The sequence below is a fragment of the Candidatus Nomurabacteria bacterium genome (genome assembly GCA_016699365.1).
Taxonomy (GTDB): Bacteria; Patescibacteriota; Minisyncoccia; order Phycocordibacterales; family UBA9973; genus CAZLWF01.
In genome coordinates, this window is the sequence record CP064973.1 from 624,422 (window position 1) to 680,030 (window position 55,609).

The 55,609-nt window shown below is 37.0% G+C and carries 71 protein-coding genes, 1 tRNA gene and 1 pseudogene (2 of these 73 cut by a window edge); 18 read left to right on the forward strand and 55 right to left on the reverse strand.

The features are described from left to right. From IPJ63_03610 to aspS, 3 genes are all read left to right on the forward strand, one after another. On the forward strand, positions 1–165 hold the end of the coding sequence (locus IPJ63_03610) for a hypothetical protein (GenBank protein QQR76556.1). It extends 333 nt beyond the left edge of the window; only the last 165 of its 498 coding nucleotides appear in the window; the start codon falls outside the window, past its left edge; its stop codon occupies positions 163–165. Between the two features lie 238 nt (positions 166–403). After that, positions 404–778 (forward strand): hypothetical protein, encoded by a 375-nt coding sequence (locus tag IPJ63_03615; protein QQR76557.1) that lies wholly within the window; start codon positions 404–406, stop codon positions 776–778. Next, complete coding sequence (gene aspS / locus IPJ63_03620; protein ID QQR77025.1) at positions 775–1,698, forward strand: aspartate--tRNA(Asn) ligase; 924 nt, start codon at positions 775–777, stop codon at positions 1,696–1,698. Before IPJ63_03615 ends, aspS begins: the two co-directional genes overlap by 4 nt. A gap of 34 nt (positions 1,699–1,732) precedes the next feature. Here aspS and IPJ63_03625 read toward each other — a convergent pair whose 3' ends face one another. Further along, entirely contained in the window at positions 1,733–2,383 is a 651-nt protein-coding gene (locus tag IPJ63_03625) for a hypothetical protein (protein ID QQR76558.1), read from the reverse strand. A 91-nt stretch (positions 2,384–2,474) separates the two neighbouring features. On the opposite strand from IPJ63_03625, the gene IPJ63_03630 reads away from it, so the two are divergent. From IPJ63_03630 to IPJ63_03665, 8 genes are all read left to right on the forward strand, one after another. Next, on the forward strand, positions 2,475–3,218 hold the full coding sequence (locus IPJ63_03630) for a segregation/condensation protein A (GenBank protein ID QQR76559.1): 744 nt from the start codon (positions 2,475–2,477) through the stop codon (positions 3,216–3,218). Then, positions 3,215–3,769, forward strand: a complete 555-nt coding sequence (locus IPJ63_03635) for an SMC-Scp complex subunit ScpB (protein ID QQR76560.1) — start codon at positions 3,215–3,217, stop codon at positions 3,767–3,769. Before IPJ63_03630 ends, IPJ63_03635 begins: the two co-directional genes overlap by 4 nt. Positions 3,770–3,830: 61 nt before the next feature. Continuing rightward, positions 3,831–4,715 (forward strand): D-alanyl-D-alanine carboxypeptidase, encoded by an 885-nt coding sequence (locus IPJ63_03640; protein ID QQR76561.1) that lies wholly within the window; start codon positions 3,831–3,833, stop codon positions 4,713–4,715. Positions 4,716–4,748: 33 nt separating this feature from the next. Then, the gene (locus IPJ63_03645; GenBank protein QQR76562.1) at positions 4,749–5,807 is read left to right on the forward strand and encodes a hypothetical protein; all 1,059 of its coding nucleotides are present in this window, start codon (positions 4,749–4,751) and stop codon (positions 5,805–5,807) included. Positions 5,808–5,809: 2 nt separating this feature from the next. Next, positions 5,810–6,922, forward strand: coding sequence for a putative lipid II flippase FtsW (gene ftsW, locus IPJ63_03650; protein QQR76563.1), 1,113 nt, complete (start codon positions 5,810–5,812; stop codon positions 6,920–6,922). A gap of 2 nt (positions 6,923–6,924) precedes the next feature. After that, positions 6,925–8,052, forward strand: coding sequence for a UDP-N-acetylglucosamine--N-acetylmuramyl-(pentapeptide) pyrophosphoryl-undecaprenol N-acetylglucosamine transferase (locus tag IPJ63_03655; protein QQR76564.1), 1,128 nt, complete (start codon positions 6,925–6,927; stop codon positions 8,050–8,052). A gap of 203 nt (positions 8,053–8,255) precedes the next feature. Then, positions 8,256–9,707, forward strand: coding sequence for a glutamate--tRNA ligase (locus IPJ63_03660; GenBank protein QQR76565.1), 1,452 nt, complete (start codon positions 8,256–8,258; stop codon positions 9,705–9,707). A gap of 11 nt (positions 9,708–9,718) precedes the next feature. After that, positions 9,719–11,032 (forward strand): peptidoglycan DD-metalloendopeptidase family protein, encoded by a 1,314-nt coding sequence (locus IPJ63_03665; GenBank protein ID QQR76566.1) that lies wholly within the window; start codon positions 9,719–9,721, stop codon positions 11,030–11,032. 299 nt (positions 11,033–11,331) lie between these two features. Here IPJ63_03665 and IPJ63_03670 read toward each other — a convergent pair whose 3' ends face one another. Genes IPJ63_03670 through IPJ63_03680 form a run of 3 tightly spaced genes read right to left on the reverse strand, consistent with a single transcriptional unit; the run spans position 11,332 to position 14,540 of the window. After that, complete coding sequence (locus tag IPJ63_03670) at positions 11,332–12,240, reverse strand: hypothetical protein (GenBank protein ID QQR76567.1); 909 nt, start codon at positions 12,238–12,240, stop codon at positions 11,332–11,334. 2 nt (positions 12,241–12,242) lie between these two features. Beyond that, complete coding sequence (gene glmS, locus IPJ63_03675) at positions 12,243–14,129, reverse strand: glutamine--fructose-6-phosphate transaminase (isomerizing) (GenBank protein ID QQR76568.1); 1,887 nt, start codon at positions 14,127–14,129, stop codon at positions 12,243–12,245. Between the two features lie 15 nt (positions 14,130–14,144). Next, positions 14,145–14,540 (reverse strand): hypothetical protein, encoded by a 396-nt coding sequence (locus IPJ63_03680; protein QQR76569.1) that lies wholly within the window; start codon positions 14,538–14,540, stop codon positions 14,145–14,147. Positions 14,541–14,581: 41 nt separating this feature from the next. On the opposite strand from IPJ63_03680, the gene rpmA reads away from it, so the two are divergent. Then, positions 14,582–14,854 carry a 50S ribosomal protein L27 gene (rpmA, locus tag IPJ63_03685; protein QQR76570.1) on the forward strand — a complete coding sequence of 91 codons (273 nt, stop codon included), beginning with the start codon at positions 14,582–14,584 and terminating at the stop codon, positions 14,852–14,854. Positions 14,855–14,872: 18 nt separating this feature from the next. On the opposite strand, the gene rplI is transcribed toward rpmA, so the two are convergent. The 9 genes and pseudogenes from rplI to IPJ63_03730 all read right to left on the reverse strand — a co-directional run bounded on the left by rplI (position 14,873) and on the right by IPJ63_03730 (position 22,288). Further along, complete coding sequence (rplI, locus tag IPJ63_03690) at positions 14,873–15,322, reverse strand: 50S ribosomal protein L9 (protein QQR76571.1); 450 nt, start codon at positions 15,320–15,322, stop codon at positions 14,873–14,875. Positions 15,323–15,325: 3 nt separating this feature from the next. Further along, positions 15,326–16,540 (reverse strand): S41 family peptidase, encoded by a 1,215-nt coding sequence (locus IPJ63_03695; protein QQR76572.1) that lies wholly within the window; start codon positions 16,538–16,540, stop codon positions 15,326–15,328. Positions 16,541–16,547: 7 nt separating this feature from the next. Next, on the reverse strand, positions 16,548–17,720 hold the full coding sequence (locus tag IPJ63_03700; GenBank protein QQR76573.1) for a sugar fermentation stimulation protein: 1,173 nt from the start codon (positions 17,718–17,720) through the stop codon (positions 16,548–16,550). Continuing rightward, a complete protein-coding gene (locus tag IPJ63_03705) occupies positions 17,717–17,926 on the reverse strand; it encodes a hypothetical protein (protein ID QQR76574.1) in 210 nt (69 codons plus the stop codon). Before IPJ63_03705 ends, IPJ63_03700 begins: the two co-directional genes overlap by 4 nt. Positions 17,927–17,970: 44 nt before the next feature. Then, positions 17,971–18,654 (reverse strand): 16S rRNA (cytidine(1402)-2'-O)-methyltransferase, encoded by a 684-nt coding sequence (gene rsmI, locus IPJ63_03710; protein QQR76575.1) that lies wholly within the window; start codon positions 18,652–18,654, stop codon positions 17,971–17,973. Continuing rightward, the gene (locus tag IPJ63_03715) at positions 18,654–19,064 is read right to left on the reverse strand and encodes a DUF2177 family protein (GenBank protein QQR76576.1); all 411 of its coding nucleotides are present in this window, start codon (positions 19,062–19,064) and stop codon (positions 18,654–18,656) included. The genes rsmI and IPJ63_03715 overlap by 1 nt, the downstream gene beginning before the upstream one ends. A gap of 371 nt (positions 19,065–19,435) precedes the next feature. Next, positions 19,436–20,329 (reverse strand): rhodanese-related sulfurtransferase, encoded by an 894-nt coding sequence (locus IPJ63_03720; GenBank protein QQR76577.1) that lies wholly within the window; start codon positions 20,327–20,329, stop codon positions 19,436–19,438. A 62-nt stretch (positions 20,330–20,391) separates the two neighbouring features. Further along, positions 20,392–21,375, reverse strand: a complete 984-nt coding sequence (locus IPJ63_03725) for a ribose-phosphate pyrophosphokinase (GenBank protein ID QQR76578.1) — start codon at positions 21,373–21,375, stop codon at positions 20,392–20,394. A gap of 102 nt (positions 21,376–21,477) precedes the next feature. After that, a pseudogene (locus IPJ63_03730) lies at positions 21,478–22,288 on the reverse strand (DUF1295 domain-containing protein). A gap of 168 nt (positions 22,289–22,456) precedes the next feature. Here IPJ63_03730 and IPJ63_03735 point away from each other — a divergent pair. Further along, positions 22,457–23,038: a hypothetical protein gene (locus IPJ63_03735; GenBank protein ID QQR76579.1), complete on the forward strand. Its 582-nt coding sequence runs from the start codon at positions 22,457–22,459 to the stop codon at positions 23,036–23,038. A gap of 46 nt (positions 23,039–23,084) precedes the next feature. Here IPJ63_03735 and atpC read toward each other — a convergent pair whose 3' ends face one another. The 22 genes from atpC to IPJ63_03845 all read right to left on the reverse strand — a co-directional run bounded on the left by atpC (position 23,085) and on the right by IPJ63_03845 (position 38,856). Further along, a complete protein-coding gene (atpC, locus tag IPJ63_03740; GenBank protein QQR76580.1) occupies positions 23,085–23,519 on the reverse strand; it encodes an ATP synthase F1 subunit epsilon in 435 nt (144 codons plus the stop codon). A gap of 5 nt (positions 23,520–23,524) precedes the next feature. Beyond that, positions 23,525–24,877, reverse strand: a complete 1,353-nt coding sequence (atpD, locus tag IPJ63_03745) for a F0F1 ATP synthase subunit beta (GenBank protein QQR76581.1) — start codon at positions 24,875–24,877, stop codon at positions 23,525–23,527. Positions 24,878–24,912: 35 nt separating this feature from the next. Continuing rightward, positions 24,913–25,467, reverse strand: coding sequence for a hypothetical protein (locus IPJ63_03750; protein ID QQR76582.1), 555 nt, complete (start codon positions 25,465–25,467; stop codon positions 24,913–24,915). A 7-nt stretch (positions 25,468–25,474) separates the two neighbouring features. Beyond that, positions 25,475–26,380: an ATP synthase F1 subunit gamma gene (atpG, locus tag IPJ63_03755; GenBank protein ID QQR76583.1), complete on the reverse strand. Its 906-nt coding sequence runs from the start codon at positions 26,378–26,380 to the stop codon at positions 25,475–25,477. A 4-nt stretch (positions 26,381–26,384) separates the two neighbouring features. Then, complete coding sequence (locus tag IPJ63_03760) at positions 26,385–26,702, reverse strand: hypothetical protein (protein ID QQR76584.1); 318 nt, start codon at positions 26,700–26,702, stop codon at positions 26,385–26,387. 24 nt (positions 26,703–26,726) lie between these two features. Further along, on the reverse strand, positions 26,727–26,945 hold the full coding sequence (locus tag IPJ63_03765; protein ID QQR76585.1) for a hypothetical protein: 219 nt from the start codon (positions 26,943–26,945) through the stop codon (positions 26,727–26,729). Positions 26,946–26,953: 8 nt separating this feature from the next. After that, positions 26,954–28,456 carry a F0F1 ATP synthase subunit alpha gene (locus IPJ63_03770; GenBank protein ID QQR76586.1) on the reverse strand — a complete coding sequence of 501 codons (1,503 nt, stop codon included), beginning with the start codon at positions 28,454–28,456 and terminating at the stop codon, positions 26,954–26,956. 4 nt (positions 28,457–28,460) lie between these two features. Further along, positions 28,461–28,865 (reverse strand): F0F1 ATP synthase subunit delta, encoded by a 405-nt coding sequence (locus tag IPJ63_03775; GenBank protein QQR76587.1) that lies wholly within the window; start codon positions 28,863–28,865, stop codon positions 28,461–28,463. 2 nt (positions 28,866–28,867) lie between these two features. Next, complete coding sequence (atpF, locus tag IPJ63_03780) at positions 28,868–29,365, reverse strand: F0F1 ATP synthase subunit B (GenBank protein QQR76588.1); 498 nt, start codon at positions 29,363–29,365, stop codon at positions 28,868–28,870. A gap of 16 nt (positions 29,366–29,381) precedes the next feature. After that, positions 29,382–29,684: a hypothetical protein gene (locus tag IPJ63_03785; protein ID QQR76589.1), complete on the reverse strand. Its 303-nt coding sequence runs from the start codon at positions 29,682–29,684 to the stop codon at positions 29,382–29,384. A 79-nt stretch (positions 29,685–29,763) separates the two neighbouring features. Further along, on the reverse strand, positions 29,764–29,976 hold the full coding sequence (gene atpE, locus IPJ63_03790) for an ATP synthase F0 subunit C (protein QQR76590.1): 213 nt from the start codon (positions 29,974–29,976) through the stop codon (positions 29,764–29,766). Between the two features lie 84 nt (positions 29,977–30,060). Further along, complete coding sequence (locus IPJ63_03795; protein QQR76591.1) at positions 30,061–30,984, reverse strand: F0F1 ATP synthase subunit A; 924 nt, start codon at positions 30,982–30,984, stop codon at positions 30,061–30,063. A gap of 1 nt (position 30,985) precedes the next feature. Beyond that, entirely contained in the window at positions 30,986–31,273 is a 288-nt protein-coding gene (locus IPJ63_03800; protein QQR76592.1) for an AtpZ/AtpI family protein, read from the reverse strand. Positions 31,274–31,419: 146 nt separating this feature from the next. Beyond that, positions 31,420–31,491, reverse strand: a tRNA-Ile gene (locus IPJ63_03805). Positions 31,492–31,607: 116 nt separating this feature from the next. Next, the gene (locus IPJ63_03810; protein ID QQR76593.1) at positions 31,608–31,916 is read right to left on the reverse strand and encodes an RNA-binding protein; all 309 of its coding nucleotides are present in this window, start codon (positions 31,914–31,916) and stop codon (positions 31,608–31,610) included. Between the two features lie 182 nt (positions 31,917–32,098). Next, positions 32,099–33,070, reverse strand: coding sequence for a PCRF domain-containing protein (locus IPJ63_03815; protein QQR76594.1), 972 nt, complete (start codon positions 33,068–33,070; stop codon positions 32,099–32,101). A gap of 71 nt (positions 33,071–33,141) precedes the next feature. Next, positions 33,142–33,357 carry a 50S ribosomal protein L31 gene (gene rpmE, locus IPJ63_03820; protein ID QQR76595.1) on the reverse strand — a complete coding sequence of 72 codons (216 nt, stop codon included), beginning with the start codon at positions 33,355–33,357 and terminating at the stop codon, positions 33,142–33,144. Between the two features lie 22 nt (positions 33,358–33,379). Beyond that, positions 33,380–34,762, reverse strand: a complete 1,383-nt coding sequence (locus IPJ63_03825) for a lytic murein transglycosylase (GenBank protein ID QQR76596.1) — start codon at positions 34,760–34,762, stop codon at positions 33,380–33,382. A gap of 73 nt (positions 34,763–34,835) precedes the next feature. Then, positions 34,836–35,351, reverse strand: coding sequence for a 50S ribosomal protein L25 (locus tag IPJ63_03830; protein QQR76597.1), 516 nt, complete (start codon positions 35,349–35,351; stop codon positions 34,836–34,838). Positions 35,352–35,516: 165 nt separating this feature from the next. Continuing rightward, on the reverse strand, positions 35,517–37,253 hold the full coding sequence (locus IPJ63_03835) for an FAD-binding oxidoreductase (protein ID QQR76598.1): 1,737 nt from the start codon (positions 37,251–37,253) through the stop codon (positions 35,517–35,519). Continuing rightward, positions 37,250–37,987 carry a hypothetical protein gene (locus tag IPJ63_03840; protein QQR76599.1) on the reverse strand — a complete coding sequence of 246 codons (738 nt, stop codon included), beginning with the start codon at positions 37,985–37,987 and terminating at the stop codon, positions 37,250–37,252. The genes IPJ63_03835 and IPJ63_03840 overlap by 4 nt, the downstream gene beginning before the upstream one ends. A 2-nt stretch (positions 37,988–37,989) precedes the next feature. After that, positions 37,990–38,856 (reverse strand): class II fructose-bisphosphate aldolase family protein, encoded by an 867-nt coding sequence (locus IPJ63_03845; GenBank protein ID QQR76600.1) that lies wholly within the window; start codon positions 38,854–38,856, stop codon positions 37,990–37,992. Between the two features lie 53 nt (positions 38,857–38,909). On the opposite strand from IPJ63_03845, the gene IPJ63_03850 reads away from it, so the two are divergent. Continuing rightward, on the forward strand, positions 38,910–39,917 hold the full coding sequence (locus IPJ63_03850; GenBank protein QQR76601.1) for a carbohydrate kinase family protein: 1,008 nt from the start codon (positions 38,910–38,912) through the stop codon (positions 39,915–39,917). 47 nt (positions 39,918–39,964) lie between these two features. After that, positions 39,965–40,471, forward strand: a complete 507-nt coding sequence (locus IPJ63_03855) for a hypothetical protein (protein ID QQR76602.1) — start codon at positions 39,965–39,967, stop codon at positions 40,469–40,471. Positions 40,472–40,499: 28 nt separating this feature from the next. Here the strand turns inward: IPJ63_03855 and IPJ63_03860 are convergent, their stop codons facing one another. The 13 genes from IPJ63_03860 to gatB form a co-directional block, all read right to left on the reverse strand. Continuing rightward, positions 40,500–41,489: a transketolase family protein gene (locus IPJ63_03860; protein QQR76603.1), complete on the reverse strand. Its 990-nt coding sequence runs from the start codon at positions 41,487–41,489 to the stop codon at positions 40,500–40,502. A gap of 2 nt (positions 41,490–41,491) precedes the next feature. Further along, a complete protein-coding gene (locus IPJ63_03865; GenBank protein ID QQR76604.1) occupies positions 41,492–41,725 on the reverse strand; it encodes a DUF1653 domain-containing protein in 234 nt (77 codons plus the stop codon). A gap of 1 nt (position 41,726) precedes the next feature. Next, positions 41,727–42,590 (reverse strand): transketolase, encoded by an 864-nt coding sequence (locus IPJ63_03870; protein QQR76605.1) that lies wholly within the window; start codon positions 42,588–42,590, stop codon positions 41,727–41,729. 19 nt (positions 42,591–42,609) lie between these two features. Next, positions 42,610–43,308 carry a hypothetical protein gene (locus IPJ63_03875; protein QQR76606.1) on the reverse strand — a complete coding sequence of 233 codons (699 nt, stop codon included), beginning with the start codon at positions 43,306–43,308 and terminating at the stop codon, positions 42,610–42,612. A 1-nt stretch (position 43,309) separates the two neighbouring features. Continuing rightward, positions 43,310–43,756 (reverse strand): RpiB/LacA/LacB family sugar-phosphate isomerase, encoded by a 447-nt coding sequence (locus IPJ63_03880; protein ID QQR76607.1) that lies wholly within the window; start codon positions 43,754–43,756, stop codon positions 43,310–43,312. A gap of 6 nt (positions 43,757–43,762) precedes the next feature. Then, positions 43,763–44,086 (reverse strand): hypothetical protein, encoded by a 324-nt coding sequence (locus tag IPJ63_03885; GenBank protein ID QQR76608.1) that lies wholly within the window; start codon positions 44,084–44,086, stop codon positions 43,763–43,765. 5 nt (positions 44,087–44,091) lie between these two features. Beyond that, the gene (locus IPJ63_03890; GenBank protein ID QQR77026.1) at positions 44,092–44,409 is read right to left on the reverse strand and encodes a nucleoside triphosphate pyrophosphohydrolase; all 318 of its coding nucleotides are present in this window, start codon (positions 44,407–44,409) and stop codon (positions 44,092–44,094) included. 317 nt (positions 44,410–44,726) lie between these two features. Beyond that, entirely contained in the window at positions 44,727–44,900 is a 174-nt protein-coding gene (locus IPJ63_03895) for a hypothetical protein (protein ID QQR76609.1), read from the reverse strand. Positions 44,901–44,922: 22 nt separating this feature from the next. Then, a complete protein-coding gene (gene gap / locus IPJ63_03900; protein ID QQR76610.1) occupies positions 44,923–45,948 on the reverse strand; it encodes a type I glyceraldehyde-3-phosphate dehydrogenase in 1,026 nt (341 codons plus the stop codon). 87 nt (positions 45,949–46,035) lie between these two features. Then, positions 46,036–46,539 (reverse strand): DUF1003 domain-containing protein, encoded by a 504-nt coding sequence (locus tag IPJ63_03905; protein QQR76611.1) that lies wholly within the window; start codon positions 46,537–46,539, stop codon positions 46,036–46,038. A gap of 2 nt (positions 46,540–46,541) precedes the next feature. Further along, on the reverse strand, positions 46,542–47,027 hold the full coding sequence (locus tag IPJ63_03910; GenBank protein QQR76612.1) for a hypothetical protein: 486 nt from the start codon (positions 47,025–47,027) through the stop codon (positions 46,542–46,544). 2 nt (positions 47,028–47,029) lie between these two features. Next, positions 47,030–47,644: a hypothetical protein gene (locus IPJ63_03915; protein ID QQR76613.1), complete on the reverse strand. Its 615-nt coding sequence runs from the start codon at positions 47,642–47,644 to the stop codon at positions 47,030–47,032. Positions 47,645–47,649: 5 nt separating this feature from the next. Then, complete coding sequence (gene gatB / locus IPJ63_03920) at positions 47,650–49,080, reverse strand: Asp-tRNA(Asn)/Glu-tRNA(Gln) amidotransferase subunit GatB (protein QQR76614.1); 1,431 nt, start codon at positions 49,078–49,080, stop codon at positions 47,650–47,652. A gap of 83 nt (positions 49,081–49,163) precedes the next feature. On the opposite strand from gatB, the gene IPJ63_03925 reads away from it, so the two are divergent. After that, on the forward strand, positions 49,164–50,108 hold the full coding sequence (locus IPJ63_03925) for an ADP-ribosylglycohydrolase family protein (GenBank protein QQR76615.1): 945 nt from the start codon (positions 49,164–49,166) through the stop codon (positions 50,106–50,108). 24 nt (positions 50,109–50,132) lie between these two features. Here IPJ63_03925 and obgE read toward each other — a convergent pair whose 3' ends face one another. Genes obgE through IPJ63_03950 form a run of 5 tightly spaced genes read right to left on the reverse strand, consistent with a single transcriptional unit; the run spans position 50,133 to position 53,177 of the window. Then, the gene (obgE, locus tag IPJ63_03930; GenBank protein QQR76616.1) at positions 50,133–51,104 is read right to left on the reverse strand and encodes a GTPase ObgE; all 972 of its coding nucleotides are present in this window, start codon (positions 51,102–51,104) and stop codon (positions 50,133–50,135) included. Positions 51,105–51,113: 9 nt separating this feature from the next. Further along, positions 51,114–51,461: a hypothetical protein gene (locus IPJ63_03935; GenBank protein ID QQR76617.1), complete on the reverse strand. Its 348-nt coding sequence runs from the start codon at positions 51,459–51,461 to the stop codon at positions 51,114–51,116. 7 nt (positions 51,462–51,468) lie between these two features. After that, entirely contained in the window at positions 51,469–52,359 is an 891-nt protein-coding gene (locus IPJ63_03940; protein QQR76618.1) for an MYG1 family protein, read from the reverse strand. 1 nt (position 52,360) lies between these two features. After that, complete coding sequence (locus IPJ63_03945; GenBank protein ID QQR76619.1) at positions 52,361–52,705, reverse strand: phage holin family protein; 345 nt, start codon at positions 52,703–52,705, stop codon at positions 52,361–52,363. Between the two features lie 13 nt (positions 52,706–52,718). Beyond that, on the reverse strand, positions 52,719–53,177 hold the full coding sequence (locus tag IPJ63_03950; protein QQR76620.1) for a GatB/YqeY domain-containing protein: 459 nt from the start codon (positions 53,175–53,177) through the stop codon (positions 52,719–52,721). A 36-nt stretch (positions 53,178–53,213) separates the two neighbouring features. Between IPJ63_03950 and IPJ63_03955 the strand changes: the two genes are divergently transcribed. Further along, positions 53,214–53,936, forward strand: a complete 723-nt coding sequence (locus IPJ63_03955) for a 3'-5' exonuclease (protein QQR76621.1) — start codon at positions 53,214–53,216, stop codon at positions 53,934–53,936. Between the two features lie 34 nt (positions 53,937–53,970). On the opposite strand, the gene IPJ63_03960 is transcribed toward IPJ63_03955, so the two are convergent. Beyond that, on the reverse strand, positions 53,971–54,279 hold the full coding sequence (locus IPJ63_03960) for a hypothetical protein (GenBank protein QQR76622.1): 309 nt from the start codon (positions 54,277–54,279) through the stop codon (positions 53,971–53,973). 83 nt (positions 54,280–54,362) lie between these two features. Then, the gene (locus IPJ63_03965; GenBank protein ID QQR76623.1) at positions 54,363–54,668 is read right to left on the reverse strand and encodes a hypothetical protein; all 306 of its coding nucleotides are present in this window, start codon (positions 54,666–54,668) and stop codon (positions 54,363–54,365) included. Between the two features lie 85 nt (positions 54,669–54,753). Here IPJ63_03965 and IPJ63_03970 point away from each other — a divergent pair, with 85 nt between their 5' ends. After that, on the forward strand, positions 54,754–55,609 hold the 5' portion of the coding sequence (locus IPJ63_03970) for a DNA recombination protein RmuC (GenBank protein ID QQR76624.1). The gene runs 197 nt beyond the window's last position; 856 of the gene's 1,053 nt are visible here — the first part of the coding sequence; it begins with the start codon at positions 54,754–54,756; its stop codon lies beyond the right edge, outside the window.

A 55,609-nucleotide genomic window follows, 5' to 3' on the forward strand; every position in this document is an offset into this window, starting at 1 on the left:
CTTGAGGATTCGTTTACAGCAACCAAAAAACTGTGGGTTAGCGAGTTTGGATATGAAGTGGACAATCCATTCATTAAAGTAAGCATCTATACTCACAAGAAGGTTACTAACGCGAATAGTTGTAGAAATTGCGTTAGTACATGTGCCGGCTCATGCACACGATAAATGAATTATATTTTTTAAAATACCCGCTTGCGGGTATTTATTTTTGGTAGTAGTATAAAGATATCCACTGATCCGCTGACAACGGGGAGGAAAACCAAGATTACAAGGTCATCTCGCTCGAAACGAGACTGACGAAGTAGGGTGGCACCGCGTTTCAAACATGAATCGCCCCTGCGAATTTACAAACTAATGTAAGTTCGAAGAGGCGATTTTTGTTTCCTCTAGAGCTCAAAAACATATGGTAAAAGCTATACATGTTTCTGAATTGAAAAATCATAGTGGTGAAGACGCAACCGTACAAGGTTTCGTTCATACACTTCGCGTGCAAAGTAAGATTATTTTCTTGATACTTCGTGATGTAACTGGAATCGCACAAACAGTTGTAGAGATCAAAGATCCTGAAGTATTTGAAATTGCAAAAAATCTCTCTCATGAATCTGTTGTTAGAATATCCGGCTTAGTAAAAGACGTACCTCAGGCTCCAGGTGGATTTGAAATTGGAGTCTCATCTATCGAAGTACTCTCAGTTGCAAACCCTGAACTACCGATTCCAATTATTGAAAGGGAAATGAGGAAACAGAAGCTCCAACACGTTTTGACTATCGATGGATAGACCTACGTAAGCCAGAAAAAACAAAAATATTTAAAGTTTGGACTGAGCTCGAAAAAGGTTTCAGAAAATATTGGGATGAAAATGGGTATACCCAGCTCTACTCACCATCTTTTATGTCTACACCGTCTGAAACTGGAGCAGAAGTTTTCGAGGTAAATTATTTTGACCGCAAGGCATACCTCGCACAATCTCCACAATTCTACAAACAAATGGGAATTGCATCTGGTTTTGAGCGCGTATTTATCGCAGGTCCAGTATTTAGAGCAGAAGAATCTTTCACAACTCGTCATATGACAGAGTTCACTGGCTGGGACTTCGAGATTGGTTTTATAGATTCACACCATGATGTTATGGACCAAGAAGAAGGAATGATTGTTTCTGGATTTGAAAATCTAAAAGCTAAATTCCCAGAGCTTGATATTACTGTTCCGAGTATACCTTTTCCAAGAATAAAAATGACTGAAGCAAAAGAAATCCTTTCCAAAGAAGGAATTGCAAGTTCTGAAGACCATGACCTATCACCAGAAGAAGAACGCGCAATATGTGAATATGTAAAAAAAGAACACAATCACGAATTCGTTTTCATAACTGATTACCACAAATCAAAATCTGCTTTCTACCACATGAGATTGGAAGAGGGATCTGACAGATCTCGTCGCGCAGACTTACTTTTCCGAGGTATCGAAATAACGACACTTGCACAACGTGAGCATCGTATAGACATACTTGAAGCTCAGGCAAAGGAGAAGGGAATGTCACTTGAAGCACTGTCTGACTATCTAAATTTCTTCCGCTACGGCTGTCCTCCACATGGAGGTGCTGGAATTGGCCCAGGACGTCTTATAATGAAGATCTTAGACCTTCCAAACGTCCGTGAGGCGACATATCTACCGAGAGACGTGAAGAGACTTAATCCGTAAAAGATAAAAGCACCCATTGCGGGTGCTTTTTTATTTAATTACCATTTATTGATAAATCATACTGATTTAGTATTAGTTCGCGCATATCATGACAGACACGATTAATACTTCCACTTGGGATTTTTCCAAGTATACAACAAGGATGCATTTCCAAGGTATCTAAAACTGATTCGTACCAGAAATTCTTCATTCGATCATCTCCAAACTGGTGATTGTCTGCAATAAGTCCTACAGGTATAGAATGCATGATTGCCCATGCAACTATCCCTAATCCTTGCGGGAAATTATCTGGATATCTAGGATCAAAATAATCGTATCGTCGTACATATAGATCTGTAATAATTCCATCAATATCCTCAAGTGGTTTTGTTTCAGGCTCTTCTACTACAGAATCCACGAGCTTGGTTTTTATCGCAAGTGCGCTTGAGCTTTCATCTTGAGTATACAATTCATTTATTTCAAGTCTTTTTACTATTTTTTCTTCAGGAATTAGTCTATTGCGAAATGAAAGATGATTTAGATTTGCGCCCACCATTTTTTCAAATTCTTCAATCGATTTTGCAATCAAATTACCCTCATCAAGAAGAAAGAATTTTCGCATGTATATATCATCTTCACTTAATTTCAAAGAAGAACTTAAACGAATTATTTTGAAGTTCGTACTTGTATTTGCTGACACTTTCATAGAATATTTTTTAAAACAATAACAAACAATCTTACTAATGTCAAATATAAAAAGCTTTTAATATCCATTTTTTTAGCTTACAATAGTTTTTATGGAAGAAATTACTAAAGCTGGATACACTATAAAAACCGAAGCTTTTTCAGGTCCATTTGATCTACTTCTAGAACTAATAGAGAACAAAAAACTCTTTGTAAATGAAATCTCGCTTGCTGAAATAACAGCTGATTATATTGAGCATGTGCGCAAAATGGAGTCTTTAGATCTAGGTCAGGCTACGCATTTTGCTGTGGTTGCAGCGACCCTTATCCTAATAAAATCAAAATCTCTATTACCAAATCTACCACTCACAAAAGAAGAAGAAACTTCAATCGATGACCTGGAACTTCGACTTAAACTTTACCAAGCTATAAAAGATATTGCTCCGTATATAAAAGAAAAATATGGAAAAGTTGTCCTACTGCCACTACCAGACAGACCTATCGGAACAGCACTTTTTAGCCCAGATAAAAATCTAAAAAAAGAAAGTATAGAATCTGCAATATTAAATGTTCTAGGATCTCTACCGGTAAAAGTCGATCTACCTGAGGTAACAGTAAAAACAATAGTAAGTATCGAAGAGATGATATCTTCACTTGAAGAGCGCATAACTAGCACTATGACACTCTCTTTTAAGGAGTTTAGTCGTTCAGACAGTTCCGAGGTAAAGGAAGTTAAAATTCATACAATAGTATCATTCTTGGCACTGCTCGAACTTGTGCGAACAGGGATTATTGATGTTATGCAAACAAACGCGTATGATGATATGACAATTAGTAAACGAATAGAAAATATATGAACATAGAACTTGATGCAAAAATTGAAGCCCTGCTTTTCTCAAAAGCAGAACCAGTAAGCATAAAAGAGCTTGCTCGTACTTTCAACGAAAGTGAAGTTAGTATCGGTGAAGCATTGGAAAAATTAAAACAAAAACTTTCTGACAGAGGAGTTAGATTAATTTCGCACGAGAACTTAGTAACACTATCTACTGCTCCAGAATGCGCTGTATTCTTAGATGAAATTAGGAGAGAAGAATTATCAAGAGAACTTTCCAAGGCAAGCTTAGAAACACTATCTATAATCCTCTATACAGACAAACCAACGCGCGGAGATATAGATTACATAAGAGGAGTGAACTCCAGTTTTATATTAAGAAACTTACTCGTTCGCGGAATAATAGAAAAAGATATTCATCCTGAAGATAGTCGCAAATTCATATATAAACCGACTCTAGACCTATTAAGATTCTTGGGAATAACCAACGTATCAGATCTAGAAAATTTTTCAGAGACAAAAGAAAAATTAAATGCATTTAGGTCTGCAAAGCCCGAAGAAAACACCAAAGAATAGACTAACAATGTATCCGAGTCGGCCAACAATTTTTTCTACACTGTTTTTAACATTCTGCCTTTTGGTAGTTTTTATATATCAAACAAAAATAAATGAAGCTCGAGAAACTGAAAGACAAATTTTAGAATCTCAATTGGAAAATTCTAAAAAAGAAATTTTCGAAAATCTAGAGCTGCAGGCGCAGGCATTTGTTATAAAAGATATTGATTCAGGTGAAATAATCTACGAATATGGGATGTACAGAAAAATGCCACTCGCTTCTCTAACAAAACTTATGACCGCATATGTATCACAAAAATATGCTCCTAGTAGTTTCAAAGTAGAAATAAATGAACAAGATCTAAAAGCAGTTGGAGATGCGAAGCTGTATCCTGGAGATACATGGAACTTAAATGATATTGTATCTTTTGCTATGGTAAATTCATCAAACGACGCAATAGAATCAATAGACAGAAATCTGTCAGCATATTTTGGTGGAAATAATAAATTTGTAGAAAAGATGAACGAAGAAGCTCTGCTTTTAGGTTTGTATAGTATGGAATTTTTTAATGCTACAGGCCTCGATGTAAACCAAAATACAAATGGGGGATATGGTTCTGTAAATGATGTAGCTAGTCTAACGATGCATGTTTTCAATGAATACCCGCATGTCTTGAAAGATACTATTTCCTCTAGAGCAAAATTTATATCTCTTTCAAACAAAGAGTATGAATCTATAAATACAAATACTTATATAGATTCATTATCGCCAATAATCGCATCAAAAACAGGCTATACGAACATAACTGGGGGCAATCTTGTCATTATAAAAGAAATACAGGGCAAAAAATTTGTATTTGTTGTAATGGGTTCAACTTATGAGGGCAGGTTTATAGATATGTCTATCTTAGCTAGAGCTGTAGAAGAATACCTACCCATAAAAACAGCCTACGATTTTAAAATTTAGCAAATAACTTATACAATTGTTATACTTCTAAATATGATAATAAATATAATCAAAATATTTATACCGACCACGATAGCATTCTTTTTAGGTATTGGTATGACCCCTTTTCTAATGCGACTGTTTATAAAAAACCGTCTCTGGAAAAGACATGCTCGAATAGATGAAACTATAAATGCCGATAAAATTTCGCCAACATTTACAGCCATACACAACACAAAAGAAGAGCTAGCTACACCAAGAGTCGGCGGTTCAATCATTTGGTTAGCGACACTAGGTACAGCATTGATAATATTCCTGATTTCTGTATTTATACCAAACGAAATAACTGAAAAACTAAACTTCATAAGTAGAAATCAAACACTACTTTTATTGTTCGCAATGCTTATAGCCAGCCTTGTTGGATTAACAGATGATCTGCTTACAATTTTTGCAAAACCAGGAACTTTTGCAAATGGATTTCCTAGAGGATACATGATTTCAATCGTCCTATCTATAGGGCTTATTGGCGGCTTGTGGTTTTACTACAAACTTGGAATATCTAGCATGGCAATACCTGTATTTGGAATACTTCCGCTTGGTATGCTGTTCATACCAGTTTTTATGGCAGTAATATTTGCAGTTTTTTCAAGTGGTGTAATAGACGGAATAGATGGACTAGCAGGAGGCGTGATGGCTATTATATTTGGAGCATATTCAACAATTGCTCTTTTGCAGAATCAAATTGATATAGCAGTATTTTGCGCTGTTGTGACTGGAGCAATATTATCTTTCTTGTGGTTCAATATTCCACCAGCAAGATTTTATATGGGAGAAACCGGCATGCTCGGACTTACTGTCACATTAACTATAGTAGCTTTCCTTACAGATACAGTTCTACTTCTACCAGTAGTTGCTTTTCCTCTTTTTGCTACAGCCCTATCTTCTGCAATACAAATATTTTCAAAAAAGTATTTCAATAAAAAAGTATTTAAAGTTGCACCTCTGCACCATCACTTTGAAGCACTAGGTTGGTCAAGGGCGAAAATTACAATGCGGTATTGGGTTATATCTATAATATTTGCGATTATTGGAATAGTTCTATCTCTATTATAAAAATGTCCAAGACCAGCAAGAATTCAATAGACAAAGTCTTCCTTGGTATTGTGGTGGCGCTAGTTATCTTTGGACTAATATCATTTGTATCTGCATCTCTAGGAATACTCGCAAAAAATGAAGAAAAATTTTATGGCGTCTTATTCAACCAATTAGTACTGGGGTTACTAGGTGGTTCAATAGCTCTATTAATCTGCATGAAATACAAATATGATTTTTGGAGGAATAATTCTTTTATAATATTTTTAGGATCTATTGTATTAACTCTATTAGTATTCGTACCAGGACTTGGTCTTAGTCACGGCGGAGCAAGACGCTGGATATCTATTTTTGGATTCTCACTTCAGCCAGTAGAATTTTTAAAAATTGGTTTTGTTATATATTTTGCTGCTTATTTGTCATGGATAAAAAGCAAGGTCTCAGATTACAAATTTAGTATCTTACCACTAATACTAATGATCGGGGTTATTGCGTCTGTACTACTTGCTCAACCAGATACAAAAAGTCTGATGCTGATTATCGCAGTTGGAGCTTCTATGCTCTTCGTCTCCGGTATACCTATAAAATACATAGTTTTCTTGATTTCTATCGCTGCTGCCGGCCTCATAGCACTAGCAATGTTTACTCCTTATCTGACAGAGCGTATAGAAACTTTTCTAGACCCAAGTAGTGATCCTAGTAATTCATCTTACCAACTCCAGCAATCACTTATCGCCATAGGGTCAGGTGGGGTTTTTGGAAGAGGTCTTGGGCAAAGTATCCAGAAGTTTAGCTACCTACCAGAACCACAAGGAGATTCCATATTCGCCGTGATTGGTGAAGAGTTCGGTTTTGTTGGCTCTGTCTTATTGTTAGTTTTATATGTGGCTTTTGTGATGAGGGGTTTACATCTTGCATACAGAGCACCCGATTCGTTCAGTAGACTTTTTATAGTTGGAATTGTTATACTTTTTGGAGCGCAATCCTTACTAAACATAGCGTCTATAGTTGGACTCTTTCCGCTAACCGGAGTTCCGCTTGTTTTTATTAGTCACGGAGGAACATCTTTACTTATTTCATTGGCTGCGATTGGTATAATACTTAATATGTCAAAATACCAACGCAAAATTAATTAATTATGAGAATACTTTTTACAGGAGGAGGAACCGGCGGGCATTTTTACCCAATCATTGCTATTGCTGAAGCATTGAACAAGATAGTCGACGAGGAAAAGATTTTAAAATCGGAACTTTACTATATGTCTACCGAGCCATATGACAAGCAGGCACTTTTTGAAAATAATATAAAGTTTGTACAAGTAAACGCAGGTAAGCTTCGGATATACCCATCTATAAAAAACATAACTGATATGTTTAAAACAGCGACTGGATGCATGGAAGCAATATTTAAAATATTTGCTCTATATCCTGATGTTGTATTTGGTAAAGGTGGCTTTGCGAGCTTCCCAGCACTTTTTGCAGCAAAGATTCTACGTATACCTGTAGTTATCCATGAATCAGACTCTGCCCCGGGTAGAGTAAACAAATGGGCAAGTAAATTTGCAAAAAGAATAGCAATATCTTTCCCAGAAGCAATAGACTCTTTCCCAAAAAATAAAACAGCTTGGACAGGACAGCCTGTGCGTAGAGATATTGCACGAGGAGTAAAAGAAGGAGCTCATGAATACTTTGGGTTTGATCAAAACATTCCAGTGATCCTAATTTTAGGTGGATCTCAAGGTGCTCAAAAAATAAACAACGCTCTTATAGACGCACTTCCTGCTCTTCTTCCAAATTTCCAAATAATTCATCAAGTTGGTCCTAAAAATCTTGAAGACATAACACAAACCGCAAACGTAATAATTGCAAACAATGAATTCAAAAAAAGATACAAACCTATTGGTTTTTTAAATCCATTGGGAATAAAAATGGCAGCTGGTGCTGCAAATATAGTAGTATCTCGTGCTGGTTCAACCATATTTGAAATAGCAGGCTGGGGAGTTCCAGCTATAATAATTCCTTTTGATAAATCAAACGGAGATCATTCACGTAAAAATGCGTATACATACGCAAGAAGTGGCGCAGGAGAGGTGATAGAGGAAACAAATCTTTCCCCAAACCTTCTAGTTGCAGAAATCGAAAAATTGGTAGGGGATAGTGTGAAAATAGAAGCAATGAAAAAAGCCGCGCTTTCTTTTGCGCGACCAGATGCTGCAAATACTATTGCAAGAGAAATTATAAATATCGCACTCAAGCACGAACAATAAAAAAAGCGCCGATCTAAAAAGAGATCGACGCAAACGAGGTCTGATCACACCCCTGGATACCTCCACTGTCAGCTCATTAGGCCACAGCAACCGGGAGGGTCGTTGCTATGCCTGTACTCTCTAATCCGTAATTAGGATATTAACATATTAATATTCTAAAGTCAAGTATCCTCAAAAAAGCCTTTATTTGCTATACTTTTTCTATGCCTGAATCAAAAAAAGTTGTAACTCGTTTTGCACCAAGCCCAACAGGCTATATGCATATAGGTGGTGTGCGCACTGCGCTTTTTGCGTGGGCATTTGCACGTAAAAATAAAGGAACTTTTATACTTAGAATAGAAGATACTGACAAAGCCCGTGAAGTAGAAGGTTCTATTGAACATATAATAAAATCTTTAAAGTGGCTCGGTATTGAGTGGGATGAAGGAGTCGATATAGGCGGACCAAATGCACCATATCTTCAATCAAAAAGATTGGACTCTTATAAAAAATACGCAAACATTTTAATCGAAAAAGGTCTTGCTTACGCAGACCCATATACAGAAGCAGAAGTTGAAGAATTTAGAAAAAAATCCGAAGCAGATAAAAAACCTTTTTTGTTCAGAGATTACAGACCAGAAAATCCTCCAGCTTGGGATGGAACAAAACCTCTTCGGTTAAAAGTATCTGAAATAAAATCTTATAAATGGAACGATCTAGTTCGAGGAGAACTTTCTGCTGGACCGGAAGCTTTAGATGACATAATTCTAATTAAAAGCGATGGATATCCTACTTACAATTTTGCACATATAATCGACGATCTAGAAATGGGAGTAACACATATCATGAGAGCCGATGAATTCATATCTTCAACTCCAAAGTTTTTGTCTATATACGAAGCACTTGGTATTGAAAGACCTGAATTTGCGACCCTTCCGCCTATTATGGCTCCTGATGGAAAAAAGAAGCTCGGCAAGCGCGACGGTGCAAAAGATATATTGGAATACAAAGACGAAGGATATTTACCCGAAGCCATGATAAATTTTTTGGCTTTTATTGGATGGAACCCAGGAGACGAAAGAGAAATTCTTAGCCCTTCTGAGTTTATAGAATCTTTTGATATTACAAAGGTCCAAAAATCTGGAGGTGGTTTTAATACAGAGAAACTAAATTGGATAAATCGTGAACATATGAAAAGTCTTACAGAGTCTGAATTTTTAATTAAATTAGATGAACACATACCGCAAGATTTTAAAAACAAGATAGGGGATAAAATAAATAAACTAGTACCACTAATCAAAGAAAGGATAGAGAAATTTTCTGATATAAAAAATATGATAGAGATAGGGGACTTAGATTATTTTTCTGATAGACCAAAATACGATGCGACTAAATTGATATTTAAATATTCCACAAAAGAAGCTATTGTTGAAAATCTAAAACATGGATATGAATTGATAGATGGAATAAAAGATACTGAATTTACACAAGATTCTATAAAAGAAACTCTTATGAATAATCTAGATAAAGATAAGCGTGGTCCGACACTTCATCCTATTCGTATAGCACTATCCGGACTAGATAAATCACCAGATCCTTTTGTTATTTCATCTATATTGGGCAAATCAGAGACATTGGAAAGAATCAAAATTGCTATGGAACTCCTCGCGGGTTAAGATATAGTAATATGAGCTCAAAAAAAGATATAAAATCAATCCTTTTTGCGACAATTGTCTTGTCATTACTCGTACTTCACGTTAATAAAAACGTAGAAGCTGATGTAGCTACAGACCTATCAAATAAAATACAATCTCATACTAGCGAAATAGACAAATTGGAAGCTGAGATCGCTCAGTATCAAACTCAATTAAATAATACAAGTAAAGATGCACTATCTTTAAAAGGATCCATCAATGAACTTGATATATCAAAGAAAAAATTACAAGCTGAAATATCTGTAACTGAAAACAAGATAAGTTCTACGGAACTCCGGATTCAAAGTCTAAATTTGGATATAGGAGATAAATCAAAAACTATAGATGTAAACCAGCTTGCTATAGCTAGAAACATAGCCAAGATAAATGAACTAGACGCAAATCCTCTAATTGTATCAATGCTCTCAAACGACAGGATTGCTGATGTATGGAATGAAATAGAGTCTCTAAAACGAATACAGTCTGATGTATACAATCACACAAAAGATGTGATCGCGGTACGCCACGGATTAGAGGGCGACCGAAACGAAGAATTAGAAGCAAAAAAAGAATTACTCGCGCTAAAAGATGAGCTGAATGGTCAGAAAAAAGTACTGGATATAAATATAAAAGATAAAAACAAGCTACTAAGCGAAACAAAAAACTTAGAATCAAATTATAAAAAAATTCTAGCTGACAAGCTCGCACTTAAAGCAGCTTTCGAAAAAGAACTTCAGAGTTACGAGTCTCAACTAAAATACGTTCTTGATCCAAGTAGTATACCAGCAAGAGGCTCTCATTCACTTGGATGGCCACTCACAAATGTATTCATAACTCAGATGTTCGGTAAAACTGTAGATTCAGTTAGACTGTATACATCTGGAACTCATAGTGGAACTGACTTCCGAGCTAGTATCGGAACACCAGTATTAGCTATGGCAAGTGGCGTGGTTGTTGCTAGTGGAGATACGGACGCAACTTGTCGCGGTGCATCTTTTGGAAAATGGGTATTTATAAAATACGACAATGGACTGGCTAGTACTTATGGACACTTGTCACTCGTCAGCGCCGCAAAAGGAGCTAGGGTCAGTCCTGGACAAATTGTGGCCTATAGTGGTAACACTGGGCATTCTACAGCTCCACACTTACATGTCAGTCTATACCCAGCAGACGCTGTGGATGTATCAGGTAAAGAAAGTATCGCATGTAAAGGAAAGATACTAGTGCAACCCCGAGCAGCAACAAATGCATATCTAAACCCTCTAGATTATATGCCAAGCTACACAAGCTCTATGATCAAAAGCTAATAAAAACACCCTATCCCACGGGATGTTTTTATTTTATGTATTACAACACATTTATAACTAGAGTCAAGTATAAATAGGGTAGCCAGATGATAAAAAATCAATGAATTGATTAAAGGTAGTATGTTCTATATAAATCCTAACACTAGGGTAGAGGATGGGCTTAAAAACGATTATATGACGTAATAGATATGCACGAAAGCATCCAAGACAACCAGACAATAAACCAAGTAAACAAAGGGCTTATTTTCAAATATAACGTCGCAAAAGATATATTGTGCGACGTTAGTATTCTAAATTCCCTATGAGGAAACACAGGCATTAAATAGCACCACGCCCTCGTTGTATAAGGCTATATCTTCTTTTATTGCGACCACCTTGGAATTAAATTCTGATATAAGCGCGTTGTACTCCTCTACTAGGTCATTGTACCCACTAGACCATTTATTTGTACTATTTATCTCATCCAATTTTTTATATATATCATTTTCCAAACTATCTATTACTGTCTGTTCGTCTTCAATCTTTAATTCAAGAGAGCTATCTATTTTTGGACAAGTATCAATAGAAGCACCGAAATGCTGCACCAGTATCCAAACATCTGATCCATCATATCTTCCATAAACTATACCAATGCCTATGTCTGTATATTTACTGTTCATAATATTTTCACGGTGCGCTGGAGAATTCATCCATGCTAAAACAACTTCATCTGCTGTTTTGAAATCACCTCTGGCTAAATTTTCTCCAACAACAATATATTCATAGCCAGAATCTTCGGCCAAATCAGCCACTCCAATACCATCTGGAGAATCATGTTCAAAGTATTGCCTATCTAACATATCTTGTGCTTTTTTTTGAGCTGAGGATTCCAATCTAGTATTTTGATTTAAAATTGAAAATCCTTCAGATTGTCTATTCAAGTTAGTATGGTAGACAATATTTACCTGATTGATTTGGCTGGTGCTGTTATTTGTTTGTTTACTATCTACACCAGACTCATCTCTATCAAATACAAGCGGAGATGGTAAGAAAACTCTCAAGTCAAAATCTTCATTTGGAATAGAAAAAACCTGATCCCCTATTTTTTCTATATCTTTAGTTATTTCTGATTTGGAAAATAAAAAATTATTTTCTTTATTAAGAATTCCATAAACCGAAAACGATGCCAGAATAATACCTATGATAGATGTAATCCAGATTACTCGCATCTTTATTGAACAGTTACGGACTTAGCTAGATTTCTAGGCTTATCTATATTGTTACCTAATTGTTTTGCAAAATAATATGCAAAAAGTTGCAACGGTAAAACTTCTATAAGAGGATACATCACTGGGTTGTTTAGTTTTGGTATAACAATAATTTCATCTGCAAGTCTCATCACAGGACTCTTCGCACCCTCTTCATCTGTAATAACAAGCAATCTTCCACTTTTTGATTTTATTTGTTCGATTGAAATTGAACCGATAGAAAATAAATCGTCTTTAGGTAATATAACAACCGAAAGAGACATATCATCTATCACAGCCATAGGCCCATGCTTCAGTTCTCCCAGAGGATAGCTACCAGCTTCCATATAAGTCAGTTCTTTGAATTTTAAAGCACCTTCATATGCAATCGGCATGTGAATTCCCCTACCTAGAAATTGGATTTTTTCTATATCTCTAAAAACTTCTGCAATTCTTTCAATCTCTTGGTGATTTTCTAAAACTTTTTTCATTATGTCAGGTATAGATTCAAGCTCTTTTATAAAAGATATACCTGAGCTTTCGCTCATACCATGAACCCTAGCTAGAGATAGACTAAACAAATAAAGTGTTATTGCTTGAGCTGTAAAAGCTTTTGTAGAAGCGACACCGATTTCTGTTCCTGCTCGGGTGTATATACCAGCATCACTTTCATGCGCAATTGCACTTCCTACGACGTTTACTATTCCTAGTGTAGTAAAACCTTTTCTCTTCATCTCTTTTAAAGACTCTAATGTATCAGCAGTTTCACCTGATTGACTGATACTCAAAAATACTGAATTGTCTGGACTAAAATTTTGTTTTCTATATCTAAACTCAGAAGCAATTTGTGCAGAAACATTTATTGGAGTCAGATTTTCAATCAATTCTTTTCCAAGCATTCCTGCATTGTAAGCTGTACCACAACCCACGATATATAGATTGTCTATATTCCTTAGTTTTTCTTTATAATCAATAAGCCCACCCAATACAGCCAATCCCTCTTCTGTATTTGTTCTACCTAGTATTGTTGAACGAGTTGTAGCAGGCTGCTCAAATATCTCTTTTTGCATAAAGGTATCAAAATCCCCTTTTGATAAATCTTCTAGCAATATTCCTTCGATTACTTGCTCAGCCTTATACAATCTAGATCTTGCTGGCTGTTTATATTTAAATATATTGTGAGACATGTTTTCTGCATCAAGTTTAGCCATCTCACCGTCTTCTAAAACCAAATATCGATCAGTGTATCTAAGTATTGCATTTGTACTAGAAGCAACCACAAACATTTCATTTGATATACCAATACTTATAGGACTACCATTTTTTAGAACAAACAAAGTCTTTGGATAATCTTTGAGTATAATCGCCAATCCAAAACTACCTTCCAATAAAGAGGCCGATTCAACGATAGCATCTTCTAGACTGAGACCTTTTTTCATATTCTCTTCTATCAAGTGCGGGACTACTTCTGTATCAGTATCTGATTTAAAGTTATGTCCCTGTTTCTTTAAGTTTTCTTTTAGGGATTCGTAGTTAAGTATTGTACCGTTATGCACTACCGCAATATCTCCACCACAATCAAGATGAGGGTGAGCATTTGATATTGAAGGCTTACCATGAGTTGCCCATCTATTGTGACCTATTCCAACAGTAGTCAAAATCTTTTCTTCTCCTATATTTTTCTTGAAACGATCCAGGTCCATATACTGACTAGGTGCACCTAAGCATTTTTCTATCTTGATACTTGAGTTGTGAACTATAGCAATACCAGCACTATCATATCCGCGATATTCCAAATCAATCAAAGACTGAACTAAGTTGTCTGAGAGTTCACTATTTTCTTTTTTTAGTATACCAATTATTCCACACATATATTTATTTTTTATTTAATAATTACAAGTTGAGGATTTTGTAAAACCAGCATTTTCAGCTTCAGATTCCGAATTAAACCAAATTTTATTTTCCTCTTTTATTCTAGAAGCCCCACTACAGGTAGGAAGATAATATTTTGTACCACTTCTAGAAGCGACATAGGCACCCCCTGTGGAGTAAGAAGACCCATATCCCCCACCCTTTTCGGAGCCACCAATTTCTTCATAACTGGAAACATTTCCTATAATAGATACTGTATCACTTTCTAGTGTTTTTGGGACCGACAACCTACCCAGACCAAAAGAAGTTAAACATGTCAATACCAAAATGACCGAAAATACCTCTTCTAGGCCAATTTTGTAACCCCCTAGATAACCCTTGATTTTTTTTGTATAATCACGTATACTCATTAATACTTATATTATAATAGTTTTAGTAATCAAGCGAACATATGGCACATCGAAAAGCGGGCGGATCAGCTAAAAACCTAAAAGACTCAAATCCTAAGTACCTTGGCACGAAGAAATACGACGGCCAGGCTGTTGGTGCTGGAAATATAATAATCAGACAGCGAGGATCTAAGATACTATCTGGAGCAGGAACAAAAATGGGTAAAGATCACACAATTTTTGCTCTAGTACCAGGAAAGGTTAAATTTGGCTCAAAAAGAAAAGTTGGTTACGATGGACAAAAATCTATAAAGAAAATCGTAACAGTAATCTAAATAAAAAATAAAACCTCGTTAAGAGGTTTTATTTTTTATTGTGAGTTTAAAAGTTCCAGTCTTCCCTTCTATATCAACCTGAATTACATAATCCCCGACTGTCTTTAGTGGCTTGTCTAACTTAATATATTTAGGGTCTATATTTACTCTAAATTCTTTGTTTAGAGCTTCTGCTATTAGGATCTGGTTTATACCCTTAAAAAGATGCCCTGCTTCGTTAGCCTTCTCTTCAATTACTAAATCTTTTGAACTTAGATCTGATAATACTTTCTTCAGCAGACTATCCTCGATATCCCTATCAACTCTGGCTAGTTCAGCTATATGGTTTAGGTGAGCTATTGCCTTGTCTGTAGCGATTTCAGCAAATCTTTTTGGTATCAAGAAATTTCTAGCATAACCTTCGTTTACATCAACAACAGCATTTCTTCTGCCTATTTTTGGTATATCTTTCAATAAAATTACTTTCATATATTATTTCAGAAACTCAATCGCTTTTTGCATCTGAGTATCTTTCTTAGCTTCTAAATCTTCTTTGGTCACAGGTACGCTTATGTCTGGATCAAGACCGTTACCAGTAAGAGAAACTCCATTTGGAGTCAACCATTTGGCAATAGTTAACTTCAGAGATGTAGTATCAGTTATAGGAATCAACTGCTGAACAGATCCTTTGCCATAAGTTTTATTACCTATGAGGGTCGCTTTTCCATATTCTTGGAGAGCTCCAGCAAATATCTCTGATGCAGATGCAGATCCTTCATCTACAAGTATAACCATATTTAAGGCACCTTTGCCAATATTGTAGCCGTGACTTCTATATACTACATCCTCTACATCTCCACCATATGACTCTATGGCAACAACCTGACCTTTTGGTATAAACCAACTAGATATATCAACAGCTCCATCTAAATATCCTCCTGGATTACCGCGCACGTCGACGATAAGTTTATTTGTATTTGATTTACTAAATTCATACATAGCCTGATCAAATAAATCTGTTGCGTTAGAAGAGAAATTGTACAAAGATATCACAAATATTCCATCATCATTCATCTTATATGAAAGTGTGGGTATCTCTATTATCTGACCGACCACAGAAACTTCTCTAGACTCTTCAGAGCCGAGCGACAAAACTGTCAATTTAACTTCTGTGCCTATATCTCCACGAATAAGCTCAATCGCCTCATCAAGGGTCATATCTGCAGTTGAAACTGAATTTATCTTCAATATAAGATCGCCTGATCTAAGACCTGCTTTATCTGCCGGAGTATTCTCTAGTGGTGCAATAACAACCAAAACACCGTCTTTCTGACCTATCTCAATTCCTATTCCACTAAATTCACCATTTATACTTTCTTCAAAAGACTTAGTTTCCTTTGGATCAAAGAAATTTGAATGTGGATCACCCAAAGACTCAACTAGACCCTTTGTTGCTCCCCAAATCTTGTCCTGATTGCTAATATTTTTTGCATCTGGATATTTTTCTTCAATCTCATTCCACACTTCCCAAAACGGAGCGAAATCTGCCTCTTCAGTAGATATTTCTGCTTCTTTATTTGTTACTGCAATAACTTTATCTACAGCAGGCCGATTGTTATAGCCGAAAGATACACCAGCAAAAAATATAACTACTATTATTACTAGACTTGCAAATACATATTTAAAATTTGTTTTAATCTTTTCCATAATTTTATTATTCGTTTAATGCTGCTTTAGTGTAAGTGTTTGCTGGGTCCCATAGAAGCCATGAGTCTATACCCAAGTCTTCTGTAGCATCTATCTGCTCCCTAACCATACTTGGCGTATAAGTGGCCCCCATATTGAAATCTTGTAGCCAAGGTCTTAACTTGTTTATATCTTCTCCGATTGCAATAGTTCTGTCTACCGCACCTTGCATGGAAAGTTTTATAACTTCATATGGATTTGCTGCTGGGTTTGCAAATCCATTCCATGTTGCCGGATAATGTGAGGGATATACCATAGGAGAAACATAATCAAAATTTCTTACTGCATCTTCTAGTATTTGACCTATGTTGAGATCATCTGTATTGGTTGTCGTCATACCAAATATATCTGCTGAAATAGGTATACCCTCTTCTTCAAAAGAACTGTTTAAATGTTCAAAAAAAGATCTCATTACATCTGCTTTCACCAACCCTTCACTTACTGGATAATATATATCCTTCATGTTTCCATCAGACGGAAATCTAATGTAATCAAAATTTAATTCATCAAAACCTCTGTTGTAAGCCTCTTTCCCGACGGCTACATTGTAGTCCCATACCTTGGTAGAACCTGCATCAATCCAGTGCATTCCTTTTCTATCTCCCCAAGCGATACTTTTATCACTAGATTTTTTTACTGCTTCAGATGGCCATTCTTTTACCAAATAAGGGTCTTGAAAAACTGCAATTCGAGCTATTACATATATACCTTTTGAGTGTAGTAGTTCTATGAGTCCATCTACATCTCTGATTCTATTTTCTGAAGCACCAATTTCTGTTAAATAAGGATCGTTGGTCGCAAAAGATATTCTACCTGTAGAATCCTTAACATCTATAACTACTGCATTTACTTCTGTAGTATCTATAATCTCAATCATACTGTCTCTGAAATCAGTAGTCCCTGCTACCCAACTAGACATATACAAACCCTTAACTACTTCTGGAGTTTCTATATGAGAAACTTTCTTTGTCTCTACAAGTTCACTTATTATACTGTCTTCTACCTCTTGTTTTGCAGCTTCTTCTGCAAAATTTGTTGAGTTATATCTATTTGCAAAAACATATGGCACAGCAAAGTATAGTCCTACAGCTATAGAAACAAAAAATATTGCTGTAACTGCCTTGTGCGCCAAATTTCTCATATGCTTTCTATTGTCGGAGTATTATTTTCTTTTATTTTTATATCTGGTCTTGAGCGTATAGATTTTTTATAAAATACGTATGCTATAAAACACACTCCTAAGCCTGATATGATAAATAATATCCTTCGTACTGAAACTGGAAACCCTAAAAATGATAATAACGCTATCCAAATACCTAGGAAAAATAAAATTCTTTCGTATGACATATTCATAATTATATATTATTTTAAAATAATAAAGAAACTCGGGATTATCTACCACTAACCACTACCACAAATTCTCCGCGAACCTTGTCTTTGTTGGTTAAAAAGTAATTCTGTATATATTCGGCATCTCCTCTAACAACTTCTTCAAAATGCTTTGTAAGCTCCCGACTAATTGCGACTATACGGTCTTTGTCTAAATATTTTACAAGCTCTGCAATAGTCTTTTCTATCCTATGAGGAGATTCATAAAACATGACAGTCCTTTTTGATTCAGATATTTCTTTGAATAAAGTTTCTCTACCTTTTTTATGAGGCAAGAAACCTAAAAAAGTAAATTCATTTCCACTTATACCAGATATTGAGTAAGCGCTAGTTAGCGCACTTGCACCAGGAACCGCTACTATCTTTACTTCACCTGCCAAATCTTTATGAACTCGCTCTACAAGTAAAACTCCTGGATCAGAAATCGCAGGAGTTCCTGCATCAGATACGAGTGCTACGTCTTTCCCATCTTTCAAAAGATCAATTATGTGTTCTTCTTTACCTTTTGTACTGTGACTGTGATAACTAGTAGTAGGAGTTTTTATACCGTAATGATCCAATAAAACTTTTGTGGTCCTTGTATCTTCACAGGCAATTATAGAAACTTCTTTGAGTATTCGAATAGCTCTAAAAGTCATATCTTCTAGATTGCCTATAGGAGTTGCGACAACAAAAAGTGTAGACATTAGGAAAACAATCTCATAATCCAATAATACATGAAGGCTACTATAGCAGACAGGACTCCTCCCCAAAGAGTATCGACAATGAGTAGTGACTTTGGCCAAAATGCTAGGGTGCTGTAATTTGTAAATTCATATACACCATATATACATACCCCCAAAATAAACGCGGACACTACACCTGTCAAAAGCCCTTTAGTCTCAATTGCTGGGTATATAAAATACGCAAACGCAAAAGAAAGTAGTACGTACACCACAAGAGCTGGTGCTATGTTTACAGTTAACAATCCATCCTTCATTTTACCTATTGGAGCGAGTGCTTCTGAATAAAATTTGCGAGTTATATTACCTATCCAAACCCAATCAAGCCCAATAAACAAAACAAACGATATTAGAAACGAATATATATATTGCATAGATTTATTTTAGCAAAAAAGGCTTAATTTATAAAGAAATCAATATACTTGACAATATCATATATATATGATATACTTTCTGGGTATGAAGAAATGTTCTCTGCTTTACAGGTGTCTGTAAAAAACACCTAATTATTGGAAGAAATTCCGTGGACTCGCGCCTTTTGAAAAAAGGGCGCGTTTTTTTATTTAATTTATTGAAGAATTAAAGTACTTGACAAAAGTATCGCAATATGATACTATATACACATACCAGTACAAATGAAAGCTTACGAAAAATGCCGTGGACCCACAGTCTCGGCAAAAAACAACTTAGAGGAATAAACCCCTCAGTCGACTCGCAGTTATCCTACAAGATAGCTGCGTTTTTTTTATTTGGTTAAGATATTTTCAGATTTTTTGGCTAGACACTCATCTGAACAAAAACCTTCCCCACTTTCTGTTAAGCAATTTTCACAACAAATAAAATGTCTGTGGCATGCTAGGTTTCCGCAGTTTACATAATGCTCAGATGGAGATTCACACCTATCACAGCGACCTACAACCTCGTGTTTATCACCATTGAAATTCATAGTCACTCGCCCATCGAAAACATATAAACTTCCTTTGAAATTTTCACCTGGATATTTTTCCATATAACTTACAATCCCACCGTCGAGTTGGTATACATCTTTGAATCCTTCTTTTTTCAAAAATCCTGAAGCCTTTTCACAACGCACTCCGCCAGTACATACAGTCAAAACGGTCTTGTCTTTCAATTCAGCTAGTGCGTCTACTTTTTCGCGTAGATCACGAAAATTTTCTAGTCCAGGAAAAATCGTTCCTTCAAATTTTCCAGTTTTCAACTCATAGTCGTTGCGCATATCTACAATATAAAAATCTTTATTTTCTTCATACCATTTTTTGAGTTCGTATGGTTTCAATCTCTTACCTGTAAGTTTATTTGGATTTATATCACCCTCCTCACCTAAATGAAGTGAGACAATTTCCGGACGAACCTTTACAGACAGCCTTGGAAACGCATTACCAGTACCTTCGCTTCTCTTCCAGTGAATATCAGAAAAGCCTCGGCGTCCACTCATCCATGTTATGTATTTCTCTATATTCTCAGTCGTACCTTCAAGAGTCGCATTGATTCCCTCCTCTGCCACTATAGTGCGTCCAGTAAGCCCTAAAACCTCAGATATGCCCCTTTGCATACCCATTTCAACCTTGGGGTCCTTGACCTTCGTGTATTTATAAAATAGTAGTATTGTGTATTTCACCCTTTTAATATATACGTTTTGGATAAAAAAATAAACCCCTCAATTGAGGGGTTTAAAGTACATTAGAAATCTTCTACTAGACCATTAACGGATTCTCCAGTATGAATACGATATATAATATCGGCAAGTCTTGGAGCAACAGAAAGTATTTTCAAACCTGGAAACATTTTTTCTTTTGGAATAGGAATGGTGTCCGTAATGATTACTTCTTTAAAATCTTGATCTGCTAATTTGTCTAAGCCACCATCAGATCCTATCATGTGTGTAATAGCGAGAATTACGCTTTTAGCACCTTTTTCCATAAGAGATTTTTTGGCGGTGAAAATGGTATTACCAGTGTCGAAAATATCGTCGATCAATATCACATCGCATCCTTCGACATCTCCAATCAACGTCATCTCGCCAACAATATTTGTACCAGGACGATCTTTATCGTAAATTACTCTCGATAAGTGATACCTGTCTGCAATTTTTCTTGTAGGCTTAGTTGACCCTAGGTCAGGACCACACAATCTATATCCGTCAGGGTTATGTCTTACATATTTTTCGACAATGTAATCCATGATCAAAGAATTCGTGCTGATATTATCGCACGGGATATCAAAGAAACCTTGAATTGTAGGATTGTGAAGTTTTACTGTTACAAACTGATTCACTCCTGCTCTTTCTAACTGATTGGCAAGTAATCTTGCGCTGATCGGATGACGAGGCTTGTCTTTACGATCCTGACGAGTATACGGCATATGCGGCATTACCAAACATATAGAACCCGCTGACGCCAATTTCAAAGCATCAACCAGAATCAATGATTCCCAAATATGAGAATGCACATCATCCCCAAACGCTGACTGGATTATGAAAGTATCACAGCCTCTGACTGATTCGAGAGGTCTTGTCATAATCTCGCCACACTTAAATTTGAAAAATTCCTTGTCTGTAATTTTCAAACCAAGATCATTATTATTTTTGATTATCTCAGCAATAATCTCTGTTGTCAGATCATGAGAAGTGCTCCCTGCAAAAATCTTTAATTTGCCATTTTTCATATCTTTATTTTTTGTGAAAAGAACAGGTACATCATAGCACACTTTACATATTTAGTAAAGTGTGTTTAAAAGTAATATTTAGAAAAAACTATAAACTAGTGATTATTTATGAAATCTACCGAAAATCTTCTTTCCTGGATAAAGTGGTATAAGAGAACTTGTTACTTTTTTGTATTCATCAAACTCAGCATTACCTTTGTATCTTGCTTCTGTCATAGGAACACCGGAAACTTTCGTTATGAGATATGTGATAGTGAGCGGTCCAACTATACTCCACCAAGGAACGCCCGCAGATAGCGAAACTATCCACACTCCCCACCACATAGTCACTTCACCGAAATAGTTCGGATGTCGAGTGAGGGACCAAAGGCCACTTTTCATAATCTTGCCTTTGTTTGCAGGATCTTTGAGAAACGTCGCAAGCTGTTTATCTCCTACTGATTCATATATGAATCCAATCACCCATATTCCCAAGGCCAACTATGTCCAAAACTGTCGGAAACATATTGCCTGCATTTTTCGACACAAGCATCACTGGTATAGATATGAGAAGTAGTAAAAAACCTTGAAGCAAGAATACTTGTAAGTAACTTCGTAAATAAAACCACTTTCCCCAATCCATTCTCCATTTTGCGTAACGAGGATCTTCGGCTTTGTTTTTGTTACGAGCATATATATGAGTAGCGAGCCTCATACCCCAGATGAAAACTAATAAAGCCAAAAATACACTTCGGATATCTAAAGAGCCGCTAATTATATATCCATAAAAAACAGAAACTACAGCAACTATTATAAAACCGAGCCCCCAACCTATGTCTGCAATATCATTGCGCTTGTTTATGATAGCGGCAACATACAAAAGAGACATGTAAACAAATATGAGTAATGAACAAATTATGAAAATGTTTTGCATAAACCAATTTTAACAAAAATAGTCCCAAACAGCTATTTCATACTTTGTACTTTCGGGTTCCCGTTTTGAGGTTTGAAGTTTCTGAACTATGAATACATAATAGTACTTTTATTTTACTGGCATTTACAATATTAACGATCCGTAGTATAAATACAAAAATTATTTAATATGCTAAGAAACATAATCAACCTGGTTCTGAAGATTTTAGGACTTGGTCTTATTCGCAAAACGTATTACAAAGCTTTTGAACCGAACAACATAAGTTTGGAATACCGCATTATTGCCTACAAATCTGGAAATAAAGAGAGATTCGTTATAGAAAAACGTAAAGTGACCGACATTATCTGGACACCACTCTTGAAAGATTGTTTGGATGTATATACAAAACGTTGGGAAATGAATGATTACGGATATGCTTGGAAGGAAAACAAGTATACATACAGAGATAGGCATGGCCGTGGCTTCGCAATCGTCAAAAGTAATGGTAATTGTGAGACTTATGAGCAAGCTCTTGAGTTTATTTCTTACCAACCCGGACAAGTACATATGCAAAATGAAGATGGTGAGTCTGTAATCCAATTGTGGGCAAACAACCAAATCGCTAGAAATTTTGTAGGTGATACTCGCGTCGAAAAACATGTATCACGTATTGGAATATTTTATTCAAATAAAGATACATTTTTTGAAAGTAACGGACCCTATTGGGAAGAATATTTTGAGAGAGTGTATAATCACAAAAAAATTGCTTAATAAAAAGCACAAAACGCAAATGCTGACAGATTGTCAGCATTTTTTATTACATTCGATATTTTCTATTCTTCCATTTGTCAGCGATTTTGACTCGAGTGAGAGAACGTTCGAGTTCGGCTTCGTAGTGCTCGAAGTCGACAACAGATGCGTCGTCTTTCATGCGCTTGAGCTCTTCTGCACGTGCGCGAGCTTTGGTTACTGCATCGTCTGAGAGATCACTAACATGCTCAGCGAAGTCAGCAAGTATTTTGACTTGATCGTTTGATACTTCGATGAATCCTCCTGAGACTGCCATCGGCACGTCTTCACCATTTACTCGAGCAACAATGTCGCCTGAAGCAAGTGAGGAGATAAGTGCGATGTGTCCTGGAAGAACTGTTATCTCCCCTTCTCCTGTCGGCAAAACAACCTGATCGACTGCTTCGTCGAGGACGATACGTTCTGGAGTGATTATTTTTAATTGTAATTGTTTAATACTCATAAGTATTAAAGCGCCCCTTTCATATAAAACTCCTGCTCGGGCTTATCATCATGCTTGCCATCGAGGATCTCACGGAATGAACGCACTGTGTCAGCAAGTGAGACATATTGTCCCGGCGCTCCAGTGAATTGTTCTGCGACGAAGAATGGCTGTGAGAGGAATTTCTGGATCTTGCGCGCGCGAGTGACGAGGTCTTTGTCTTCTTGAGAAAGTTCTTCCATACCGAGAATCGCGATGATGTCTTGAAGATCCTTGTAACGTTGCAAGATGCGTTGTACTTCACGAGCAGTTTCATAGTGTTCTTTTCCAACTATGTTTGGATCGAGAATGGTAGAAGATGAGTCAAGAGGGTCCACAGCTGGATAAATACCGAGCTCAGAAAGTGAACGGTTCAAAACCACTGTAGAGTCGAGGTGGGCAAATGTCGTAGCTGGAGCTGGATCAGTAAGGTCGTCAGCTGGCACGTAGACTGCTTGCACAGAAGTAACAGAACCTTTGTTTGTTGAAGTGATGCGTTCTTGCATCGCTCCCATTTCTGATGCGAGTGTTGGTTGGTAACCCACAGCAGACGGGATACGTCCGAGAAGCGCTGACACTTCAGAACCTGCTTGTGTGAAGCGGAAGATGTTGTCGATGAAGAAAAGCACATCCTTTCCTTCTTCATCACGGAAGTTCTCGGCCATTGTAAGACCTGTGAGAGCCACACGCATACGAGCTCCTGGTGGTTCGTTCATCTGACCGAACACCATGGCCACTTTGTCGAGCACGCCTGAGTCTTTCATTTCGTGGTAGAGGTCGTTTCCTTCACGAGTACGCTCTCCGACACCGGCGAACACTGAATATCCTCCGTGGTTACTAGCGATGTTGTGGATGAGCTCTTGGATGACGACAGTCTTGCCGACACCCGCTCCTCCGAAGAGTCCCACCTTTCCTCCTTTTACAACCGGACAGATAAGGTCGATAACTTTGATACCAGTTTCGAGAATCTCAGTCTTTGTAGACTGATCTACGAACTCTGGTGCATTGCGGTGGATAGAAGAGAGCTTTGCAGTCTTATTCACTTCCTCTTTTCCGTCAATTTGTTCTCCAAGTACGTTGAACATTCTTCCAAGCACAGGCGCACCGACCGGAACAGAAATAGGTGCTCCTGTGTCTGTAACAACCTGTCCGCGAGCAAGACCGTCTGTCGTATCCATAGCAATGGCACGAACAACGTTGCCTCCCACGTGTTGCTCGACTTCGAGTGTGAGCATTTTACCTCCATTGTCTACAGTAAGCGCATTGTAAATGGCTGGTAGATTCTCAGCGAATTCTACGTCGACGACCGGCCCAATAATTGATGTGATTTTTCCTTTCATATGTTTTGTACTTGGATTAATAATGATTTTAATAATTAATTTTCTTTATTTTTATCTTTCAATTTAAACATAAAGTATTTCTTCGGATTGTCTGGAAAAAATGACCCTAATACTATGTAGTAGAAAACTCTTCGAATTAACTCAAATATTAGCAAAGTAGCCATAATTGCCATTATTGAATAGCTCAAGGAAGCGATCCAATTTCGGTCGGTATATATAGCCACGAACTCATACTTTCCAGAATTAATGCTTGGAGTACCATACTTAAGTGTGAGCGCCTCGCGAACTGACACAGGAACATAAGATACTTCGGTAGATGATTTAATAACATCAACACATAACTCTATAGCTCTATCTACATTGTGTGCTCCTAAATTATCACTAAAGGCGTATATTCCACCATTCTTTAATGAAAAAGTTTTTCCATTTGCGCAAGATATATAAGAATTTTCATAATCGAATCGTGGTGCATAAGAATCAAAAACTGCTATAGGAATTCCAACCAGGGCATAAACCAAAATAGAGAAAATGAGTACTTTCATCAGTCTATACCACCATTTACTATTTAAATATTTTAAATCTTTTTTCATATATTTTTTAACTCACACTCGCCATACCGGCACTAATTTCTGATATTTCTTTTGTGATCGCAGCCTGGCGTGCTTTGTTGAACGCTAGTGTCAGATCGTCGATCATCTCCCCAGCAGCCTCCGAAGCATTCTTCATCGCCATCATGCGAGAAGACTGTTCAGATGCAGAAGATTCTAGAATCATCTGGTATACCTGCGCTCGTGCAATCTTTTCAACAAGCTTTGACATAAGAGCGTCGTAGCCCGGTTCGAAGACATAACTTACAGTTGACGGTTCTGAGACTACAGAAGGCTCAGAATCATTTTTACCCAAATGTTCAACAGACTCTTTCACTTCAGTTTTAGATATTGGGAGAATTGGTTTGATTGTTGGTTTGGAAACGAGAGCGGAAACAAAGTCTGTATATGCAATATACACTTTATCAAATGAACCATTTGCAAAATCTTCAATCAAAAGGTTTCCGATTGGTGCAACGTCACGAAGTGTTGCGTTGTCTGGAAGTTCTGTAAATGATGCTACGATGTTTTGTCCGATACGACGAAGCGCTGCTTCTCCTTTTTTTCCAACAGCAACGAAACTCAGATTAACTTCTGTGTCGTTTTTTATCATATCAATAACACGTCGGATGATCTGTGCATTGTATGCACCACAGAGTCCACGATTGGATGAAATGAGAACAACAAGAACATTCTTGACCTCGCGCTTTTTGAGTAGCGGATGCTCGCTTTCTGTTGAAATAGCAGACAAAGACTCGAGTATTTCCCATGATGCTCGTGCATATGGACGAGCAGAAAGAGTTGCGTTGACTGCACGCTTCATTTTGGAAGCAGAAACCAGCTCCATCGCTTTGGTTATCTTCTTCGTGTTTTTGACCGATTTGATTCGGCGCTTAATGTCTAGTGATCCTGCCATAAAATTAGGAACCTACTGAAAATAATAATATTATTCCTGCCACTGCAAATACACAGTTAACAGTTGAAACAGCCATCAATGTTATATCTTCTTTTATACGTCCAACATTCTCAGTCTTTCGCACATAGTTTATCAGGAACTTAATTACTCCGGTAAGCGAAAAAATAATAGTTAAAACTAATAGAGAAATTAGCGCAAGGAAAAGTAGGCGTACCAAATCGCCAAGTTCATCTTGTTTGGCGAGCAAAAAAGTAAAAGACAATGATTCTGCAATCCAGAGAATCATAAGTCCAATATTAATTTTTAGCAGTCCGTTTTTCATATCAATTTATCCTTGGTATAAATATTATCTAATTACTTGCTTACAGTAGTCCAGAGGATTATTTCTTTCTATTTTACCTATATTTATCCAATCAATTTCTTTTGATATATTAGTAATGCATTCCTCATACGCCTTAAAAATAATCTTTTGATTAAAATAAAATCCAATAATTGCACAAATTCCAAAAAACACTGGTAATCCAAGAATAAAAATTTTAAAAATAATATCTTTATAATTTTTCATAAAAATAATTAATTAAACGTACTCTTAAAACTCTCAATTGTTTCTTTTAATTTAGCTTCACTTGCATCCTCCCACATTTTCTTCTCAACAACATCAGCAATAAATTCTTTACAGTTTGCTTCTACATAGTCGATAAGCCCTGCTTCAAATTCCTTGATCTTTGCTACAGGGATCGTGTCCATATATCCACGTGTGAGTGCGTAGAGAGATACCACTTGGTGCTGGACGAGCATTGGTGAGTATTGTGTTTGCTTCAATAGTTCAACTGCGCGACGTCCGCGTTCGATTTGGTTACGAGTGGCTTGGTCGAGGTCTGAACCGAATTGTGAGAACGCTTCGAGTTCACGGAACTGTGCAAGGTCGAGCTTGAGTGTACCTGCAACTTTCTTCATAGCTTTGATTTGAGCAGAACCTCCCACACGTGACACAGAGAATCCGACGTTGACCGCAGGACGTACACCTTTGTAGAAAAGATCGGTTTCCAAGAATATTTGTCCGTCAGTAATAGAGATCACGTTTGTTGGGATGTATGCAGAGATGTCTCCAGCTTGAGTTTCGATGATAGGAAGAGCTGTGATAGATCCGCCTCCGTGTTCCTTGTTTCGTCGACACGCACGCTCCAAAAGTCGTGAGTGAAGGTAGAAAACATCTCCAGGATACGCTTCACGTCCTGGTGGACGGCGAAGAAGAAGTGAGATTTCGCGATATGCAACTGCATGCTTTGAAAGATCATCGTAGATAATGAGTACGTCTTGTCCTTTGTGCATGAAGTATTCTGCAACAGTCACACCTGCGTACGGTGCAAGGTATTGCATCGGAGATGGATCAGATGCTCCAGCTGAGACGATAACAGTGTAGTCCATCGCCCCTGCTTCACGTAGACGAGTCTCGAGTGCGCGAAGTTTTGAATCTTTTTGTCCGATAGCGACATACACACAAGTCATATTCTGACCACGCTGGTTTAGTATTGCATCGATAGCAATAGCGGTCTTTCCAGTTTGACGGTCACCGATAATAAGTTCGCGCTGTCCTCGTCCAACTGGTACGAGTGCGTCGATAGCCTTGATACCTGTTTGCACTGGTTGGTCGACTGACTGTCGTGAGATAACACCCGGAGCAACAGATTCGATAGGCATTGTTTTTTCAACTTTAAAATCACCCTTACCATCGATTGGCTTTCCAAGTGGATCAACAACACGTCCAATAATACTGTCGCCTACTCCGATTTCAAGAATACGCCCTGTAAGACGAACTTCCTGGCCTTCTTTGATACCAGTCTGACTTCCTAGGACGATAATACCCACTGTGTCGTCTTCAAGGTTTAGAGCAACACCAGTTGCACCACCTTCAAAAGTAACCATTTCTGACATTTTAACTCCACGAAGACCAGACACGCGCGCGATACCGTCACCGACTTCGAGCACTGTTCCGATTTCTTCACGAGTAACATCACCATGGAAACCGGCGATTTCACTTTTCAATTGTTCAATTATGTGTTTTGTGTTGGACATATGTTTATTTGGTTAGTGCTTGTCTAAATCTGTTTATTCGACCACTCAAGCTTGCGTCAATCAGGTACTCGTTTGTTTTTACTTTCCATCCCGCAAGAAGTGTTTTGTCTATTTTTTTATCTACTTCTACATCATCTGCTCCTACTTCTTTTTTAAAAATGCGAATTATTTCTTTTTCATGAGACTCGGATATTTTTTCAGGAGTTATAAGTTTCGCATACACTATCTTTTGTTGACCCGATGCGATTTTCTCAAATTTGGTAAGTATACTACCAAGCTTACCGAGCATCTTTCTTTTTTTTAGAAATCGCGCGTATGTATGTACTATCTTTGATACATCTTCTACGCTATGTCCTTTTGATACTTCGTACAAAATATCAGCGTATTCTGTTGTGCTGTGTTTTTTCATCCTTAATTAAATTCTTTTACTGCTTCATCTGATATTTTTGATTTGATTTTTTCATCCATAACAGTGCCCAGTATCTTTTCTGCACTAGATACTACTAAGTTCGCCAATTCTTTTTTGGCTTCAACTATCATCTTTGCTTTCTCTGCTTCTAATTCCATACGGCCGTTTTCAACTAGCTTCTGTGAATCAAGAGTTGCTTTTACTATCAGATCCTCACGGACTCTCTCTGCATCCCTCTTTGCCTCTGATAAGAGAACCTGCGACTCCTTGCGAGCTTCGGCTATAACTTTCTTGTATTCTTCTTCAGTTTCAGAAAGAAGTTCTTTGTGCTTTTTTGCATCAGTAAGACCACTTGCAATCTTTACGCTTCGTTCATCCATGAGCTTACCGAGAGGCTTGATTGCAAACTTGTATAAAACAATAATCACAATCGCAAAGTTCACCATCTGCGCAATGATAAGTTTCCAGTCTATATGAAATGTGTCTATAAGTGCGTCCATTTTTATTTAAATTAATTTATACTTCTCCGTAATAATCTTTAACTCTTTTTACAAATTCTTCGATATCGTCTTTATGCAACATATAATCATGATATGAACCAGTCCCTGTACCATTTTTATCGAAAACATTTTTAAAATTTAAACCCTCACCAAGAAACTCATACTCTGAATCAAGTTTGTCGACAAGTCTACTTATGTATTCAGTATCTCTACCACCCAGAAGTCTGTAGGCTATATCAGCAAGCTTTACAAAACCCTCTTCATCATATACTAGGCCTTCTTTTGTAAAATTTTTATTTGTCTCGTTTTCTCTAACCATAATATTAGTCTGCAATTAGCAGGTACAGATCTACGATCTTGATTGATAGGACCATGATCGTAAACCTAAAATCTACTAACTAGATTGAGAACGCAATAACGAGTGCGTAAATAGCGATAGCTTCTGCGAAAGCACAAGCCAAAAGCATAGGAACAAGTATTTTTCCTGCAGCTTCTGGGTTTCTTCCTATAGATTCCATAGCCTTTGAACCAATCATACCAATACCGATCGCAGGTCCAATTGCTCCGATTCCTATTGCAATCGCCTTTGCGAGTGTGTCTATTCCTTCCATAATATAGTTATATGTTAATTTATAATTTGCTCCACTTAAGTGGCTGCGCATGCTCTACGATATTCATAGAGTATGCGCAAACACCTATGCGTGTACTTGCTTTGGTGACTCATGATGTTCGTGCTCGTGCTCATCATGATCTTGTGATGCAATAGTAAAGTATACGAGCGTAAGCATTGAAAATATCAAAGCCTGTATTACACCAACTAGTATTTCTAAAAACAAAAATGGTACTGGTACGGCATATGCAACAAGCGCTGCCATAGATGCGAGCAAGACTTCTCCTGCAAATACGTTTCCAAACAAACGAAAAGATAGAGATGCTATTTTTGCAAATTCACCTATTATCTCAAGCACTCCAACAAAGAATGTAATTGGCGCAACAATCAAAATGGTTGGTTCGTGGCGAACCTTTGTAAATATATGCCCCAATGCCTTTAAATTAACATATTTGTTGAACATTTTCCACCCACCTATTGTGATGATACCGAAAATATTTGCACCAATAACTGCTATTATCGCAAGAGCAATTGTCGTGTTTATGTCTGCTGTTCCGCCACGTAAAAATGGCACAAGAAGGTTCTCTCCGTGATGCTCTACAACCTGACCAACAGAACCTGAACCAGGTAAAATTCCTAGCCAGTTGTTTATAAGAACGAAGAAGAAAAGTGATATAGATAATGGAAAAACTTTTTTAGTAAGTTTGCGATCATTTGTAACCTGATCTGCTAGACTAAGCGCTCCTTCTACTATGATTTCAAAAATATTTTGTAATTTTCCTGGAACTTCTTTTAGATTTTTTCTTAATAGAACTGACAATATTACAATTATCAAAACAGCACCCCAAGAAGTTACAAGAGAATTTGTAATAGGAAATTCTTTTATACTTCCAATAGGCTCTGCAAAGAGAGTTATTTCGTGAACAATCTCCTCGCTATGCGAAGTAGATGATTCATCCAATATTTCCAATTCAGTATTTATATTGGTTGTTTCTGTAGCTACTGACATTTTATTTTATTTCTAAATTAACTTTATTCTCATTTTCAATATCTGCAATCGCCTTCTTGGACTCTCTGACTATAAAAATTAGAGAACTAACAAAAGCTAGGGCAATAAGAGAAAAGAAAAAAGTTCTACCTGTAGAAAAATAATTGTCCAAGAATTTACCTAGTAGAACCGCAATAATTATCGGACCGGCTATATAGCCTGATACTCGAACAAAAAACAAAACAGCCCCGCGCCACCAAATAGTATTATTTTTTTTATCCTTTTCTATTTGTGTACTGTTTTGATCCATTATTTATTTGAATAGTTTAATTTTTTGTTTTTTATTACTGTCATTGTGATCACAGATAATTTACTCGTCACCACTCGTAAATTTCTGCGATCCCGCCTCCTCGACCCCGTCGGGTCTGCGGCTCTCACAATGTGCCCCACACATTGTGAGCGTGGATGGAATCGGACCATCGACCTCTGTCTTATCAGGACAGCGTTCTACCACTGAACTACACGCTCAAAACCCAATCTTTGAATTAAAAATGCCAAATGACTGGCGAAAAAACTATAGCAAAAAAAGCTCATATTAGCAAACAAAAAACCCTCACTTTCGTAAGGGTTTTTTGTATAAAAGCTTAGAACTCGCGTCTTTGTGGTCTGAAACCTCCTGAGCGTGCTCCGCCTTGTGGTCTATCACCTAGAGGACGTGCTTCGCTAACAGTTAGATTGCGTCCACCGAAATCTTTGCCGTTAAACATTTGGATAGCAGAATCTGCATCTGCGTCTTGATCCATCTCAACAAAGCCGAAACCTTTTGAGCGACCAGACATCTTATCCATGATAATTGTTGCAGATAGAACTGCTCCTGCTTGCTCAAAATGTGATTTGAGCTCGTTGTCAGTTGTACTATAAGGTAAACCTCCAACGTATAATTTTTTTGCCATACATTGCATCACGCTCCCATCTTGCGATAGTGCGGACAAACTACTCTAGGAAACCTAGAAATTAATAAAGTACTCACAGCACTGTTACTTAAAACGTTGAGGTTTAACCCCCGAAACGAACAAGACTAACTAGACGCGAGAATACGTTTAGAAATATACCACAGTTGTATTAAATGAACAAGTTATTCCTCTTCCGCATCTCCTACGGTTCCTGACATAAGACTATCTACAATCTTATCAATATTTCCAAGCATTATGTTCGGTATATTAGACCAAGACTGCCTAATGCGATGATCTGTAACACGATCTTGTGGGAAGTTGTATGTGCGAATTTTCTCACTTCTATCCCCTGTTCCAATCTGACTTTTTCTATCTGCTGAATATTTTTTTGCATCCTCTTCTTCTTTCATTTGCTCCAATTTTGCCGACAAAATAGTAAGAGCTTTCTCGCGATTCTTCAACTGAGTTCTTTCAGAAGTACATCTCACATCTATTCCTGTAGGTTTATGGATAAGACGAACTGCAGTCTCAACCTTGTTTACGTTTTGTCCTCCAGCTCCTCCTGAACGGGAATATTCCATATCTAAGTCTGCCAAATTAATTTGGAATTTAATCTTCTTTTTTATAGGCAATACTGCAACAGAAGCAGTTGAGGTGTGTATTCGTCCATTCTTTTCGGTAGCAGGAACACGTTGAACTCTATGAACCCCAGTTTCATAACGAAGTTTTTTATATACATCATTACCCCTAATCTCGAAAGAGGCTTCTTTGTAGCCACCAGTATCATTCATTGATTCATAGTTTTTTGTCCAACTCCAGCCTTCTTTTGCTGCGTATCGTTCATACATTTCAGCAAGCTGAAATGCAAACAACGAAGCTTCGTCACCTCCTGCTCCAGCTCTAACTTCAAGTACGATTTCATTTGGGAATTCCTCTTCTTCAACTTCTCGCGCGAGTATTGATTCGATCTGTTTAAATAAACCCTCTTTTTCTATACGAAGTGTTTCAAGGTCGTTTTCTGCAAGTTCTTTTAGACTCGGATCAGAATCAAGCAACTCTTTTACAGATGCTTCGTTCTCCTCGATACGCTCAAGACTTTCAATTAGAAAACTTGTTTTGTAATCCTTCTTCAATTCTTCTCGATTTATTTCCATAGACTTATATTAACGTCCTAAATACAAAAAAGAAACCCTTTTGGCCTCTTTTTTGTATAAATTAATTTTAGTTATTTTTTTGCAGCACTTTTTAGAGCACGCTTCTTGAATCTATCAACACGTCCAGCCGTATCTAGAACCTTTTCAGTTCCAGTAAAGTATGGGTGACATTGACTACAGATTTCAACAGTAATTGCTTCTTTTGTTGAGCCTACAGGAAAAGACGCTCCGCATGCGCAAGAAACAAGTGCGTTTGTATAGTGTGTTGGGTGTATGTCTTTCTTCATATCTGAGTACAATAGCACGATTTTATAAACCTTGCAACGGGTCTATCATAGTTTCTTGGATAGTAGCCGCCTTGACCATAACCTGGTTTCCATAGAAGGAGTTTGCTGGTGAAGCTGCGTCACAAGATCTTCCAGAATAGTATCTACAAGCAGCATTTCTTTCAGCTGTATAGGTTTTTGCATTTGCACCCAAATCTCCTAGATATATAGATGAAGCCATAAAAGCATCAGCTGGATTCCATGGGTCAGGTACAGTTTTTCCTACAGCAGCACCGATTCTAGCCTGAAATAGCGCCCATGTTGAAGGTATAAACTGCGCAGGCCCCATAGCTCCTCCATAACCGACTGTCCAAGGACAAGAAACTCGAGTTTTATACGGATCTCTTCCCAATGCTTTTGTAATATTCAAAAATGGAGTAACATCACGAGTTGGTTTCATAACATTTAAAATAGTAGTTCCAGTATTTGCACCTACACCAGCCCCAGTCAAAGGATCAGACAAATAACATGAACCGACGTTTTTACCCAAGTTAGACTCCTGAGTCAAAATCGCCAACACAAAGGCTGGTCTCACACCTGTTTTCAAAGAAGCAGCCTCTGCGTATTTTAGAGCATCACCGAAAGGAATTGCACCTGTATCACGAAGAGCAAAAAGTGCACTACGAATTTGCGCAGCTTTTTTCTGTCTCTCTGCTAGAAGTGCCTGGTATTCTTTTTCTTTGTTTTTACTAATTGAGAGAAGTTTTTGTTTCTCACTTTCAGATGTCTCAACTTTACGCTTAGCGCTTTCTATCTCTGCTTTTGCATCAAGCTCTTGATCTTGTTTCTTTCTCAACTCTTCTTTTTCATTTACAGTTATACCCTTCACCTCTTTTATCTCATCTACAGATTCTTTTATAGATTCTTGGATTGAAGAAAATGTATCTACGTCGTTATAAAAATCTGAAACAGTAGAATTTGTAAGTATCACATGCACAAAATTTGCATCATCAATTTGATGAGTCTTTCTAATTAGTTGAGCTAAAGATTCTTTAGTTTTGAAAAGTTTGTCATCTAAGTTGGTTATTGTTTTATTCTTTTCGTTTATTTCGCTCGTTAACTTACTTATAACCAAGTTTTTTGCTTTTATATTTAACTTAGCTTTTTCAATTTGAGTAGTTAGCACTTTTATGTCACCAGATATAGATGCTGACTGACCTTTTTGACTATTTAGTTCGGATGTCTTTTGGGCTATTTCTGCCTCCAGTTTGGCCAATTCTGCTTCCAAAACCTTCTTTTGGTCTTCAGCTATAGAAAGCTCTGAGGCGTAGACAGTATTTGGACCCGCCGCATAGAAATAAGGTGATCCGACCAAGCTAATCAGAGTTAAAATCACTATTATTTTTGAGGTTATGTTCTTGAACATGTGGGTTATATTATAACATAACGAAAAACCCACCTGTCTTGTGACAAGTGGATTTCTTTTTGGTTCAAAAATATTATTCTGCTCCCTCTGCTCCTTCCTCTTCTTCTTTCTTGCCCTTCTTTTCAACTTCAATTGCTGATAGATCGATTGGAGCTTCTTCTTTTTCTTCTTGCATAGGAGTAACTAACGCCACAACTTCATCTGGGGAAGTAACTAGAGTAACTCCACTTGGTAGAGATACATCTTTAGCGTGTATTTGATCGTCGAGAGTCTTTAGAACACTCAAGTCTACGCGCAATTCTTGTGGTAAATCTTTTGGTAGAGCACTTATTTCTATTTCGTACATAACCTTTGCTAGAGTTCCTAGACCATCCTTTACAGCATCTGAAACACCTTCAAATTCTATAGGAACATTTACAGTAACAGCCTTGTTTGTATCGATAGCAAGAAAGTCTACGTGTATAGGAGCGCCACTAACTGGATCAGTTTGTAGATCGTGTATAAGTGTAGCAACTTCTCCATCTGGAGTTTCTAGTGTTACCTGTGAAGATTCTCCTGCTTCTCTCCATACTTTCTTAAACGCCTTCATATCTACTGTTATTTACGTTGCCTCTTTTTTGAAACCATAAAAAACAGCTGGTATTCTACCCTCTTTTCTAATATCTATTAGTTTGTCTCCCGCCTTGCGAGCTAATGCATTAAGTTTAAACATATCTGGATAGTATACTCAAAAATTAAAATTGTAAAGCTTTTCTTAAGAAGAATGCTGGGTTATGGGCTGTTTTGGGTCAATAATATGGGTTTCTAGGTAGTTTTTGTCCTCAAAAACCTTCTTGTGAGGATTGAATATACCTTTGGGGTCAAACGTATTTTTAACTACCTCAAAAAGAGCACAGACTTCTTTGCCATACATTTTTTTCAAAAATGGTGTACGAATCAGGCCGTCATTGTGCTCTGCGTCTATTGAACCATGATATGAAAGCACGAGCTCGTAAACTTTCTCTGAAAGCTCTAGAATTACAGGCTTAGTTTTTGGATCATTGAAATCCATAAGTGGAATTATGTGAAAATTCCCATTACCAGCATGTCCTGCAATTGTATAAGTAATTGTAGGATATTGATTCAATAATGTGTTTAGTTTTGGGAGAAATTCTGGCAGATGTTCTGGGCGCACAATAATATCATCAATGAAAGGTGCAGTTCTCCGACCCTTAACATGCTTGCGAAGTAGTGCAAAACTATCTCTACGTATTGTCCAATATTTTTCCGCTTCTTGGATACTTTTTGTAACACGTCCACGTAATTTAAATGGAGTGAGTTTATTCAGCACATTTCTACATTTAACATCCAATTCTTCTTCGGTGCTACCAGTGTATTCAATCAATAAAATCAATTTTGGAACGCCACCTGTGAGAACAAGCCATAACTCAGGTAGAAAAGATAAGCCAAATTTTATAGTTCCAAATAATCCTTTGGTTTTTATAAAATCCATAAAGAATCTTACAGCTAGCATAAAGGTCTTGTTGTCGTAGCTTTCTACAGACTCTGGGTTTGTCTCAAGTATTGTATCTACAATCTCGCCGAGATTGTCTAGCTTGTCTAAAAATACTACTGCCAATTTAGAAGCAGAAGGTTTTTCGACTAGATAAAAAGTTATCTCTGTGTTTATACCAAGAGTGTCCTGAGAACCAACCAAAAGTTTAGTGAGATCAAATATATTTTCCTGTTCGTTTGTATTTTTCTTTAAAACATTCCAGAGATAATACCCTGCTGAATTTTTTGAAACATTTGGTCGCGCAGCATCGATAAGCGCCTGATTGTTTTCTATTAAATCAAAAACTTTTTTATGAATTTGACCTTCTATATCTACTTGAGCAATTTTTGAATAAAGTTCTCTGCGATTTTCTGGACCAACTGTGTATGTGTGTCCATCAGAAAAAACAGTTCGGAGACTTGCAACATAGTCCTCAGTCTTTCCATAGCGAAGAGTTAGCTCCCCACCAGAATTATTTCCAACCATTCCTCCAACTGCGTTTATGCTTTTAGACGCCGTATAGCAAGGTAGTAAAAGATTCAATTTATCTGCTTCTATTTCAAAATCTCTATAAAAACATCCAGGTTCAACAACAGCCTTACCTACAACTGTCACCGGTTTCGCTCCAGGAAAGAGAGGTTGAATAGTAAACGGGATTACTCGTTCAATCTTTTTGATTTTATTCATGTACTTTGTAAAGTCCATGATTATAGATTCATTGAGTGGACCGCCAGACATACAAGTACCTGCCGCACGCGCAGTAAGCGAAAGATCGGGATATTTTGCCTTGTTATCGTTTACCCATTGAACCAAGTTTTCTATATCCTTTTCGTTTTTAGGAAAAACGACTAGCTTTGGGCGTACTTCGAACAAACTCGCATCGTGCGAATATTTCGTAAGTACTTCATCACTGTCTTCAACATCGCCCGCAAAAAACTTTTTTATTTCTTCTTTCATTTGGATCCTTCTATTATATCTAAAACATCTTTTGCAGAATTTTCTCCAATAAATTTCTCAAACAAATGGAGATTGTCTAGATTGTAAAGTATAGCTACAACAGAAATTATTGATACCACGAATGCGGATTTTAAAACTGAACCAAGAAGAAAGCCAACAGAAGGAATAACTGTAACTGTTGCCAATAGTATAAACATAAAAAAGAATATCAAAAACCATTGAAATACGGGAATACGTTCTTGAAAAATCATAACCATATTTTTTCGCAAAACCTGACAATCACTCAAGTTTGAGAGTACTCTCCCTAGAGATTGGTTACGTAAACTTTCTTGCTTGTTATTTCCTACTTCTTCTTCTAAAATATCGTGCATTCTGGTTATGGTATTGGATTTGTGAGTAAAGTGATAATCCCAAGATTTGGAATCTACAACTTTTTGATAATGATCTTTTATTATTTCTCCAAATCTATCTTGGATACTTTTTGAAATATTTCCAGAAACTCTATATATACCTGACATCTTACCGTCAAAAGTACTTATAATTTCTCGTATTTTTGTATATCGATTCCCTTGTCTGGTTATGAAAAATCCAGTAAAGATTGAGAAAAAGAAAGTTGTAATAGTTATAAAAACTCTATCTGTATTTTCAGCTCCAACCGGCACCATAAAGTATATATATGATAGAACAATAAAAAGTAAGACTAGGATTATTTCGATTTTATTCCTTATGTGCATAATTATTGTAAATGATTAAATAATTTTAATCTCGCTTCTACTACTGCCTCGATTGCATCTACTGCTGGTCCTAAAATCTTTGCTGGAGTTATTTCGTTTGGATTTTCTTCTATGGCTTCTTTTACTTCATCTCTGAAGGCGAGACGTATCTCTGAGTTTATGTGCACAACTGAAACCCCAGCCTTGATTGCATTCGTAAAGTCCTCATCTCGAAGACCTGAACCACCGTGCAATACAAGAGGAATCTTTACTGTGTCTTTTATTTCTTTCACCAAGTCTGCATCTATATGAGGCTTGCCGGATTTTATAAGTCCATGGATAGAACCAACAGATGGAGCGAACATGTCCACTCCTGTCTCGTCAACAAACTTCTTTGCGTCTTCAGGTTTAGTCAAAACTCCAGCACCCTCTGGAATAGAATCTTTTATATCTGAACCAGAACCTATGTAGCCGAGCTCAGCTTCAACTAAAATATCTCGGCCAGTATTTTTACTAACCTCGCGTGCATAATCTACACACTGTTTAGTTATTTTTACATTTTCATCGAAAGATAGCTTTGCTCCATCAAATATAACCATATCAAATCCTGCATCTATACAGACCCTAACTGATTCGAATGATCCGTGGTGATCAGCGTTCAAGAAAATAGGATAATCATCGCGTTCGCGAATAGTTTTTACAAGTGCGGCAACCTCTTCGATTCCAGCAAATTTTTGCTCCCCTTCTGAAACTCCGATTATAACTGGTAAATTTAATTTCTTTGCTGCATTGTATATTCCATGCAATGCCTCTAGGTTTGAAATATTGAAGTGCCCTATAGCAACTCCCTTCGTATCAGCATCTTGTATATATTCACGTAATGTTTTCATATGCACAGTATACCCTATAGAATAATCAGCTCAAACTCTGTTATAATATCCATATGTTATTTAGTAAAAAACCCTATGACTTTGTCGCGATCGGAGATATTGTAACCGACGCATTTATAAAACTAAAAGATGCATCTACACACTGCAAGCTCGACCAGAGTGCATGTGAGCTTTGTGTGCGCTTTGGAGACAAAGTACCATTTGAATCTGTAGAAATAATTCCTGCTGTTGGAAACTGTGCAAATGCGGCCGTATCTGCAAGTCGACTTGGTTTAAAAAGTGCTCTAGTGTCAACCGTTGGAGATGACCAAAACGGAAAAGACTGTCTGATGGCTCTAGAAAAAAATGGAGTTTCTACAGATTATATGCGCACCAATAGTGAATTCCCAACAAACTATCACTATGTACTTTGGTATGACGTGGAGCGAACAATACTTGTAAAGCATGCACCATTCCCCCACTCTCTTCCAAAAAATATGCGAGCTCCAAAGTGGATATATCTAACATCTCTCGGTGAGAATTCTGTAGAATTTCATGAAGAAATCGCAAATTATTTAAAATCTCATCCAGAAACTAAGCTCGCATTTCAACCGGGAACTTTCCAAATAAAACTAGGAACTGAAAAACTGAAACACATCTATTCAGTTACGGAAATATTTTTCTGTAACGTAGAAGAAGCACAGAGAATTCTAAACTCAACCGAAACAGACAAGTTGAAACTTATGGACATGCTTCACGTACTTGGACCAAAGATAATCGTAATGACTGACGGGATAGCGGGTGCATATGCACGAGAAGAATCTGGAACAAGCTGGTTTATGCCAGTATACCCTCACACACCTTTTGAGCGCACTGGAGCGGGTGATGCTTTTGCTTCAACTATCGCAAGTACAATTGCTATGGGTAAAAGTCTAAAAGAAGCTCTGTATTGGGCACCTATAAACGCAATGTCAGTAACACTACAAGTCGGCGCGCAAAAAGGACTATTAACAAAAAACAAAATCGAAGAGCTTCTCGCACAAGCACCTAGCGACTACAAACTCAAAAACCTGCGTAACTAGTTTGACCAAACTAGAATTTCCTAGTATAGTTTTAAAAAAGTAAAAAGATGGGAGAACTTACAGAAGGTACATTGAAACGCCTTTCTTTTGATTCAGCAGAAAGAGCGATAAATTTTTGTATAAAAAGTAGCGAGGGAAAGACTCATATAACTGGAGGAAGATTCAAAATATTCCTTCCTTATATTGAATCTATTGGGGAAAACCTACCCTTGCGATGGAAAGAAATAAACAGAGATATCGTATGCAAAGAAGCAATTTTAAGAACGCTTCTAAGAGACATCGACACTGAACTGGAAATCCGAAAAGTGTTGATATGGCATCTAAATGATATAAATTTATTTCGTGATATCTGCGCAATGAAAAAATCGCATCTATCAAAAAAAGAAACAGCTAAAGCTGAATGCCTCGACTGGATTCTTGCGGAGCTAAATATATCTCGGCAATATCTACAAGACGAATTAAAGAAAATAGAAGAAAAAATTTTTTCTATGAAGTCTACTCAAGAACGTTCCCATAATACACTTATGGAAATGCGAAATAGACTTCTAAACTAAAAAAAGGTCCCATTTGGGACCTTTTAATTTATCTATTCAAAACTTTTTGTATTGCGTCTTTTATAGCTTCGCGTCCCATACCATAGTGCTCTATGAGCTCAAGAGGCGTTCCTGACTGACCAAACTTATCTTTTACTCCGATAAATTCTATTGGTACTGGGAACTCCTCTGCGAGTACTTCCGCCACAGCTGAACCCATACCTCCCATAACCTGATGTTCCTCTACAGTCACGATATGTTTTGTTTCTTTTGCGAGCGCTATGATTCCACTCCTATCTATCGGCTTGATTGTTGCAAGATTCATCACTTTCACTTTTATTCCTTTTTTTTCTAAATCGCGTGCAGCGAGTATTGCATTTCGAACAAGTGCACCAGTTGCGATCACACCAACATGTGCGATGCCGTCTGGTTCATAAAAGATTTGTGACTTACCAATTTCAAATGGAGTCTCATCTGTTGTCATAATACCAGTCTTCTCACGAGCAAGGCGTAAGTATGCAGGCTTTCCAAGCTTCGCAAGTGCCAAAGTTGCTTTGCGAGCCTCTGTTGCGTCACATGGCGAAATTACAACCATGTTTGGCATCGTGCGCATGATAGCCATGTCTTCGATAGCCTGGTGCGTTCCACCGTCTGGGCCGACAGAGATTCCTGCATGACTTCCGACGATTACCACCGGTCGATCATTGTAAGCGATAGTAGTGCGTATCTGTTCCCAGTTTCTTCCAGGAGAAAACATTGCATAACTAGAGCAAAATGGAACCTTCCCCATCGCAGCCATACCTGAAGCAACAGTTACAAGATTTTGTTCTGCTACACCAATCTCTACAAATCTTTCCGGAAATTTTGCCTTAAACTTATCCATCTTTGTACTCTCAGTCAGATCAGCACAGAGCGCTACAACATTTTTATCTTCTTCCCCAGCTTTTACTAAGCCATCACCAAAGCCAGAACGAATTGGAATTTGTTCCACATCATCATTGAAAAGTTTTGTATTCAGTTTTAATTTAGGATTTAACATTTTTAATTTTCACTTACAAAAGTAAATCTTTCTATACTTTTTCCATCTATATCTTTTTTACCTAAAAAATTATCTTTGTTCCTACAGTATATTCTCCAGCCTGTATGCGCTAGATCAGTAAGTCTCTCGTAAACTACAACATCTGTCAGGTCCGCGTCTTTAAATTTAGCAAGAGTTACTATCTTGTACGTATCTCCTTTGTAGTGTTTCCAAATTTGTCCAGGTTTAATTTCCATATTATTGATGCTCACTTTTAATTTTCCCTCCCAAAGTTCGAAGTTCTTTTAATGCCATATCAGCCTGCTCCTTGTTTGGCGGAATTCCATGCCATTTGAAATCTCGTTCAAATTCTTTTACACCTTTACCTGGAATTGTACGTGCGATTATGATTGATGGTTTTTCATAAACTGCTTTTGCTTTCATGATCGCAGACTCCATCGCCAAAAAATTATGTCCATCTACTTCCTGAACATGCCAGTTAAAACTCTCGAATTTTTTTACCAAATCATCGAGCGGCATTATGTCTTCGGTATATCCATCTATTTGAATATTATTTCTATCAACTATAGCGATCAGATTGTGGAGTCTTTCCTTTGCACCAAGCATCACGGCTTCCCAATTGTTTCCTTCGTTTAGCTCACCATCACCTAACAAGCAATAAAAATATTTATCGCTTCTGTTAGTGTTGTCTATTCTATCTGCTATTGCCATACCAACTGCTTGCGAGAGCCCTGAACCAAGAGGTCCAGAACTTGTCTCAAGCCAAGGCATGAATTCACGATGAGGATGGCCTTGCAAGCGAGAACCAAACTTCCGTAAAGTTTTCAATTCTTCCAGAGGAAAATACCCCGCGTGCGCCATAGTCGCATAGTACACAGGACAAATATGTCCGTTTGATAACACCACTCGATCACGCTCTGACCAATCAGACTTTTTAGGATCATGTTTTAGTATATGAAAAAAAAGTAGAGTAAAAATATCACTCATACCTAAAGGTCCAGCAGTATGACCACTTCCAGCTTCTAGTAACATTTCAATTATAGACTTACGAATATCGTTTGCCTTTAATTCAAGCTCTTCGATTTTTTTATCACTCAACATCTATAAAAATATTATAGCATTATCCTAGATCTTTTAGAGCAATTATAACTGCACGAGGATCTTGTGATTTCCAAATTGCAGAACCAACTACAAGTATATTTGCACCTGCATCTATTATCTTCGGCGCAGTTTCTAAATTTACAGAGCCATCTACACTAATAGACAAATCTTTATATTGACTTCGGAGGAGGCGAATCCTGTCTAGAACTCGCTCATCGAACTCTTCACCTTGAAAACCTATTTCATCTATACCCATAAGCTGAACAAAATCTACATGATTCAAAAACGGATATATATCCTCAAGAGGTGTATCCATTCCAATCGATATGCCAATTTTTAAAATTTCACGAGTATACACATCGATCGCTTCTATAAATTCCTTGAAAGCGCCAGGTTCAGAATTTTCAGCCTCTAGATGAAAAACCACCCTCTTTGCACCCATTTTTATAAAAGTATCAAATTGTTTTTCAGAATTCCTAACCATCAAATCAAATTCGAAATCTACTCTATCCCAAAAAGGTAGTCCTTCTTCTTCAGCGAGAATCTGCTCAAATTGATAATCATCGTTTCCGTTATACGGCCAAGTCTGATTTGGAACAAAATCTCCATCCATTAAATCTAGTTGAATAGTAGAAACAAGATCAGAAACTAATCCGATTTTTGACTTAATATCTTCTATGCCCTTCGGCATAATTGCAGGAATTATTTCTACACTCATATTATTCTTGGTCAATTTTATTAATTCTTCGTACATGACGCTCGTCACCTGAAAAAGGTCTATCGAGCCAGAGCTTAACCGCTTCCATAGCTTCACTTTCAAGTATCATTCGAGCTCCGATAGACAATATATTTGAATCATTGTGTTCTCGAGAGAGCGCTATAATATCAAGTGGACCTCCATAATAAACACAGGCCCGAATTCCTTTTACACGATTTGCAACTATAGCCTCCCCTTGTCCAGAACCGCCCAAAACAATTCCACGAGACAGAGCTTCGTTTGCCACTGCTACGGCAACAGGTTTACACATATCAGGATAATCATCTTGTGAATCATACGTATCAGAACCTAGATCAATTACCTCGTACCCGAGCGAAGTGACAAAGGGCTTTAATTTTTCTTTTAGCTCAAAGCCTGCGTGATCTGAACCTATGTATATCTTTTTCATAAATAATTAATTCGTATCCTTTGGATAAGTCTCACTCACTATATAATCTTCTCTATCCAATGGACCACTATCTTTTAATTTAAATACCGTACCTAGATCAACAGGTGATACATTTTTCAATAATTTTTTTATTTTTGTAACCCCATTTTCATCTTGCTCCTCTATGAATTCAATTTCATAACTTATGTTTAGTTTTGGGTTAAAATATTTTTTTACCAAATTACCTCCACCTTCAACAGTTTTTAGAACCTTCATAGGCACCTTGAGCTCTTCGCTTGTTGTATTTATTGGTTTTGGTGCTTTTTTTAAATTAAAATTTAATCCCATCATATATATTAGTTTAATGTTTCTTCTAAAATAATCTTATTACTAAACCCACCTTTCTTTTCAAATTTTTCTAATCTCCTAAGTTCTATTTCTTTTTTGGAAAAACCTTTGTAAGCACAGATCGCATCTACAACTTCTAGTACATCAGCTACCTCATCAATATTCTTATCTTTAGCCAGCTCAGATGCTTCTTCTTTTAATTTAGCAAACAGTTTATCTTCATATTCTATATCATCTGCTATATGTGTTTTAAATTCAACTCCGTTACTAGCCAAATGTTCAGGGATCAGATCTCTAACAAGTTTGTCATAAGAAATCTTTACCATATCTCCTATTTGAACTGCAGATATATTTTCCGAAACAGAATCATCTTTTTTAGATGAAATAGTTGGAACAAGGGATATAAAATAAGACAAGATATATGAATTTACAAGCAACAAAAAAACCTCGAGTAAATTCCTGTTTGTAGTACTTTGAATTAACTCAGAAAAAGAATTATCTTCGCCTTTATTGAATATCACAAGTAAAATCAATCCGCTCGCAACAAAAACGGAAAGCCAAGTGATCAAATGTTTTTTTGTGGGATGTAAAAATTTCATCTTTATTTGTTATTCTAAAATTTCTTAAATACCACCTTTTGTTTCTATTTTAATTTCCAGACATTATAAAGTAAGACCGCTCCCAACAATACCTCAAAAGCTCTCAACCAAATACTATTTGTAAATAAATCACCAAATGGTTGCATTGCACCAGTTACACCAGCGACAATAAAAGTCAGCGCTCCGATAATTGATAGAATTTTTATAATTATGTTCATGTGTTTTTATTAGTTAATAAAATTATTCAATCGTCTCCCCTGTCTTGATCACATGATCCACAAGTGTGTATGTGTACCCCATTTCATTGTCATACCAACCCATCACTTTCACTAGATTGCCACCAACAACACGAGTTAGTTCCAAATCTGCAATAGATGCATGTGATTCACCAAGTATGTCACTTGATACAAGTGGTTCATCTGTAACTGCAAAAATATCTTTCCACCGAGAATCCTTTGAAGCTTTCACTAAAATTTCATTTACCTCCTCGCGAGTAGTATCGCGCTTCGCAATAAATGTAATATCTACTATAGATCCCGCTGGTACTGGAACGCGGATTGATATTCCATCAAATTTGTTTTCCAAAACAGGAAAAGCTTTTGTAACTGCAATTGCGGCTCCAGTGGAAGACGGCACGATGTTCTGCGCAGCAGCACGACCTTCGCGTAAATCTTTTTTACTTGGACCGTCTACTAGCGCCTGAGACGCTGTATATCCATGCACTGTGTTTAAAATAGCTTTTTCAATTCCTATAGATTCATGCATGATAGCAATAAGAGGACTAGCAGCATTTGTAGTACAAGATGCATTACTAGTTATATCGCATGTTCCAAATTTGTCTTCATTTACACCAAGAAGTATTGTTTCGCCAGGAGCAGATGGATCCTCAGATTTTGCAGGAGCTGAAATCACAACTTTCTTTGCACCTTGGTCTATATGAAATCGTGCTTTATCAAAACCAGCAAACAATCCTGTAGATTCTACTACAACATCTATACCTAGTGGTCCCCACGGAAGTTTAGAAGTATCTTTTTCTGATATAAACTTCACTCGCTTGCCATCTATAATCAAGTCCGCACCATCGACTAGAACTTTATGTCCCCAGTTTCTATATACAGTGTCGTGGCGGAGTAAATACGCAAGACTCTCGATCGAGCCAAGGTCATTTACTGCAACTATATCTATCTCGGGACGTTCCCAGGCAATTTTTAAAAATGCTCGACCAATTCGTCCAAAGCCATTTATGGCAACTCGTGTTTTTTTCATTTTCCTATTATAACACTAGATTATTGTGTTCAATAGTGTGCAATTAGTATTCCTTATAATCAAAAAGAGGCTTATGCCTCTTTTTGATTATTTATCTTCACTTTCTATTGCTCGTTTTATCTCTTTGATATCTGTCTTCTGTTTCATTTCCCTAAGCTCATCATCATCCTCTGGTGATAATCCCAAGTGATCATGGATTTCATCCAACATATTTAATATTCTTGTGATTTCTGCCTCTGCGCGCAAGTTTAGCTCAAAATCAACTTCTTCACGCATATCTGCAATCTTTGATGATCTATTCTGACTCATTAAAACTATGACTGACAAGAAAATTGCTTCGAGGGACACTGTCATTGTAAGAAAAGTAAACGGATATGGATCAAAAGGCACCAAGCCTGGTATGATTCCCATATTCCAGACTATCCAAAATATAAAAACAATAGTATTTATAGCCAAAAACCAGGTCGATCCAAAATTCTCAGTCAACATGTCCGCAAAGCGCCCCATTTTAGTTTTCTTGTCTTTTATGCGAGCACGAAATCCGACAATGGTTTCAGTTTTTGAATTTATTTTTTTATTTGGTTCGTACATATTTATTTTGATTGATATGAAATAACTATATCATCTTTGTCTCGCAATACTGTATTTTCAAAAGTATCTACAATCTCCCCATTCACAGATACAACTATTGTATGAGTATCATCTGTTTGGAAAGAGAGAATATTTTGACTATCAAAAGGCTTATCCCAAACTGCAAAGAAATCAGAAAGTGTAAAATCTCTTTGTATCGGTGATTCAACGTGGATCACACCACCACCTTCGTGTGTATGAATAGAGTTCATACAAGTAACATTTATACCTATATTTGCAGGTATTTCTTGTTTTTGTCCATTTATGATTATGGTCAGATTGGGATGGATATGAAACTCTGTTGCCATGTCTGTAGTACAAAGAAGCGCAACCTCTCTGTTGGTAAGTGGCTCACTTATATCACTATTTTCAAATCTAAAAAAACCTTTAAAAGCTAGGATCGACATAGCTAATACAAAAATTAAAACAAATATACTTCTTTTACTCATATTTATATTAGATTTATTATTATCATAGCAATCGACATAAATACCATAATCACATTTTCAACCACTGTCACATAAGACAATGGCAAGGAAAATTTTGTACCCGCACAAGAACATTTGATATCTGCACCATTTTTTAAAACCTTGATAATACCGAGAGTTTGAATACCAAGCATTGGGATTGTAAGTATAGATACGATCATAGAGGCCTTGTGAAAATGCAGCAGTAAGCCAAAGAAAAAAAATACAAAAGGATACAGGCCTGCATACCACGAAAACTTCTGTGCTATTGGATGGTATTTCTTTAGAACTTCACTAGTAGAAGACAGAGAGTAAAGTTGCATTGCTCCAAAAAACATAAAGAAGCCAGCCATAAAGTCATTGAGAATGTTGTCTAGCCCGTAGTTTGAAAGAAAATAATATCTACCGAGCATATACAAAAATATCAAGCCAATCAAAACAAAAAGTATACGATAAGTCTTTAAGCCAGATAGAATCCTCGATTGATTTATTCTCTTTGATCCAGACGGAGCATGGTGTTTGCAATAATTATGCACCAAACCATCCTTGTCTATAAATAGATGGGTGGAATCCATTGAACATAGTTCACATTTTGTCATATATTTTATTGTAGCATTTCTTTTAATATTTTTTGTACGATTGCAGGGTTTGCAGAGCCTTTTGATTCTTTCATAACAGCCCCAACTAGAGACATGAGTGCATTTTCCTTACCACCTTTATATGTAGCAACGATTTCTGTATTTGCATCGATTATTTTCTGTACGATCTCTTTGAGTGCACCTTCGTCATTTTTCTGCAATAAATCTTTTTCAGTCGCAATTTTAAGCGGAGATTCATCGTCCAAAGAAATCATCGCCAAAATATCTTTTGCTGCACGGGAACTTATTTTTCCATCTGAAACAAGAGCTATTAGTTCACTAAAATTTTCAGATGAAGGTACTTTAATTTCAGAGTTATTTTTTTTCAAACCAAGAAAATCAGAAGTAACGTAATTTGATGCAGTCTTCATTTTATCTTTATCACCCAACAATTTTGCAACATCCTCAAACCACAACCCAAGCTCTGAATCATTTACAAAACTCTCTATATCCTCATCTTTAATCCCAAATTCAGTTCGATATCTTTCCCTCTTCTCAGCAGGCAATTCCGGAAGTTCTGATTTCAAATTTTCAATATCAAAAAGCTTGCTCAAATAAAGCTTCGGGATATCTGGATCTGGAAAATATCTATAGTCATTTGCATTCTCTTTCGAACGCTGAGAAAAAGTAGCTTGCTTTGCCTCATTCCACCCACGAGTTTCTTGGACTATCTTATCCCCTTCACCTGCTTCTATAAGCTTTATCATTCTGTCTGTTTCAAAAAGTATTGCACGTTCAGCACTTCTAAAAGAGTTCAAATTTTTTACTTCAACTTTAGTTCCATAAACACTTTTATCATCTGATACAGACATGTTCACTTCTACACGCATCTCACCCTTGTCCATATTTGCTTCTGATACTCCAAGTGCCAATAGTAGAAGTTGCAACTCACGAGCAAATCTTCCAGCAGCCTTTGAAGCCAATTCTGCACTATCAAATGTATGTGGTTCAGTTACAAGCTCCATAAGCGGCACACCTGCGCGATTGAAATCTACCAGAGAAAAATCACCTCTATCATGCTTGGATGTACCAGTGTCTTCTTCTAGATGAATTCTAGTCACATCAAAATCTGCCAAGTGTCCACCTGAAACAATTGGAAATTTATACTGACTAATCTGATAACCTTTTGGAATATCTGGATAAAAATAATTCTTGCGATCAAACTCTGTAAAATCAGCAATCTTGCCTCCGATAGCTAAACCAACTTTAATCACATTTTCTATAGCGGCTTTGTTTGGCACTGGTAAAGTACCTGGATGCGCCATACAGACAGGACAGATATTTGTATTCGGTTTTTTCTCGTTAGGGTCATTGAAGCAAGCACAAAACATCTTACTTTTCGTAGAAAGCTCTGCATGTATCTCAAGACCTATAGTTGTATAGAAAGTTTTACTCACGAAAAAAGTATAGCAAAAATAGTACTTTTCTATTAATTGACATGCTAATTAAAAAATAGTACTTTGAAATCAAACGCACCTTTATGAAAATAAAAAATAACCCAATTTACTCTGGTATCTATGGCGAGATGATGGGACGTCCATTTGAATTCGCATATTTTTATGTTGAAAAAGTGATCAACCCTCTAAACGACAAAGATATCGATCCTGAAAAGTACTCCTTGCTTCTGCCGATTTTACGTACAGGTATGTATGAAAAAATACATGCAGGTGTAGAAAAATACTTTCCAAAAAAATTGAAGGGACTCGAAGAATTTGTATATGGGAAAAAAATGTCACACTTTTTCACAGATGACACAGTACTCACTGTAGCAACTATGGACGCACTACTGGAAGACAATGAAAATCCAGATTTCCAAAAATTCTATTTGAAATGGGCACGTGCCTATCCGAATACTGGATATGGAAGAGTGTTCCGTGAATGGATTGAGAGCAACGACCCAAAGCCATACGGAAGTCTTGGTAACGGTGGAGCGATGAGAGTTTCTCCTGTAGCTTTTATATCAAACGATATTCTTGATGTTGAAAGACTCGCAGAATTATCTGCAAGAGTAACGCACGACCACCCCGAAGGAATCGACGGTGCGATCGCTGTAGCCGGAGCAGTCTTTTTAGCAAAAAGACAATTTGGGAAAAAATATATTCACAAATACATATCCGGATTCCCAAACTACAACATGCAAAGAAAATTGAGTGACATTCGTAAAAATTACAATTTTTATTCAGAAGCACTAAAAAGTGTCCCTGAATCAATAATCTGTTTTTACGAAGCAAGGTCTTCAAAGGAGGCTATATCCAACGCGCTTTCACTAGCCGGTGACACAGACACCATGGCAATGATCGCCGGAGTACTTGCTGGAACTTACTACAAAGATACCGAAGATCATATGGTGGGCTTCTGTAGAATGAGACTTCCAGAAGAAATGTTATATATAATTGATGAATTTGAAGAAAAATTCATCCGATAAAAAAAATCTGCCCTATGGGCAGATTTATTTTTTTAGTAAAGCAACAAGTTCATCCGAAATTTTCTTTACAGACTTCTCATCAAAAAGAGTCACAGTGTAAATCGGTTTTTTAAGTTTTGTAAATTCTTTTATCTTTGCTTTCAATTCTTTCTCATCGATTGCGTCAGTTTTTGTAAGAATTATTATCTCATCTTTTGTAGACAATCCCTCGCCATAAGCTTCAAGCTCACTACGAACTTGCTTATAAGCTTTCATCATGTTCATTCCGTTCTCACAAGAAACCAAGTGTGCAAGTATTTTTGTGCGTTTTATGTGACGCAAGAATTTTATTCCTACACCCTTACCTTCGTGTGCACCTTCTATAAGACCAGGAATATCAGCGATGATATATCCATATAAATCTCCCAAGTTTGGGTCAAGTGTTGTAAAAGCATAATCACCGACTTTTGCTTTTGCATTTGTAATTGCATTTAAAAGACTAGACTTACCGGCATTTGGTAATCCTATAAAACCAATATCAGCAAGTATCTCTACTACTACTTTAAATTTTGATTTCTCTCCTGCTTTACCTGGCGTAGCTTTTTCTGGAGTTGTGTTACGAGAACTTTTAAATTGTTCATTTCCTCTTCCTCCTGGACCACCCTTCAAAATCTTTTCTACTTGTCCTTCTTCTGTGAGCTCTATCTCAAGACCTGTTCCAAGATTTGTAATTTTAGTTCCTACTGGGAAATCAAAGATGAAATCTTTTCCATCTGCTCCGTGTTTTTTGCCACCCATACCAGCCTCACCTGGAGAAGCTTTATAAACCTTTTCGGCAACATATTTCGATAGTGCATCCAAATCACGTATTGCACGTACATATACATCTCCACCAGCACCACCATCACCTCCAGATGGACCGCCTTTTGGAATAAATTTTTCCCGGCGCCATCGAACAACACCGTTTCCACCACGGCCTGCTTCTGCAGATATTATCATTTCATCAATAAATCTCATGTTTTTTTATTAGTTAATTTCTTTTTTCTTGCCCTCTAATATGTCTATATGATCTTGTAATTCTCGAGAATTTAATATCGATATGTTGTACATATAATCTCCTTTGTGATCTGGGAAACTAGATCTCATATACGATGCAAAACCTTGTCCGTATATTTTGTTTATTTGATCTACTGTAACCCTTACTCCAGACTCATATTTATTCGTCAAAACAAACTTTTCCTTAAGCTCTGGGTAAATACTTTCAATCCTTGTGAGAGTATTCTTCAGTTTATCAACTTCACTAAGTTCCCTTTCATTTCTAGGTGGAATTTGTGGAATATCCTTATTTTGATGCTTAAATATGTCTAGTTGCATAATTACCCTACATTTTATTCGCTTCTAAAGCAAGCTGGGCTAGAGCCAGGGCCCCGTCTTTGGTTTTTGCGACACAGAAAAATCTTTTGTTATGACAAAACATCGCCCCCTCAACTCCAGTAACTTTTTCCAATTCTTCATTGACGAGCCCTGCCCATTCTACGGGGAAATATATCCGACTTTCAAATTGTCTAAACGCAGCTGGCACCATCTCAGTACCCCAGCTTTTATCTTGTCTCGGGTATACAACAATTAACGAATCTTCATATTCAGTCAAAACTTTTTTCCATGGAAGATATTGTGGTAACTCAACAATCCGTTTATCTGAAGTATTCTTGTATATATCTCGCACTAGCTCCTGTGCTTCAATCAGATCTTTTGTCTTTTTTATAATTCGATCTAGCACAACTCGTGCATATGATACCAATTTAACAAATTCAGCATCAACATCTATCACCTCTTTCCAACTCGGAAGAAAGAGTGAATATAAATTATGAAAATCAAAAGGTAAAGCATCTTCTCGAGTTGTTTTATAAAGCTCTACTCCATTATCAGGAGCGTCGATCGCTTGCACAAGCTGTTTGTCTACAGCACCTGCAACTTCCCTGCTTCCACAAAGCTTCTCTCCATACTTTTTCCATACAAGCCCAAACGATGCATACGGAATTCCATTTTCTCTGATACCCGCTCCACCTTTCTGATGATGATCGAATCTCTCTATACCCTCATCATACACACCTCCTACATCCACAACAAAATCTGCGCTTTTTATTATCTCCTCATCTCGAGTTCTAACTATCTTTATTTTCTCATCCGGAAAACTTGCGAGTATTGTTGCACACGCAAAAATATCATCAGCGTGAAAAGTTCCATTGTGTGCAAGTAAAATCTTCTCCATATTAATCTCTATCACCAAGCACCTTATCTCCGATCCAACTAAGTATAGATACAATGAGCGCTCCGATTATTGCTGCTGTAAAATTGTCTATATTGAATCCGTCTATAAGTGTTGCTACAAACCAGAAAAACAATCCGTTCAATATAATTGAGAAAAGACCAAGTGTTAAAATATTTATAGGCAAGGTAAGTATTTTTACTACCGGTTTTACAATCAAATTTATAAAACCAAGTACCGCACCAACTATTATTGCAGTAAGCAATGTATCAACATGTATTCCGTCGACGACATAAGGTACAGCTAAAACCGCAAGTGTGATTATGAGCCAATGAGCTAAAATTTTCATATTGTTTAAAAAATTAAATAAATAATGAATCGACTACATTTTTTACATCTCCTCCGTCTGCCTTACCCTTAAGCTCTTTCATAAGCTCAGACATAAGCATTCCTTTTTTTGTTGCATCGGTGATACCAAGAGATTCTTTTTTTGCGCGAGCAATATTTTCAATTTCAGATTTTTCCATCATCTTTGGTAAATACACTTCAAGTATAGCAAGTTGAGCTTCTTCTTCTTTTACCAAGTCTTCCCTTCCTCCATTTTTAAATTGCTCAATAGAGTCTTTGCGCTGTTTTGCGAGTCTTGTAATAACTGCGATTACTTCTTCGTCAGTGAGTGCATCTTGTGGAGTACGTCCTTTTGAAACAAGTTCATTTGTCATAGCGGCACTGATACCTCGGAGCACTTCAAGCCTCACTGCTTCTTTTGCAAGCATCGCTTCTTTTATACTTTCTTTTATTTTTTGTTGAAGGTTTTGCATCTTTTAACTATATCAAATCATGGTAGAATCTACTATATGCAATACAAACTTCTATTTTTAGATACAGAAACAACTGGCAACGAAGCAAAAGACCGACTTTGCCAGGTTGCTTATAGTGATGGAAAAAATCGTATCGAGGCGCTCTTCAAGCCCCCAGTTCCTATATCTATAGAATCCATGGCCGTCCACCACATAACTCCAAAGATGGTTCTAGATAAGCCGGCTTTCAAATTTAGTGAGGAGCATGCATTTCTCGCTAAAAAATTCAAAGAAGAAGAAACTATCGTAGTCGCCCACAATGCAATATTTGACCTAGAAATGCTCGCCAAAGAGGATTTGATTCCTGATAAATTTATTTGCACACTTCGCGTAGCTAGATATTTAGACCCAGAAGAAAAAATCCCTTCATATAGACTTCAATATCTACGCTACTTTTTAGATATTGAAATTGAAGCAACTGCACATGATGCGCTTGGAGATGTACTCGTGCTAGAAAAATTGTTTGAAAGATTGTTTCGCAAGATTGCCGATAGCGAGGAACTAACCGAATCTCAAACATATGAAAAGATGATTGAAATTTCTAAAACACCTTCACTTATAAGAACTTTCAGATTTGGAAAATATAACGGACAAAAAGTAGAAGAAGTGGCAAAGATTGATCGCGGATATCTAGAATGGATGCTCGCCCAAAAATCTGCAGTAGATAGTGGCGAAGAAGATTGGATCTACACCTTGAATCACTTTTTAGGTAAAAATTAAAACGACCACCAGGGGTCGTTTTTGAATTTCTTGATTAATCACCACAGCCACAGTCGAAGAATGCAGTTGTATTTTCTTCTTCTTGTGACGTGCATTGGTAGACCGATATTTGTGGTTTCGGCGTACTTCGGATGCCGAAAAAAATAGCTCCCAAAACCACTAAGATAACGATCATATAAGCAAGCCTATGAATAGGTCTGCGGCTACTTTGAAATGGGGAAATAAATTTACCCCACACCATCTTAAACCAAGAGGCTTTTGCCAAAACAAATGCGGCAATAATGAATGTAAATGGTATTGCCATTACAACCAGTCCTGCGGCAGTACACGATGAAATTTGCATAGATCTTTATTTTTTATAATTATACTTAAATATAAATAAATGTCAATAAAACAAAATCCCCCATCTGAGTGAGGGATTTTAAATTATTTTTTATTTTTTATTTTTTTTAGGATTCTGTGTCTTAGGTCCTGATCGAACCATCGCAGCCATTCTGGCATATCATATCTATCCTCCCAGTTCATCGCTTTAAAAATCCGACGAACTATAAGTAGTATAAATATCAAAATCGCAACTCCGTGAGACACGTTCTCCCCGGCTGTCATAAAGACCAAAAAACGACTAGTGAACTCAGCCCATATAAATGGTATTCCTAAGAAATGAAATAAAAAAACAGGTATTGAAATGATGTCGTAGAAGAACTCTAGAACGCTTTGTATGTATTTATTCATAGTGTGAACATTTGTATGACAATACCATTATATACAGATTGCGTCAAATGCAGCTAATCTCATAAATGTTTGTTATAATTTACAAATGCAAAATATAACTTTCGGAATCATTGGGGCAATAGTAGCCGGGCTTCTAGTCTACTTTCTAACTCGAAATAAAAAAGATAACTCAAGTATAACCAACGACAAAAGTCTGGGGCTGTTGTTGCAACAAATGAACGAACTTACTCGCACAGTAGACGCAAAACTCGGTGAATCTCAAAAGCATGTTTCCGAATCTATGCGTTTCCAGTCTACAGAGACTTCACGTATCATCGCCGACATAACAGAGCGTCTAACTCGACTCGACGAAACAAACAAACAGGTTGTATCTTTTACTGACCAACTCCAGAGCTTGCAAGATATTTTAAAAAATCCAAAACAACGTGGAATACTAGGCGAATACTATCTAGAAACACTTTTGAAAAATGTAATGCCCCCAGGATCCTACCAGATGCAATATCCTTTTTCTGACGGGACGATTGTAGACGCAGCTGTTTTTGTAAAAGACAAAATTATTCCAATCGATTCAAAATTCTCTCTTGAAAACTATAACCGAATATCAGAAACAAATGATCCAAACGAGAAAGAGCGCTTAGAGAAAGTTTTTACAAACGACCTAAAGAATCGTATCGTAGAAACCTCAAAGTACATACAACCAGAAAATGGAACTATGGAATTTGCTTTTATGTTTATACCTCATGAAGCGATCTACTATGATTTGATAGTAAACAAAATCGGAGCAATTACTGAAGACACGGAAAATCTTATTCAACGTGCTGCAAGTAAATACAAAGTAATTATAGTTTCACCTACTTCATTCCTTGCATACTTGCAGACTGTTCTACAAGGATTAAAAGCAATGCAAATAGAAGAAAGCGCAAAGGATATAGTAAAACGTG

Excerpts from the sequence above, each read along its gene's own strand:
- IPJ63_03615 (QQR76557.1), top strand. The coding sequence starts at position 404 with ATGGTAAAAGCTATACATGTTTCTGAATTGAAAAATCATAGTGGTGAA.
- IPJ63_03625 (QQR76558.1), bottom strand. The coding sequence starts at position 2,383 with ATGAAAGTGTCAGCAAATACAAGTACGAACTTCAAAATAATTCGTTTA.
- IPJ63_03630 (QQR76559.1), top strand. The coding sequence starts at position 2,475 with ATGGAAGAAATTACTAAAGCTGGATACACTATAAAAACCGAAGCTTTT.
- IPJ63_03635 (QQR76560.1), top strand. The coding sequence starts at position 3,215 with ATGAACATAGAACTTGATGCAAAAATTGAAGCCCTGCTTTTCTCAAAA.
- IPJ63_03645 (QQR76562.1), top strand. The coding sequence starts at position 4,749 with ATGATAATAAATATAATCAAAATATTTATACCGACCACGATAGCATTC.
- ftsW (QQR76563.1), top strand. The coding sequence starts at position 5,810 with ATGTCCAAGACCAGCAAGAATTCAATAGACAAAGTCTTCCTTGGTATT.
- IPJ63_03655 (QQR76564.1), top strand. The coding sequence starts at position 6,925 with ATGAGAATACTTTTTACAGGAGGAGGAACCGGCGGGCATTTTTACCCA.
- IPJ63_03660 (QQR76565.1), top strand. The coding sequence starts at position 8,256 with ATGCCTGAATCAAAAAAAGTTGTAACTCGTTTTGCACCAAGCCCAACA.
- IPJ63_03665 (QQR76566.1), top strand. The coding sequence starts at position 9,719 with ATGAGCTCAAAAAAAGATATAAAATCAATCCTTTTTGCGACAATTGTC.
- IPJ63_03670 (QQR76567.1), bottom strand. The coding sequence starts at position 12,240 with ATGCGAGTAATCTGGATTACATCTATCATAGGTATTATTCTGGCATCG.
- glmS (QQR76568.1), bottom strand. The coding sequence starts at position 14,129 with ATGTGTGGAATAATTGGTATACTAAAAAAAGAAAATAGTGAACTCTCA.
- IPJ63_03680 (QQR76569.1), bottom strand. The coding sequence starts at position 14,540 with ATGAGTATACGTGATTATACAAAAAAAATCAAGGGTTATCTAGGGGGT.
- rpmA (QQR76570.1), top strand. The coding sequence starts at position 14,582 with ATGGCACATCGAAAAGCGGGCGGATCAGCTAAAAACCTAAAAGACTCA.
- rplI (QQR76571.1), bottom strand. The coding sequence starts at position 15,322 with ATGAAAGTAATTTTATTGAAAGATATACCAAAAATAGGCAGAAGAAAT.
- IPJ63_03695 (QQR76572.1), bottom strand. The coding sequence starts at position 16,540 with ATGGAAAAGATTAAAACAAATTTTAAATATGTATTTGCAAGTCTAGTA.
- IPJ63_03700 (QQR76573.1), bottom strand. The coding sequence starts at position 17,720 with ATGAGAAATTTGGCGCACAAGGCAGTTACAGCAATATTTTTTGTTTCT.
- IPJ63_03705 (QQR76574.1), bottom strand. The coding sequence starts at position 17,926 with ATGTCATACGAAAGAATTTTATTTTTCCTAGGTATTTGGATAGCGTTA.
- rsmI (QQR76575.1), bottom strand. The coding sequence starts at position 18,654 with ATGTCTACACTTTTTGTTGTCGCAACTCCTATAGGCAATCTAGAAGAT.
- IPJ63_03715 (QQR76576.1), bottom strand. The coding sequence starts at position 19,064 with ATGCAATATATATATTCGTTTCTAATATCGTTTGTTTTGTTTATTGGG.
- IPJ63_03725 (QQR76578.1), bottom strand. The coding sequence starts at position 21,375 with ATGAAAAATGGCAAATTAAAGATTTTTGCAGGGAGCACTTCTCATGAT.
- IPJ63_03735 (QQR76579.1), top strand. The coding sequence starts at position 22,457 with ATGCTAAGAAACATAATCAACCTGGTTCTGAAGATTTTAGGACTTGGT.
- atpC (QQR76580.1), bottom strand. The coding sequence starts at position 23,519 with ATGAGTATTAAACAATTACAATTAAAAATAATCACTCCAGAACGTATC.
- atpD (QQR76581.1), bottom strand. The coding sequence starts at position 24,877 with ATGAAAGGAAAAATCACATCAATTATTGGGCCGGTCGTCGACGTAGAA.
- IPJ63_03750 (QQR76582.1), bottom strand. The coding sequence starts at position 25,467 with ATGAAAAAAGATTTAAAATATTTAAATAGTAAATGGTGGTATAGACTG.
- atpG (QQR76583.1), bottom strand. The coding sequence starts at position 26,380 with ATGGCAGGATCACTAGACATTAAGCGCCGAATCAAATCGGTCAAAAAC.
- IPJ63_03760 (QQR76584.1), bottom strand. The coding sequence starts at position 26,702 with ATGAAAAACGGACTGCTAAAAATTAATATTGGACTTATGATTCTCTGG.
- IPJ63_03765 (QQR76585.1), bottom strand. The coding sequence starts at position 26,945 with ATGAAAAATTATAAAGATATTATTTTTAAAATTTTTATTCTTGGATTA.
- IPJ63_03770 (QQR76586.1), bottom strand. The coding sequence starts at position 28,456 with ATGTCCAACACAAAACACATAATTGAACAATTGAAAAGTGAAATCGCC.
- IPJ63_03775 (QQR76587.1), bottom strand. The coding sequence starts at position 28,865 with ATGAAAAAACACAGCACAACAGAATACGCTGATATTTTGTACGAAGTA.
- atpF (QQR76588.1), bottom strand. The coding sequence starts at position 29,365 with ATGGACGCACTTATAGACACATTTCATATAGACTGGAAACTTATCATT.
- IPJ63_03785 (QQR76589.1), bottom strand. The coding sequence starts at position 29,684 with ATGGTTAGAGAAAACGAGACAAATAAAAATTTTACAAAAGAAGGCCTA.
- atpE (QQR76590.1), bottom strand. The coding sequence starts at position 29,976 with ATGGAAGGAATAGACACACTCGCAAAGGCGATTGCAATAGGAATCGGA.
- IPJ63_03795 (QQR76591.1), bottom strand. The coding sequence starts at position 30,984 with ATGTCAGTAGCTACAGAAACAACCAATATAAATACTGAATTGGAAATA.
- IPJ63_03800 (QQR76592.1), bottom strand. The coding sequence starts at position 31,273 with ATGGATCAAAACAGTACACAAATAGAAAAGGATAAAAAAAATAATACT.
- IPJ63_03810 (QQR76593.1), bottom strand. The coding sequence starts at position 31,916 with ATGGCAAAAAAATTATACGTTGGAGGTTTACCTTATAGTACAACTGAC.
- IPJ63_03815 (QQR76594.1), bottom strand. The coding sequence starts at position 33,070 with ATGGAAATAAATCGAGAAGAATTGAAGAAGGATTACAAAACAAGTTTT.
- rpmE (QQR76595.1), bottom strand. The coding sequence starts at position 33,357 with ATGAAGAAAGACATACACCCAACACACTATACAAACGCACTTGTTTCT.
- IPJ63_03825 (QQR76596.1), bottom strand. The coding sequence starts at position 34,762 with ATGTTCAAGAACATAACCTCAAAAATAATAGTGATTTTAACTCTGATT.
- IPJ63_03830 (QQR76597.1), bottom strand. The coding sequence starts at position 35,351 with ATGAAGGCGTTTAAGAAAGTATGGAGAGAAGCAGGAGAATCTTCACAG.
- IPJ63_03835 (QQR76598.1), bottom strand. The coding sequence starts at position 37,253 with ATGAAAGAAGAAATAAAAAAGTTTTTTGCGGGCGATGTTGAAGACAGT.
- IPJ63_03840 (QQR76599.1), bottom strand. The coding sequence starts at position 37,987 with ATGCACATAAGGAATAAAATCGAAATAATCCTAGTCTTACTTTTTATT.
- IPJ63_03845 (QQR76600.1), bottom strand. The coding sequence starts at position 38,856 with ATGAAAACATTACGTGAATATATACAAGATGCTGATACGAAGGGAGTT.
- IPJ63_03850 (QQR76601.1), top strand. The coding sequence starts at position 38,910 with ATGTTATTTAGTAAAAAACCCTATGACTTTGTCGCGATCGGAGATATT.
- IPJ63_03855 (QQR76602.1), top strand. The coding sequence starts at position 39,965 with ATGGGAGAACTTACAGAAGGTACATTGAAACGCCTTTCTTTTGATTCA.
- IPJ63_03860 (QQR76603.1), bottom strand. The coding sequence starts at position 41,489 with ATGTTAAATCCTAAATTAAAACTGAATACAAAACTTTTCAATGATGAT.
- IPJ63_03865 (QQR76604.1), bottom strand. The coding sequence starts at position 41,725 with ATGGAAATTAAACCTGGACAAATTTGGAAACACTACAAAGGAGATACG.
- IPJ63_03870 (QQR76605.1), bottom strand. The coding sequence starts at position 42,590 with ATGTTGAGTGATAAAAAAATCGAAGAGCTTGAATTAAAGGCAAACGAT.
- IPJ63_03875 (QQR76606.1), bottom strand. The coding sequence starts at position 43,308 with ATGAGTGTAGAAATAATTCCTGCAATTATGCCGAAGGGCATAGAAGAT.
- IPJ63_03880 (QQR76607.1), bottom strand. The coding sequence starts at position 43,756 with ATGAAAAAGATATACATAGGTTCAGATCACGCAGGCTTTGAGCTAAAA.
- IPJ63_03885 (QQR76608.1), bottom strand. The coding sequence starts at position 44,086 with ATGATGGGATTAAATTTTAATTTAAAAAAAGCACCAAAACCAATAAAT.
- IPJ63_03890 (QQR77026.1), bottom strand. The coding sequence starts at position 44,409 with ATGGTAAAGATTTCTTATGACAAACTTGTTAGAGATCTGATCCCTGAA.
- IPJ63_03895 (QQR76609.1), bottom strand. The coding sequence starts at position 44,900 with ATGAACATAATTATAAAAATTCTATCAATTATCGGAGCGCTGACTTTT.
- gap (QQR76610.1), bottom strand. The coding sequence starts at position 45,948 with ATGAAAAAAACACGAGTTGCCATAAATGGCTTTGGACGAATTGGTCGA.
- IPJ63_03905 (QQR76611.1), bottom strand. The coding sequence starts at position 46,539 with ATGTACGAACCAAATAAAAAAATAAATTCAAAAACTGAAACCATTGTC.
- IPJ63_03910 (QQR76612.1), bottom strand. The coding sequence starts at position 47,027 with ATGAGTAAAAGAAGTATATTTGTTTTAATTTTTGTATTAGCTATGTCG.
- IPJ63_03915 (QQR76613.1), bottom strand. The coding sequence starts at position 47,644 with ATGACAAAATGTGAACTATGTTCAATGGATTCCACCCATCTATTTATA.
- IPJ63_03925 (QQR76615.1), top strand. The coding sequence starts at position 49,164 with ATGAAAATAAAAAATAACCCAATTTACTCTGGTATCTATGGCGAGATG.
- obgE (QQR76616.1), bottom strand. The coding sequence starts at position 51,104 with ATGAGATTTATTGATGAAATGATAATATCTGCAGAAGCAGGCCGTGGT.
- IPJ63_03935 (QQR76617.1), bottom strand. The coding sequence starts at position 51,461 with ATGCAACTAGACATATTTAAGCATCAAAATAAGGATATTCCACAAATT.
- IPJ63_03940 (QQR76618.1), bottom strand. The coding sequence starts at position 52,359 with ATGGAGAAGATTTTACTTGCACACAATGGAACTTTTCACGCTGATGAT.
- IPJ63_03945 (QQR76619.1), bottom strand. The coding sequence starts at position 52,705 with ATGAAAATTTTAGCTCATTGGCTCATAATCACACTTGCGGTTTTAGCT.
- IPJ63_03950 (QQR76620.1), bottom strand. The coding sequence starts at position 53,177 with ATGCAAAACCTTCAACAAAAAATAAAAGAAAGTATAAAAGAAGCGATG.
- IPJ63_03955 (QQR76621.1), top strand. The coding sequence starts at position 53,214 with ATGCAATACAAACTTCTATTTTTAGATACAGAAACAACTGGCAACGAA.
- IPJ63_03960 (QQR76622.1), bottom strand. The coding sequence starts at position 54,279 with ATGCAAATTTCATCGTGTACTGCCGCAGGACTGGTTGTAATGGCAATA.
- IPJ63_03965 (QQR76623.1), bottom strand. The coding sequence starts at position 54,668 with ATGAATAAATACATACAAAGCGTTCTAGAGTTCTTCTACGACATCATT.